The following is a 57,671-nucleotide window of genomic DNA, read 5'->3' as shown; positions in this document are numbered from 1 at the left end:
GGGTACCGAGCGAGAAGCCGAGACCGGGCACCACCGGGGAGCTCTTGAGCCAGCCGCCACTGGGGACCGCGACCACCATGTTGCCGAAGCGGTCGGCCACGGCGATGGTGCAGGTGTCGTTACGGGCGGCGGTGGCCTTGACCACGGTGGGCAGGCCGTTCTTGATCTGGTCGCGCCAGTCGCCTCCGGGCAGCAGGGTCTCCATGGCCTGCTCAGGGACGACGGGCGTGCGTCCGTCCGGGGAGCCGGGCCGCAGCACTCCGGCTGCCTTGGCCTCCACCATTGCCCGGCGCTCCGCCGTGTACGCGGCGCTCAGCAGGGTGTCGAGCGGGACGTCGCTGTGATCGGGATCGCCGTACCACGCCTCACGGTCCGCGAAGGCGAGCTTGGAGCACTCGATCACGGTGTGGATGTACTCCGCGCTGTCCAGCCCCATGGCGCCGAGGTCGAAGCCGTCGAGCAGTGCCAGTTGCTGAAGGAAGACCGGGCTCTGGGACCAGGGGCCGGGCTTGTGCACCGTGTAGGGGCCGTACGGAAGGCTCAGCGACGGCTCGACCGTGGCGCGCCAGTCGGCCAGGTCCTGCCCGGTGAGCAGGCCGCGGTGGCGGCGCCCGGTGGAGTCGAGGACCTCGGTGCTGGTGACGAACGCGTCGATGGCCTCGGCGACGAAGCCCTGGTAGAAGGCGCGTTCGGCGGCTTCGATCTGGGCCTCACGCCCGCCGCCGACGGCGGCCGCCTCCTTCAGCAGACGCTTGTAGGTGTCCGCGAGCGCCTGGTTGCGGAACAGCGCACCGGCCTTCGGCGGGCGTCCGCCGGGCAGGTAGACCCGTCCCGACTCGGTCCACTCCTCGGCGAAGAGCGGGGCGAGCACATCGATGGCGTCCGCCGCGCCGGGCAGCAGGGGAACGCCGTTCTCGGCGTATCCGATGGCGTGTTCCAGGATGTCGTCGAGCGGCAGCGTGCCGTGCTCGGCCAGCGTGCGCATCCAGGCGCCGAAGGCTCCGGGCACCACGGCGGGCAGCAGTCCGGAGCCGGGTATGTGGCTCAGCCCCAGGGACCGGAAGTGTTCGACCGTGGCTGTGGCGGGCATCGGGCCCTGGCCACAGACGACCTGGACGGAGTCGGTGGCCGCCGCGTACGACAGCACCGGTACGTCACCGCCGAGTCCGTTGAAGTGCGGCTCCACGACCTGGAGGACGAAACCCGCCGCGGCCGCGGCGTCGAAGGCGTTGCCGCCGCGCTCCAGAATCGACATGGCGGCCGCGGTCGGCAGCCAGTGCGTGGAGGAGACGGCACCGAAGGTGCCGCTGAGTTCCGGGCGTCCTGCGTTCACCGCGACACACCGCCCTGGGCTTCCATCTGGTCGATCAGGCTCTTGGGACGCATATCCGTCCAGTTCTCCTCTATGTACGCGAGGCAGTTCTGCCGACTGTCCTCCGGGAAAGCGATACGCCAGCCCTGTGGAACGTCGGCGAACGAAGGCCAGAGGGAGTACTGCATCTCATCGTTGATGAGAACGAGAAAGGTTCCGTTCTCGTCGTCAAAAGGGTTTCCCATGGCTGCCGCCCACCATCCTTCTCATCGTCTCGCCAGCGGGACACGACGATATCGTGTGGCCATCCAATTCTTGCCGATCCGCAGAGGTGCAACTCATGGAAAGCGCAGAGGAATTCGTCTTCGCACGGCACCTGACGAAGCAGCCGCTGGCACCGGAGGAACGACGGGCGCGACTACAGAACCCGACATTCGGGACGGTCTTCACCGAGCACATGGCAACCGTCCGTTATACCGAGGGAGAGGGCTGGTACGACGCCCGGATCGAGCCCTTCGGCCCGCTCCCTCTGTCGCCGGCGACCGCCGCTCTCCACTACGGCCAGGAGGTTTTCGAGGGGCTCAAGGCATATCGCAGGCCGGACGGCCGTGCCCAGCTCTTCCGCCCCGCGGACAACGCACGGCGGCTGCGGCAGTCGGCGCACCGGCTGGCCATGCCGGCCGTTCCCGAGAGCGCGTTTCTGGGCGCTGTGCGGGAGCTGGTCACGACGGATCTGGACTGGCTGCCGGATGGGCCCGGGACCAGCCTGTATCTGCGCCCCTTCCAGATAGCGACCGAGGAGTACCTCGGGATGCGCCCGGCCCGGGAGTATCTCTTCGGCGTGATCGCCTGCCCGGTGGCCGGGGGACTCACGGGGACGGCCGCGGCAATGACCGTCTGGATCTCCGACGACCACACCCGGGCGGCACCGGGCGGCACCGGCGCGGCCAAGTGCGGCGGAAACTACGCCGCTTCGATGCTGCCGCAGGCGCGAGCGCTGGAGGCCGGCTGCGACCAGGTCGTCTACCTCGATGCCGCGCAACGGCGGTACGTGGAGGAACTGGGCGGGATGAACGTCTTCTTCGTGTTTGACGACGGTTCCCTGCTCACACCGCCCCTCAGTGACTCGATCCTGCCCGGTGTCACGCGTGATTCGGTCATCACACTGGCGCGGGCCGAGGGCCTGACGGTGGAGCAGCGCCCCTATGGCGTCGACGAATGGCGGACCGACATCGCCTCGGGTCGGCTGCGGGAGGTGTTCTCCTGCGGCACCGCAGCCGTGGTCGCCCCGATCGGCGCCGTACGCGGGGCCATCGGTGACCTGTGCATAGGCGACGGCGGACCGGGCCCGGTGACGGAGCGCCTGCGCACCGCGCTCACGGCCATCCAGTACGGCCGTAGCAGCGACCCGTACGGATGGACGACCCGGATCGCCTGACCGGTTCGGTCCCGGAGAGGTCGTCCGGCCGCTCCGGGAGGACGAAGAGGCCCTCGGCGCCGAGGGCCTCTTCGTCCTGAGCGAGATCAGCCGGCGGCGACGGACTTGTCGCCGGTGAGCAGCACTCCCAGGCAGTAACTGCCCGGCTGGGCCTTCTTGGTGACGAAATGATGCACCGTTCCCGCGGGGATCAGCATGACGGCCGGCGAGACGAGTTCGTGGGTCTCGCCGTCGGCCACTACCTCGATGACCGCGCCGCCGGGCTCCGGCGACATCAGGACGTAGATCTCCGGGACCTCGTGCGTGTGCGGGGCCGCGACGGGCTTGCCGACCTTGTCGCTGATCTCACCGCCCGCGATCTCGATGGGCTGCCCGCCGAGCATCTCCTTGGTGAGGAAGAAGGGGGTCTGGTCGTAGTGACCGGGAATCGTCTGGAAGACAGGCAGGTCCTGCTCGACGAGCGGCCGCTGCCGACCGGTCTGCGAAACGGCTTCGGTGGTCATGGTGTCTCCTGGTGGTCACGCCGGCGTGAGGCGGTAGATGAAGCTGAAGGCGGGGAGGTCGATCATGCGGCGGTCGGCGATGCGCCAGCCGCCCTCTTCGATGGTCGAGGCCCACTCGTCCAGGCTCGGCAGGTACTGGCCCATCACCGCGTGCACCGTTTCGAAGCCGAGCGTGAACATGGGGTGTTCGGGTCCGTGCACGTCGGTGGACCGGCAGGTGTCGCCCAGGACGAGGTTCTTGATGTTGGGGAAGGTCTCACGCAGGGCGCGCAGGGTCTGCACGGCGTTCTCACGGGGCCAGAAGTCGTGCCCCATCAGGAAGCAGGTGACCAGGTCCACGTCCTGGTACTCGGGTCGCGGGGTCAGGTCCAGCACGTCGTCCTGCACCAGGGTGATGCGGTCCGCGAGTCCGGCCTCGGCGACCGCGTCCGTGGAGACGGCTATGGCCCCCTCTGCCACGTCGATGCCGATCGCGCTGATCTCCGGCCGCATGTCGGCCAGCATGACGATCCGGTCGCCGCTGCCGCAGCCGAGGTCGGCGACCGTGTCGATGTCGAGGTCACGGATCAGATCCCGGAACGGCGGGTCGAAGAAGCTCCGGGCGATGTTGCGGCAGGCGACGCTGATGGCGCGGGCGTCCCGGCGTACGTGGTCACCCTTTCTGTCCTCGTTCACGACCTTGGTGGGGAGGGTCGTCAGCAGCTCACCGCAGCCCCGCGTGAGCCAGTAGAAGAAGCCCTTGGTGCTGAAAGCCGGCTCGAAGCCCATGTCGGTGAACGCCGTCGTACGGAGCGGGTCGAGCGACACGATGCGCCGGGCGGAGAGGGCCACGAGCAGAGCGCGGACGCTCTCGGGGTGGGCGTTCCGGTCCCGGGCGAATTCCGCTATGTCGATCTGGCGCTTCACGGCCAGCTCGTCCAGCAGGCCGATCTCCCACGCCGCGCTGAGCGCGGCCGAGGCGATGGCCCCGTTGAACGTGTCGGCGCAGTACTGGGCCTCGGCTGCCGACTGCTCTGCTTCTGGGGCTGTAGTCATGCGAACACCTGTTTCTTCGAGTGTCGGTTCAGGAGGCGGAGACGGGCTGGCCGATCTCGGCCGCCGGCACGCACGCGAGATCGACGAGTTCGAGCAGTGCTCCGGCGAAAGAGTCCTTCAGCGCCAGGACGCCGTCGGTCATGAGCTCGGGGGGCTCGGGTGCGGCGTCCGGATCGCGGAGCGGGTAGAGCCCGTTGGCACGGATGTCGAGAAGGATCGCGTGGACCCGCCGGATGAACTGGCGTACCACCGTGTCGCGTGGCACAGGCGCCCTGCTGGTCAGGAAGATGCCGTCGTAGAACCACAGCAGCGTCTCCCGCTTGAGCTGGCGCGTCTGCTGGCGGGCTTTCGGCGAGAGCAGCAGAGACACCCCGGAAGGCACGACCCGCGCCGCTATGCCTTCGTGGATCTGCTCGTTCAGCTGGCACTCCAGGGAGAGCTCGGCCGCTTCCAGCTGGCTGCCCAGGCTGGTCTTGCCCCGGATGAGCGGCCGGACGTCCGCGTAGTCGCGAGCCCAGGCGCCGCTGAGGTTGGGATGGAGGCGTGCCATGGGGTCCCTGATGACCCGTTCGTACACATCCTGCGGTGGGGAGCTCGCATACAGCAGCATCAGGGAGTACGCACGGACCAGGTGGCGTGCCCTGCGGGCGAGTTCGTCGGCGGCGGTGCCGTTGTCCGCGAACCGGGCCTGGTGCAGGGTCTCGGCCAGGAGCTGCCACACGACGAACGTCGTCTGATGACCGGTGATCCACCGGAACCAGAACAGCCGCTCCATCTCCGAGTCGTCGGCCGGCCGCAACGCGGCCGCGCTCTCGGCGTCGTACTCCCACACGGCGGAACCCCCCAACGGGATCTCCGCGGCGTTGTTCCGGGAGGAGCTCTCAGCGGTGGTCCACTGCGACCACTTCGCGGGGAGAGCGAGCGGCTCCAGGCCATAGAGATGGCCACCATATTCCCAATTACCCGACCTCGGTGACGCGGTCGAGAGATCTCTTGCATCAGAGAAATTCATGAGTGCTTTCTGGGTGGTAGAAGAACTCCGACATTTTGGGGGACATAAGGCTTGGCGCGGGATCGCGACTCAACCTACCGGCCGGAAGTTCCCCTGTGCGTTGTCGGCCGACCTGTCTCGCCGGCGGGACAGCACCCGGATCCGGCGCCCGCGGTCGGCTAGCCTTTCCCTGCTTTCCCAGAAGAGGAGGAATACCTTGTCGCAGCGCACCCTCATTGCCGCGGGAACCCATTTCGAGAAAATATTCGGATATTCTCGCGCCGTCCGGACAGGCCCCTGGGTGACCGTCGCGGGCTGTACCGCCGCCGCACCCGGCGGACCGGTGGGCGGGTCGGACATCGTCGCGCAGTCGGCCGAGTGCCTGCGCCGGATCCAGGGTGCGCTCGAGGACGCCGGCGCCGGTCTGAACGACGTGGTGCGCACCCGCTTCTACGTCACGGACATCAGCGCCCTGGAGGCCATCGGGGCCGTCCACCTCGAGTACTTCGGGGACATCCGGCCGGCCAGCACCATCGTGGAGGTGTCGGCCCTCGCCCACCCCTCGCTGCTGGTGGAGATCGAGGCCGACGCCGTCGTCACCGACGCTGTCGGCTGAGGGCGGGGCCGGCCATGCGCACGGGAGTGATGATCCTTCCGGAGAAGCGCTGGGCCCAGTCCGCGCGACTGTGGCAGAGCGTCGACGAGCTGGGCTACGACTCCGCCTGGACGTACGACCATCTGTCCTGGCGCAGCCTGCAGGACGGGGCCTGGTTCTCCACCTTTCCGGTGCTCGCCGCCGCTGCGGTCGTCACCCACCGGGTGACTCTGGGCACCATGGTGACCTCCCCCAATTTCCGGCACCCGGTGACGGCGGCCAAGGATGCCGTCGCCCTGGACGACATCTCCGGCGGGCGGTTCGTCCTGGGTGTCGGGGCGGGTTCGGTCGGGGCGGGCGACTCGCACGTGCTCACCCGCGAGGACCTGACACCGGGTGAGCGTGCCGCTCGGTTCGCGGAGTTCGTGGAGCTGACGGACCGGTTGCTCCGCGCCGACGTGACGACCTTCACGGGCGAGCACTTCTCCGCGTACGAGGCCAGGATGATCCCCGGCTGCATCCAGCGACCCCGGCTGCCGCTGGCCATCGCCGCCGGCGGACCGCGCGGGCTCGACCTCGCCGCCCGGCACGGCCAGGCGTGGGTGACGACCGGCCCCAGGAACTGGGCGAAGGGCTTCACACCGGAGGAGTGTCTCGACGCGGTCACCACCCAGGTCACCGCGCTGCGTGAGGCGTGCTCCCGGCACGGCCGGGAGTTCGCGGAAATGGACCGCATCTTCGTGGTCACGCCGCCCGCGGGGGACTTCCTGTCCTCCCCCGACGCCTTCCGGGCGCAGGCGGAGCGGTACGCGAAGGCGGGGATCACCCACCTGGTACTGCACGCCCCGCGGGAGCAGGGCATCTACGCGGCCGACCCCGACATCCTGCACCGCATCGCGGACGAGGCCCTGGCGGACGTCCGCGGCCTGTGAGGGGCAGCCGCACCACACGCCGAGGGCTCCGGGACTCCCTGGGGCCCTCGGCGTCCGGTGCGCTCCGGGAGCGCCCCGGGGCGCTCGTGCCGCGGGTCAGTCAGGTCGGCCGGAGGCGGGCGGGGCCGGCAGGTCGCGAAGGCGGCGCAGCGGAGTCACGAGCAGGAATCCACCCGCGGCCACCAGCGAGGCGGTCACTATGAACATGGTCCACCGGGGGCCGAGGAGCGAGGCGAGTGCGCCCCCCAGCAGAGCGCCGAGCGGGATGGTGCTGTAGTTCAGGAACAGGGTGGTCGCGGTGACGCGTCCGAGCAGGTCGGGCGGACAGTACGCCTGCCTGAAACTGACGATGATGACGTTGCAGGCCACGACGCCGGCGAGCATCACGATCGACCCGAGCACGAAGAACGCCAACCTCGGCCCGGTATCGGCGAGCGCGGCGAGCAGGCCGAACGGCGAGGCTGCGAGCTGGATGGTGCGCAGCGCGCGTGCCGTGCCCAGACGCCGGGTGAGCCGGCCGGCCAGCAAGCCACCGAGCACACCGCCCAGGCCGCCACAGGACATGAGCCAGCCGAGCGTGCCGGAGCCGACTCCGACGGTCCGTACGAGGAAGACGACCTGGACGGCCTGAAGGCCGGCCAGCGCGAGGTTGACCGCCGCGCCGAACACGGTGATCGCCCGGACGCATGGATCACCGAAGACGAAGCGCAGGCCGTCGGAGATCTCGCGGCTCAACCGCCGCCGGGGTCCTTTGACGGGACGCGCTCCGCCGGGGCGGATGGCCGTCAGACAGAGCGACGACACCACGAAGGACGCCGCGTCGAGCAACAGGCCCGGGACGCTGCCCAGGATCTGGGCGGTCAACCCGCCGAGACCGGGACCGGCGACCCTGGCGGCCTGCTCGCCGGCCTGCAGTCTCGCGTTGCGGTCCATCAGGTCCGCCGTGGCGACCAGCGAGGGCAGGTACGCCGAGTAGGCGGTGGAGAAGAAGACGGAGGCGGCACCGGACAGCAGGGCCACCCCGAGGACCTGCCAGATGGTCAGGGCCTCCAGCCACCAGGCGGCCGGCACGGTGGCGAAAACCACTGCGGACACCGTGTTGCACACGAGCATCACCCGGCGCGGCGCAAGACGGTCGACCCATGCGCCGGCGGGCAGTCCGATGATCAGCCACGGCAGCCAGGGCGCGGCGGTGAGCAGACCCATCACGAACGGCGAGGCATGGAGCGTGGTGACGGCGATGAGCGGCAGCAGGACGGACGTCACGCTGGTGCCCAGCTTGCTGGTTGTCTCCCCGATCAGCAGCAGCCGGAAGTTCCAGTGCGGAGAAAGCCCCTGGGGTTTCGCGGACTGTGCGACAGTGGGCGTGGCGGATTCCAGCGCTGCCTCCGGGACTCTATAGCGCGGTTGTTTTCTGAATGCGCCTCAGAATAAGTGTGACTGCGCCGATTTCACGCGAGCCGGTGCGAAATCGCGGCCAGAGCATCCCGGGTGTCCATTTTCCGCCGGTGCCGATCGGACTCTTCCGGCGCTCATCGCCCATGCACCACGGCCACGGGAAGGTCAACTTTCGGATGGTCCATCCATTCGAGGACGAATCCGGCCAAATGGAATTCGGCACCCCATTCGGTCGTCAGCGCCGGAGCACCGACACATCCCCCGCCCCCTGGAAGGAGTTCTCCGTGGTCACCAGAGCGCTCGACCTCCTCACGCGCTTCGTGCGCGGAGCCGCCCGGCACCCCGAGCGGGCCGCCGTCGTCACGCCGTCGGAGTCGGTGACGTACGGCGAACTGCGCACCCGGGTGGAGCGGACGGCCCGGGCGCTGAGTGCCGCAGGGGCACAGCCCGGTTCGGCCGTCGCACTGTGCCTCCCCCGCGGAGCCGACCTCGTAGTGGCCATGCTCGCGGCGTGGCGAGCCGGCACGGCATACGTGCCGCTCGACCCGGCCCATCCGGCGCACCGACTGCGGCTGCTGGCCGAGGAGTCCGGGGCGTGCATGGTGCTCACCGCGGGCCAGGCCGGCATCGACTGGCCGGAGGGCATGCGCCACCTCGACCTCGCCCACGTCCTCGACCGGTACGCCGGGAACAACGCGCCCGGCCCGCAGCCCGAGGTGCCGGACGGGGCGCCTGCGTACATCGTCCACACCTCGGGCAGCACCGGCCGTCCCAAGGGAGTGACAGTCACCCGACGCAACGCCGCCCACCTCGTCCACGCGCTGGAGCGCAGCGGCGTCTATCCCCCGGCGCCCGCTCGCGTGGTGTGGAACGCGGGCCTCGGATTCGACGCGTCTGTCCAGCAGTGGGCCCGCGTCTGCCGCGGCGACACCCTGCTCCTGCCCACCGACCAACTGCGCGCGGATCCGCGGCTGCTCGCCGGTTTCCTCAGGGAGCAGCACGCCACCGATCTCGACGCCACCCCGTCCCACTGGGAGGTTCTGCGCCCGTACGTCGTCCAGGAGGGCCAGGACGCCGCTCCACTACGGCTCTTCCTCGGCGGGGAGAGCGTGTCCCCGGCCATGTGGGCGGACCTGGCAAAGCTCGCCGAGAGGGGCCGGGTCAGCGCGGTCAATCTGTACGGGCCGACGGAGTGCACGGTCGACTCCACCACCGCACCCGTCATCGGCCCCGTGTCCCACATCGGCTCACCCCTGCCCGGCGTGCGCGCACACGTCCTCGACAACGCGCTGCAGCCGGTGACCGACGGCGAGCCCGGTGAGCTGTACCTCGCGGGCGACGGCGTCGCCCTCGGGTACGCGGGCCGCCCCGGCCGGACCGCCGAGCGGTTCGTCGCCGCCCCCTGGGGCCCGGCGGGGACCCGGATGTACCGCACCGGTGACCGGGTCCGCCGACTTCCCGACGGGCACCTGGCCTACCTGGGCCGGGTGGACGACCAGATCAAACTGCGCGGCCACCGGATCGAGCCGGGGGAGGTCGAGCAGGTCCTGGCCCAGCATCCGGCCGTCCGCCGGGCCGTGGTCACCGCCCGCGAGGACGGGACCGGGGAGCGGCGTCTCGTCGCCCATGTCACGACCGTCGCTCCCGCACCGCAGGCTCCGGAGCTGCTGCGGCACTGCGCCGGCCGGCTGCCCGCCGCGCTGGTCCCCTCGGCGGTCGTGCTGCTCGACGCCTTTCCCGTCACCGCCGGCGGAAAGATCGACCGGACCGCCCTTCCGGCCCCCGACCACGGCCCCGGCGCTCCGGATGAGCCCGCGCCGACGGGACCGCGGCCGGCGGCCGAGCGACTGCTGTGCGGGCTGTTCGCCGAGCTGTTCGGCCGCGACCACGTCGAGGCCGACGAGAACTTCTTCGATGCCGGCGGGCACTCGCTGCTCGCGATGCGTCTGGTCGGCCGGGTCCGGGCCGCGACGGGCGAGGAGCTGGCGGTCCGTGACGTTTTCGAGGCACCGACTCCCGCGCTGCTGGCCTGCCGCCTCCGCCCGGACGCCCACTCCCGTGCGGAACGGCCCGCTGTGCGGCGGCTGCCGCGGCCGGAGCGACTGCCGCTGTCCTGGGCACAGCGCCGGCTGTGGTTCCTCGACCGGTTGGAGGGCCCCAGCCCGACCTACAACGAGCCGGTCGCGTTCCGGCTCACCGGCCCCGTGGACAGCACGGCGCTGCAGGCCGCGCTGCGGGACGTCGTCACCCGCCACGAGCCCCTGCGCACGCTCTTCCCCGACCACGGCGGCGAGCCGTACCAGAACGTCCTCGCCCCCGACGCGGTCCGCCTCGAACTGCCCGTGCACCGGACGACGGAGGCGCAGCTGCCCGGGGCCCTGCGCGCCGCCGTCGCCGCACCGTTCGATCTCGCCGCCGAACCGCCTTTCCGGGCCTCGCTGTTCGTGCTCGCTCCCCACACCCACGTCCTGCTCCTTGTCATGCACCACATCGCCACCGACGGCTGGTCCCTGCGTCCGCTCGCGGCCGACCTGGCGACGGCCTACCGCGCACGTCTCGCGGGTGCCGGTCCCGACTGGCCGCCGCTGACCGTGCAGTACGCGGATCACGCCCTGTGGCAGCGCGGGCTGCTCGGCCGACCCGACGACCCGGACAGTCTCGGCACACGGCAGCTGGCGTACTGGACGCACACCCTCAAGGGGATCCCAGAAGCCCTGCCGTTGCCCACCGACCGGCCCCGCCCCGCCAAGGCGACCCACCGCGGCGGGTCCGTACCCCTCGACTGCGAGGCGGAGCTGCACCGCGCGCTCGTGACCCTGGCGCGGGAACACGACTGCACGCTCTTCATGGTCGTCCAGGCCGGACTCGCGGCCGTGCTGACCCGGTTGGGCGCCGGGGCGGACGTGCCCATCGGCACGGTGGTCGCCGGCCGGGAGGACCCGGCGCTGGACGATCTCGTCGGCTACTTCGTCAACACCCTCGTGCTGCGGACCGACACGTCGGGCGACCCGTCCTTCCGCGACCTGCTGCGCCGGGTGCACGCCACGGACCTGGCCGCCCTGGACCACCGAGACCTTCCGTTCGACCACGTCGTGGAGGCACTCAACCCGGTGCGGGTGACCGGCCGTCAACCCCTCTTCCAGGTGCTGCTGGCGTTCCAGAACAATGCCGGCGCCCACTGGGAGTTCGGAGACACCGTCATGCGCGCCGAGGACATCGCACCGGCCGCTGCCAAGTTCGATCTCGCCCTGTCGGTCGGCGAGCGGCACGACGACGACGGTGCTCCCGCGGGCCTGCACGGCAGACTGGAGTACTCCGCCGACCTCTTCCACGCCCGTACGGCCGAAACCCTCCTGGCACGGCTGCTCCGTGTGCTGCGGAGCGCGGTCGCCGACCCGGACCTGCCCATCGGACGGTACGACCTGGCCGTCGGCGAGGAGCGGGACCGCATGCTCGTCGCGGTGGACGCCTCGGGCGCCCCGGCGCGGCCGCTGCTGGAACTCTTCGAGGAGCGTGCCGAGACCGCTCCCGATGCCACGGCCGTGGTGTTCGGTGCGGAGCGGGTCTCGTACGCGGAGCTCGACACCCGTGCGAACCGGCTGGCCCATGTGCTGGCCACCCGGGGTGCCGGGCCGGAAACAGTGGTCGCCTCCGCGCTGGACAGATCGGTGGACCTGGTCGTCGCGGTCCTGGCGGTGATGAAGACCGGAGCCGCCCACCTGCCGGTGGATCCGGGCTACCCGGCACAGCGCATCACCCACATCCTGGGCGACGCGGCCCCGGCACTGCTGCTCGCGGAGTGCGGCACGGTCCTTCCGGCAGGGACCGCCGTGCCCCGGATGAACCTGGACGAACCGGAAACCCTCGCTGCGTTGCGGCGCGCCCCGTCGGCGAGCCCGACAGCCGGTGCGTGGCGGACGCACGGAGCCCTCCCGGCATACGTGATCTACACCTCCGGATCCACCGGCCTGCCCAAGGGAGTCGTCGTCACCGGCTCCGGTCTCGCCAACCTCACCGCCCATCAGCGCGGCACCCTCGCGGTGGACGCCGACAGCAGGGTCCTGCAGTTCGCCTCTCCCAGCTTCGACGCGTTCTTCTGGGAACTGGCCATGGCACTGTCCGCGGGGGCCGCGCTCGTCCTGGCGCCCGCCCGCACCCTGCTGCCCGGCCCGGACCTGCAGCGCCTCGTCGGCGAGCAGCACGTCACCCATCTCACCCTGCCCCCGTCGGTGCTGCGCGCCCTGCCGCCCGACGCTCTCCCGGGCGTCCGCGTCCTGGTCGCCGCGGGTGAGGCCCTCGACGCTGAGCAACGACGGCGCTGGTCTCCCGGCCGGACCCTGATCAACGCGTACGGGCCGACGGAGACCACGGTCTGCGCCACCATGAGCCGGCCCCTGACCCAGGGCACCGGTACACCGCCGATCGGTGGACCGATCCGGGGGACAGGGCTGTACGTCCTCGACGCCGGCCTGCGGCCGGTCCCGGCCGGCGTGGTGGGCGAGCTGTACATCGCCGGGGCGGGGCTGGCCCGCGGCTACCTCGCCCGGCCCGGCTTGACGGCTCAGCGCTTCGTCGCGGACCCGTACGGCCCGGCCGGGACGCGCATGTACCGCACCGGTGACCTGGCCCGCTGGAACACCTCCGGGCAACTCGAGTTCGCCGGACGCGCGGACCACCAGGTCAAGGTGCGCGGTCACCGGATCGAACCGGGCGAGATCGAGGAGCTGCTCGCCGGCCACCCCGAGGTCTCCGGTGCCGCGGTGACCGTGCACGAGGACCAGGACGGTGACCGGAGGCTCGTCGCCTACGTCCGCCGGGAGCCGCCCGCCCCGTCCGGGGGCGGCCGCGCAGGCGACGGGGACCGTGTGGCCGCCTGGCGGCGCGTCCATGACGCGGTGCCCACCGACCGTACGTCGGCCGCCTTCGGCGAGGACTTCACCGGCTGGCACAGCGGATACGACGGCGGTCCGCTGCCGCTCGAGCAGCTGCGGGAGTGGCGTGACGAGACCGTGCGCGGCATCCGCGCCCTGCGGCCCCGGCGCGTGCTCGAACTGGGCGTGGGCAGTGGTCTGCTGCTCGCCCGGCTGGCGCCCGAGGCCGACGCCTACTGGGCGCTCGACCTCTCCCCCCGGGTGATCGAGCGGCTGCGGCGGCAGGTGGACGTGCGGCCGGAACTCGCCGGCCGGGTCGTCCTGCGCAGTCAGCCGGCCGACGACGACGAGGGCGTTCCGCAGGGGTACTTCGACCTGGTCGTCATCAACTCCGTCGCCCAGTACTTTCCCAGCGGACGTCATCTCGCGCGCGTGCTGAGGCAGGCGGCGGCAGCTCTGGCACCCGGTGGCTCGGTGTTCGTGGGCGACGTACGGCATCTGGGGCTGATGGAGCGCTTCCACTCGGCGGTCGCGGCCCGAGAGGCCGGAGTCGTGCCGGGTGGCGCGGAGCACCGCCGGGCCACGGCGCGCAGCATGTCCATGGAGCCGGAGCTGCTGGTGGACCCGGAGTTCTTCCGGTCGTTGACGGTTGCGGACGACGGCTCTCCGCCGCTCTTCGCGACCTGCGACGTGCGGGTGAAGCGGGGAACCCACCACAACGAACTGACCCGCTACCGCTACGACGTCGTCCTGCGGACCGGCCAGGGACGGCCCTTCACCGGTGCGGTGGTGGAACTGGCGTGGGGAGCGGACGTCCACACGCTCGGTGACATCGCTGACGGCGTACGAAACCGCGCGCGCGATGACGTACTGCTCCGGGTCACCGGCGTGCCCAATGCCCGGCTGGCCGCGGATCTGCGAGCGTCGGGCAGGTCACCGGACGCCGGTCCGGACCCGGAGGACTTGGCGCGGCTCGGCGAGCAGCTGGGGTGCCGGGTGGTCCTGCGCTGGTCCGCGAAGGCCGGGCCGGAACACGTCGACGCCGAGTTCTTCCCCGGGGATCAGGACGGCCCGCCGGAGGTGGGGACCGAACCGCTGTCGGATCCCGAGGCTCATGTCAACGTCCCCTTCGCGGCCTCCGGCGACGCGGATCTCGTCGCGTCGGTCGCCCGGCTGGCGGCCGCGTACCTCCCCGCGTACATGGTGCCGTCGGCGATCGTCGTCCTCGACGAGTTCCCGCTGACTGCCCACGGCAAGCTCGACCGCGCCGCACTGCCCGCCCCGAGAGGCGGCGCCCGGACCGGTGCCGGCCGTCGGCCGCGCACCCCGCGGGAGACGGCGCTGTGCCTGATGTACACGGACGTTCTCGGGCTCGGCCCCGCGGGACCGGCCCACGCCGTGGGCATCGACGACAGCTTCTTCGAACTCGGTGGCCATTCGCTGCTCGTGACCCGGCTGGTGAGCCGCATCCGTGCCGAACTGGGGGTCGAGATCCAGGTCGGCACGGTGTTCGACGCGCCCACGGTGGCCGAGCTCGCGCCCAGGCTCGCGGAGGCCGGCAAGGCGAGAGCGCCCCTGCGCCGGATGCGCCCCCGCGGCTGACGGCACCGGCCCACCGTACTGACAGACCACCACCGACAAGGGTTCCCGATGGACTTCAGCCTCTTCTACTTCGCGGACGACAGCGCACAGGACCGGGACGCCGGACGGTACGAGTTGCTGCTCGAAGGCGCCCGCTTCGCGGACCGGCACGGCTTCCGCGCGGTGTGGACACCCGAACGCCACTTCCACTCCTTCGGCGGGCTCTACCCGAACCCGGCGGTGCTGGGAGCGGCACTGGCCATGGTCACGAGCACCATCGCCATCCGGGCCGGGAGCGTCGTCTCCCCCCTGCACCATCCGGCGCGGATCGCCGAGGAATGGTCGGTCGTGGACAACCTCTCGGGCGGCCGGGCCGGGGTGTCCCTCGCCTCCGGCTGGCATGCGGTGGACTTCGCGCTGAGCCGGGTGCCGTACGACGACCGCAAGCGCGCGATGCTCGACAGCATCGAGCAGGTCCGCAGCCTGTGGCGGGGAGACGCCCACGAGGTGGTGGACGGCAACGGCGCCCCGGCCACCGTGCGGATCTTCCCGCCGCCGGTGCAGCGGGAGCTGCCGCTGTGGGTGACCAGCGCCGGCGACGTGGACACGTTCCGTACGGCGGCTGCCGCGCGGGCCGGAGTTCTGACGCATCTGCTGCACCAGGACGTCGGCGAACTCGCTGCCAAGATCGGCGAGTACCGGCGGACGGCACGCGAGACCCACGACGGCTGGGAGGGGAATGTCGTGCTGATGCTGCACACCTTCCTCGGGCCGGGGCGGGACGAGGTGCGCAGCATCGTCGAAGGACCGCTGCGCGACTACCTCAGAAGCTCGGTCGGTCTCATCACCCGGTCGTTCGGCGCCCTGGACCCGGAGTTCGACATCGACATGCTGGACGACGAGGACATCGACTTCCTCGTCTCCCAGTCCTTCGACACCTACTTCGACGAGCGCGGGCTGTTCGGGACGGTGGAGGAGGCGGCGGGCACGGTCGAGCGGTTGCGCGGCATCGGCGTGGACGAGATCGCCTGCCTGATCGATTTCGGCATCGACACCAACACCGTTCTGAGCGGGTTGCGGTATCTGAACGCGCTCCGTGAAACATCCGAAGAGAACTGAGAGGCGGAGAGCACCGTGATTCCTCTGTCGTTTTCGCAGCTGCGGTTCTGGTTCCAGGGAGAAATGGACCGCGGAGGTGAATCACCCAACACGTCGATGGCACTTCGGCTGACGGGCCCGCTGGACGTGGTGGCACTGCGGGAGGCGCTGCTGGACGTGGTCATGCGGCACGAGAGCCTGCGCACCGTGTTCCCGGTCACCGACGGGGTGCCTCGGCAAAAGATCCTGGACACGGTGACGGTCGAGCTGCCTGTGCGGCCGGTCGTGGAGGAGGACGTCGAGGCAGCGGTGGTCGCCGCGTCCGAGCCCGCCTTCGACCTGGAGCGCCAGATACCCCTGCGGGCCGTGCTGCTCGCCGTCGGGCCCCGCGACCACGTGCTGGCGGTCACCGTGCACCACATCGCCTTCGACGGCTGGTCCGCCGCCCCCTTCCTCCGTGACCTCTCCGACGCCTATACCGCGCGACTCGACGGAAAGCCCCCGGCATGGGACGAACTACCGGTCCAGTACGCCGACTTCACGCTCTGGCAGCGCGAGGAACTCGGCGCACCGGACGATTCCGGCAGCCTCTTCGCCCGCCAGCTGGCCCACTGGACCCGCGCCCTGGCCGATGCCCCGCTCGAACTCCCCCTGCCCGCGGACCGCCCGCGCCCCACCACCGCCACCCACCGGGCCGGCACCGTCCCCTTCCGCCTGCCGGCCGAGGACCACCAGGCACTCGTACGACTGGCCCGCCGACACAGCGCCAGCACCTTCATGGTCCTGCACGCCGCACTCGCGGGGCTCCTCCAGCGCCTCGGCGCCGGCACCGACATCGTCGTCGGCAGCCCCGTCGCCGGCCGCACCGACAGCGGCCTCGAAGACCTCATCGGCTGCTTCGTCAACACCGTCGTCATTCGCACCGACACCTCCGGTGACCCCGACTTCCACGAGTTGCTCAGGCGCGTCCGCGCCGGCGTACTGACCACACTCGACAACCAGGAGGTCCCCTTCGAACAGGTGGTGGAAGCCGTCAACCCGGTCCGCTCGGCGGCCCGGCATCCCCTCTTCCAGGTCATGCTCAGCCTGCAGAACAACACGGCCGCCGCCGCGCACCTCCCCCACCTCGAAACCCACCTGCCGGGCTACGACACACACCGCACCATCGACTTCGACCTCCTCCTCGACGTCACCGAAACCGACGGAGTGCTCGAAGGCACCCTCGTCTACGCCCACGACCTCTTCGACCACAGCACCGCCGAGCGCCTGGTCGGCTGCTTCACCGCCTTCCTGACGGAGGCGGTCGGCGCGCCCGCGCGGCGCATCAGCCGGCTGGACCTGCTCGCCCCCGCCGAAAGACACACGACGCTGACGACGTGGAACGGCCGGGACGCGGCGCTTCCCGCGGAGTCCGTACCGGAGCTCTTCCGGCGGCGCGTGGCCGCCGCGCCCGGCGACACCGCAGTGGTCTGCGGGGAGTCCCGGCTCACCTACGGGGAGCTGGCGTCACGGGCCGAGCGTCTGGCCCGCCACCTGCACAAGCACGGTGCGGATCCGGAACGGCTCATCGCCGTGGCCATGGACCGCTCCGCCGACCTCGTCGTCGCCCTGCTGGCCGTGGTGCTGACCGGCGCCGCCTACCTCCCTCTGGACCCGCGGAGTCCGGACGGGCGTCTGCGCACGATCCTGGAGGAGGCGCGCCCCTGCCTCGTCCTGGCGGACGGTTCCACGAGGGAGCGGGCCACGGCGCTCGCGGCCGCGCCGCTCGACCTGCCCGTGGTCCTGGTCGAGGACGCCGACCCACTCGCCTCGGATGCGGACGGGTGGCCGGACCTCACGGGTGACCGGGCCGCGTACGCGATGTACACGTCCGGTTCCACGGGGCGCCCGAAGGGTGTGGTGGTGACCCACCGCAACATCGTCGGGCTCGCCGCCGACCCCTGCTGGGCGGCGGACGGCGGCCACGCGCGGGTGCTGGCCCACTCGCCGCACTCTTTCGACGCCTCGACGTACGAGCTGTGGGTGCCGCTGCTCAACGGCGGCACGGTCGTGATGGTGCCGTCCGGAGACTCCTTGGCACAGGCACTGGACCGGACCGTGACGGAGGGCGGAACGACGAGCGCGTTCCTCACCGCCTCGCTCCTCAACCTGCTGGTCGCGGAGCGCAGTCCCGCGCTCGCTCGGCTTGGGCACGTCTGGACGGGCGGCGAGCAGCCGTCGGCCAAGGCCGTGCGGCAGATGCTGACGGGCTTCCCGGACACCGCGCTGACCCACGTCTACGGCCCGACCGAGAACACCACGTTCACCGTCTACAAGCGTCTGGACCCGGCCCGGGACGCCGACGGCAGGCCGCCGATCGGCCGGCCCATGGCCAATACGCGGGTGTACGTGCTGGACGAACGGCTCCAGCCGGTACCCGTGGGCGTGGCCGGAGAACTGCACATCGCGGGCACCGGACTGGCCCGCGGCTACCTCAGCCGGCCAGGACTCACAGGTGAGCGCTTCGTCGCCGACCCCTACGGCCCGCCCGGCACCCGTATGTACCGCACCGGCGACCTCGTCCGATGGAATGCCGACGGTGAACTCGACTTCCTCACCCGCACCGACGACCAGGTCAAGATCCGCGGATTCCGCATCGAACCCCGCGAGATCGAGGCCGCCCTGGAACGCCACCACGGCGTGAGCCGCGCCGCCGTCGTGGTACGCGAGGACCAGCCCGGTGAACGCACCCTCATCGCCTATGTCGTACCCACCGGCACCGCGACCGGAGATCCCACGCCGGATCTCACCGAGCACGCCGGGCGGACGTTGCCCGACTACATGATCCCCACCATCGTGGTGCTCCCCGACGGGTTCCCCCTCACCCCCAACGGCAAGCTCGACCGAGCCGCTCTGCCCACACCCGGGAACGGCACCGCCTCGCGCCCGCCGAGCACCCCCACCGAACGGCTCCTGTGCGAACTGTTCGCCGAAGTCCTCGCACTGCCCACCGTAGGCGCCGACGACGACTTCTTCGGCCTCGGCGGACACTCACTGCTGGCCATCCGGCTGGTGAACCGGCTGCGCTCGGTGCTGGACACGGAGATCGGGATGCGCACGCTCTTCGAGACGCCGACGCCCGCCGGGCTCGCCGAGAGGTTCGGCACAGCGGGTACCGGCCGCAGCCCGCTGCGGCCCCGGCCGCGCGGGAAGGTACTACCCCCGTCCTTCTCCCAGCTGCGGTTCTGGTTGCAGGGCGAGCTGACGGAAGACGCCGAGTCGCACACGATCACGACCGCCCTGCGCCTGTCGGGGTCCCTGGACGTCACGGCCTTGTCGGCGGCGCTGCGGGACGTGGTGCTGCGGCACGAGAGCCTGCGCACGGTGTTCCCCGTGACGGACGGGACGCCACAGCAGCGCGTGCTGGACGCGGTGACGGTCGACCTTCCGGTGCGGGAGGTGCCGCGGAAGGACGTCGAGGCGGCAGTGGCCGCGGCATCGGAGCACGTCTTCGACCTGGCACACGAGATACCGGTGCGGACCGAGCTGTTCGCCAGTGCTCCCGGCGAGCACGTGCTCGCCGTGACGGTCCACCACATCGCCTTCGACGGCTGGTCCGCCGCTCCCTTCCTGCGCGACCTGTCCCACGCCTATGCCGCCCGACTGCGGGGACGGGCCCCCGACTGGCCCGAACTACCGGTTCAGTACGCGGACTTCACACTGTGGCAGCGCGAGGAACTGGGTGCGCCCGACGATCCCGACAGCGTCTTCGGCCGGCAACTGGCCCACTGGAGCGGTACGCTCGCCGGTGCTCCCGCCGAAGTCCCCCTGCCCGTTGACCGGCCACGCCCGGCCACCGCCACCCATCGGGCCGGCACGGTGCCCTTCCGGCTCGCCCCGGAGGACCACGAGCGACTGACCACACTGGCCCGCAGGCACGGCGCGAGTGTGTTCATGGTGCTGCACGCCGCGTTGGCCGGCCTGCTGCGGCGGCTCGGTGCGGGTACGGACATCCTGGTCGGAAGCCCGGTCGCCGGACGCACCGACAGCGCTCTCGACCACCTGGTCGGGTGTTTCGTGAACACCGTGGTCGTGCGGACCGACGCCTCCGGTGATCCGGACTTCGGTGCGCTGCTCGACCGTGTCCGCACCGGAGTGCTCGCCGCGCTGGACAACCAGGACGTGCCCTTCGAGCAGGTCGTGGAAGCCGTCAACCCGGTTCGCTCGGCGGCGCGGCATCCCCTCTTCCAGGTCATGCTGAGCCTGCAGAACAACGCGACGGGCTCCGCGGAGCTGCCCGGCCTCCACATCGACGTGCCGGACTACGGCAGGCACCGGACGGTCGCCTTCGACCTGCTCTTCGACGTCACCGAGAGCGGCGGGGGACTGGACGGCACGCTTGTCTACGCCCGCGACCTCTTCGACGAGGCCACCGCGGAGCGGCTCGCCGGGTGTTTCACCCGCCTGCTGGCCGACGCGGTGGCTCATCCCACCCGGCCGGTGCGGTGTCTGGACATCCTGTCCCCCGCCGAGCGCCATGCCGTCCTCACGGGCGGGAGCGAACGGGCCGACACGGCTGCACCGAAGGGTTCGGTGTCCCAGTGGTTCCGGGAGCAGGCCGCCAGGACGCCCGACGCGGCGGCGGTGCTGCACGACGGCCACCGGCTCACGTACGGGGAGCTGAACGCACGGGTGGACCGGTTGGCCCGCCACCTGCGCGGACTCGGCGCGGGGCCGGAACAGCTGATCGCCGTGGCCATGAACCGCTCTCCCGATCTGCTGGTCGCCCTCCTGGCCGTGCACCGGACCGGAGCCGCATACCTCCCGGTCGATCCGCACCACCCCCGGGAGCGGGTGGCCATGGTGCTGTCCGAGGCGGCAACGCTCCTGGTGCTGTCCGACCGTGCCACCCGCGAGGTGCTCGGCACCGACGACTGGCTCACCCTGGACGACCCCAGGCTCCTCGCCGACGGCACCGCCGCCGAGGACCTCGGCGGGGACGAGCCGGCACTGCCCGACAGCACGGCCTACGTCCTGTACACCTCGGGTTCGACGGGCAGACCGAAGGGGGTCACGGTCACCCACCGCAATCTCGCCCATCTGCTGGCCGCCATGCGCGGCCGACTGCCGCTGGGCCCCGCGGACCGGCTGCTCGCCGTGACGACCGTCGGCTTCGACATCGCCCACCTCGAACTCCTCCTGCCGCTGCTCGACGGCGCCGCGGTCGTCCTCGCCTCCCCCGACGAGGTGCGCGATCCGCACGCACTCGGCCGGCTGATCGAGCAGCAGGCGGTCACCGCGCTGCAGGCGACACCATCGCTGTGGTCCGGCCTGGTGGACGAGGTCCCCGACGCGGTCCGGGGGCTGCGGGTGCTCGTGGGCGGCGAGGCGCTGCCTCCCGCCCTCGCCGGCAGGCTGACCGCCCTGGCCAAGAACGTCACCAACATGTACGGACCCACCGAGACGACCATCTGGTCACTGGCGGCCTCCATCGGCCCGCACAACCAGCGGCGTCCGCCCATCGGCTCCCCCCTGGGCGGCACCCGGGTGTGCGCGCTGGACGCGGGACTCCAGCCGGTACCCGTGGGAGTGCCGGGTGAGCTGTACATCGGAGGAACGGGAGTGGCGCGGGGTTATCTGTGCCGGCCGGGGCTGACCGCCGAACGGTTCGTCGCCGACCCCTACGGTCCGCCCGGCAGCCGCCTCTACCGCACCGGCGACCTGGTCCGGTGGACCGCCGAAGGAGAACTCGACTTCCTCGGGCGTAGCGACGACCAGGTGAAAGTACGCGGCTTCCGGATCGAGCCCCGGGAGATCGAAGCGGTCCTGGAACGCCACCACCGTGTCACTCGCACCGCGGTCGTCGTGCGCGAGGACCAGCCAGGCGAACGCCGTCTCATCGCCTACGTCGCTGCCGACCATGCGGCCGGCACCGGCAGCGAGGAACTCGTTTCCGAGCTCACCCACTGGGCGCGGCGGACGCTGCCCCCGTACATGGTCCCCACCATCGTCACGCTTCCCGACGGACTGCCGCTCACGCCCAACGGAAAGCTCGACCGGTCCGCCCTGCCCTCACCGCACCGTTCGCCCACCGCCTCCCGCGAACCGGGCACCCCCGCCGAGAAGCTGCTGTGCGACCTGTTCGCCGACATCCTCGGACGCGCCGACGTCGGCGTCGACGACAACTTCTTCGACCTCGGCGGCGACAGCATCGTGTCGATCCGGCTGGTGTCCAGGGCCCGCTCGCGGGGCCTGGTGATCTCGACGCGGGACGTCTTCCGGTACCGGACCGTCGCCGAACTCGCCAAGCACGCGCGAGTACGGACGGCGAAGGCACCCGTGGGGCCGGCCTCGGCGCCGGGCGGCGAGGTCCCACTGACCCCGATCATCCACTGGCAGCGCGAACGGGGCGGCCCCGTCGACGGCTTCCACCAGTCCGTGCTGGTACGGACCCCGGCGGACCTGACCCTGCCACGGTTGCGGACGCTGCTCCAGTCGGTGCTCGACCGGCACGACGCGCTGCGGATGCGGTTGACCCGCACCCCCGCCTGGCGGCTGGAGGTGCTGCCGCGCGGTTCGGTCGACGCGACTGGGCGCATCGTGCGGATCGATGTGGCCGGCCGGGGCCACGCGGAGCTGGCCACCCTGGTCCGAGACGAGACGGACGCGGCTCGACGGCGGCTGGCTCCTGGCGACGGGAACATGCTCCAGGCGGTGTGGTTCGACGCGGGTCCCGGCCGGCCCGGCCGGCTGCTGCTGATGATCAACCATCTTGCCGTGGACGGCGTCTCGTGGCGCATCCTGCTGGAGGACCTGAGCACCGGTGCCGCCGACCGGGCGCCGGAGCCGGATTTCGCACCCGTGTCCTTCGCCGAGTGGGGACGGCGGCTGCAGCACGCGGCGCGCCGGCGGGCGTCCGAACTCCCCTTCTGGACCGGCCTCGTCGAGGGAGTGGACGACCTCGTCGCAGGCGCGGTTCTCGTTCCCACCCGTGATGTCGAGGGCACGAAGCAATCCGTCACGCGCGTGCTTCCCCCCGACCGGACGATGCCGCTCCTCACGCGCGTGCCCGCCCGGCTCGGCGTCGGAGTGAACGCGGTGCTGCTCGGCGCGCTGAGCCTGGCCGCGGGCCACTGCCGTACGACGCTCGGCCCCGGCTCGGCCACCGACGCGCCGTTCCTGGTGGACGTGGAGGGACACGGCCGGGAGGAGATCGCCGACGGCATCGACCTGTCCGCGACCGTGGGCTGGTTCACCAGCATGTTCCCGGTCCGCCTCGCGGGACGGACGGGCAATCCCGACGACGTCGTACGGGCCGTGGACCGTCAGCTCGGCAGCATGCCGGACAAGGGGCTCGGCTTCGGTCTGCTCCGTCACCTGCATCCGGAGACCGCGCCCGCACTCCGCGCGAGGCCCCCGGCGCAGATTCTTTTCAACTACCTCGGCCGGTTCGGCCGACCGGACGAGTCCGACTGGGGCCTGGCGCCGGAGGCGGGTGCGATCACCAGCGGCGGCGACCCCGGCATGCCCCTGACGCATCTGCTGGAGGTCTCCGCGATCGCCCTCGACAACGGGGACGAGCCGGAACTGCGTGTCACGTGGGCCTATCCGACCGCTCTTCTGAAGCGGCGACAGGTCGAGGCCCTGGCCGACGCCTGGTTCGAGGTCCTGGACACCCTCATCGCACGCACCCGCGACCTGGGAGAGACGCCGTGACCGCACCACACCGAGAGTACGAGCGGATGTCCAGGCCGGCGCCGCTCCAGCAAGGGCTCTTCTACCACACGGCGTTCGACACGGACGGCCAGGACGTCTACACCACCCAGCTGGCCCTGGAGTTCGAGGGGCCCGTGGACCCCGTGTCCCTGCGGGAGACCTGTCAGCTGCTGCTCGACCGGCACGACAGCCTGCGCGCCGGGTTCCGTACCGACGCGTCGGGTGCTCCCGTCCGGTTCGTGGTGCCCAGCGCACCGCTGGACTGGCGGGCAGCGGACCTCACCGCAACGACCGCCGAGGACCGGGAGGACGAAGCCGCGCGGCTGGTGGAAGAGGAGCGGCGGCGGCGCTTCGACACCGCCCGGCCCCCGCTGATCCGCTTTCTGCTGATCCGTACGACCGACGAGCGGTGGCGCCTGGTCCTGACGAACCACCACATCATCCTGGACGGCTGGTCCACCTCTGTCCTCCTGGACGAGCTGTTCCAGCTGTACGGTGCCGGGGCTGAGAAGGCGCACCGGCTGCCCGCCGCACCCTCGTACACCTCCTACCTGGACTGGCTCGCCGACTGCGACGCCTACGCGTCCCTGGCTGTCTGGGCCGAGGCGCTGTCCGGGATCGACGGGCCCACTCTGGTGGCACCGCAGGCGCCGGGTGCGAGCACGGTGGTGCCGCAACGGGTGGTGCGGAAGCTGTCCGCACCGCGCACCGCCGCGCTGGTGGGCCGGGCGCGGGAGGCGGGCGTCACCCTCGGCACGGTGGTGCAGGTGGCCTGGGGACTGCTGCTGCGGCAGCTGACCGGGCAGAGCGACGTGCTGTTCGGAATGACGGTGTCGGGGCGGACCGCCGAAGTCGAGGGCATAGAGAGCATGGTCGGGCTGCTCATCAACACACTTCCGGCACGTGTGCGGGTCGATCCCCGGGACACGCTGCTGGATCTCCTGGAGCGGGTCCAGGACGAGCAGCTCGATCTGTTCGAGCACCACCACGTCGGGCTGACGGAGATCCAGCAGCAGGCCGGGTTCGGGGCCCTGTTCGACACCACGACCGTCTTCGACAACTATCCGATGAGCACGGGCGAGCGCCGGCTCGGCGAGGCACGTCTGGCCGGCGTCACGGGGTTCGACGCCACCCACTACCCGCTCTCCCTCATCTGCACGCCGGGTGAGGAGTTGGGGATCCGGTTGGACTTCCGGCCCGATCTGTTCGAGCGCGAGACGGTGGAGCGGATCGGTGAACGGCTCGTACGGATCCTGGCGATGATCACCGACGACCCGCACCGCACGGTCGGCACCCTGTCCGTGCTGTCGGCCGACGAGCGCCGGCAGGTGATGGAGGAGTGGAACGCCACCGCTCGCGCGGTGGCCCCCGCCACGCTGCCCATGCTGATCGAGGCACAGGCCGCGCGGACCCCGCGGGCCCCCGCCCTCTCCCACCAGGGGCAGTCCTTCACCTACGACGAGCTCAACCGCCGGGCCAACCGCCTGGCGCGCGTGCTGCTGGCCGCGGGAGCGGGGCCGGAGACCCGGGTGGCGCTGGCGCTGCCCAGGACCGCGGACATGGTCGTCGCCCTCCTCGCCACCCTCAAGGCGGGAGCCGCCTATGTGCCCGTAGACGTGCGCTATCCGGCCGACCGGATCGCGCAGATGATCAATCACGCACGGCCACTGCTCTCAGTCGTCACCGGGGCGACCAGGGGCGTACTGCCCGAGGGAACGACCGCGCTCGTCCTGGACGACGCCCTCGTGGCGCGGCACATCGCGGCGCAGGAGGACGGAGACATCGTGGACGCGGAGCGGCCCGGACCGCTCCTTCCCCGGCATCCCGCCTATCTGATCTACACGTCGGGCACCACCGGCACCCCCAAGGGCGTGGTCGTCGAGCACGCGAACGCCGTCAACTTCGTGGCGACCGTCGAAGACCATTTCGGCCCCGACGGCATGGCTCGGGTCCTGGCGTCCACCTCGCTCAGCTTCGACGTCTCGGTCTTCGAGATCCTCACCACCCTGGCGCTCGGCGGACGGCTGGAACTGGTCGACGACCTGTTCACACTGCTGGAGCGGAAGGGCTGGTCGGGCAGCCTGGTCAGTGGCGTGCCGTCGGCGATGGCGAGCATGCTGGCGGACGGCACGTTCGAGGTGTCGGCACGGCACGTGGTGCTCGGTGGGGAGGCGGTGACGGGGGCCCTGCTGCGCGACCTGTGGCAGCGCGTGCCCGCATGCGCCGTCACCAACATCTACGGCCCCACCGAGGCGACCACTTACTCGACCTGGTGGCGCAGCGGCCACGGGCCGGCCGACGGAGATCCGCCGATCGGACGGCCGGTGCTCAACGCTCAGGTCTTCGTGCTCGATCCATGGCTCCAGCCGGTCCCGGTGGGGCAGCCGGGCGAGCTGTACATCGCGGGCGCGGGCGTCACCCGCGGCTACCTGGACCGGCCGGCGCTGACCTCGGAGCGGTTCGTGGCATGCCCGTTCGGTGCGCCCGGCGGCCGTATGTACCGCACGGGCGACCAGGTACGGCGGGCGGCAGACGGGCAGCTGGAGTATCTGGGCCGGCTCGACGGCCAGGTGAAGGTCCGTGGCTTCCGGATCGAACTCGGCGACGTGCAGGCCGCCCTGTTGCGGCACGACAGCGTGGCACAGGCTGTCGCGGTCGTGCGGGAGGACCGGGCGGGCGACCGCAGGCTGGTCGCCTACGCCGTGGCGGCCGAGCCCGGGGCGGAGCTCGACGGGTCGGAGCTGCGGCGCTTCGTCCGTGGTGTCCTGCCGGACCACATGGTGCCCTCCGCGGTGGTGCAGTTGGAGCGGTTCCCGCTCATGCCCAACGGCAAGCTGGACCGGTCGGCGCTTCCGGCTCCCGCGTACGGCGGCGCCGTCGGCCGGGCAGTGGCTCATGCCCACGAAGAGCCGCTGTGTGCGCTGTTCGCCGAGGTGCTGGGGGTGGACCGGGTCGGCCCCGACGACGGGTTCTTCGATCTGGGCGGGCACTCGCTGCTGGCCACCCGGCTGGTGAGCCGGGTGCGTACGGTGCTGGGCGCCGAGCTGTCCGTCCGTGCCCTGTTCGAGGCGCCGACGCCGGCGGCGCTGGCGCGCCGGATCGACGGTGAGGGCGCGAGTTCCGGGCTGGACGTGGTGCTGCCGCTCCGGCCGAGCGGGCGCCGGCGACCGCTGTTCTGTGTGCACGCGGCGAGCGGGCTGGCCTGGCCGTACGCCCGGCTGCTGCCCTACCTGGATCCGGACGTCCCGCTGTACGGGCTGCAGACGCGCAGCCTCGTCGATCCCGACGCAGGGCCACGCAAACCGGATGAGCTGGTGCGGGACTACGCCCGGCAGATCCGGGAGGTGCAGCCGGAAGGACCGTATCGGCTGCTCGGCTGGTCGGTCGGCGGCAGCATCGCCTTCGGGGTGGCCGCAGAGCTGGCCGAGACGGGTCACGCCGTGGAGTTCGTGGCCCTGCTGGACTCGTACCCGCCACCTGAGGAGGCCCTGTTGCCCGAGCGGGAGGAGATGCACCGGCATGTGTCCGCTTCGGCCGGGTTCGCCGCGGAGGGCACGCCACCGGAGCAGATCGCGCTGCTCGGGGAGCAGGCGGTGGAGGGCGCCCGGCTGGCGGTGCAGTCGGCGGTGGACGTACTGCGGACCACGCCCGCACGCACGCATGGTGTGGACATCCTCCACTTCCGGGCCGCGGCGGACGACTCGGGCAGCGACCCGGGCGCGTGGCAGGCGTTCGGCGGCGGGCGGCTCTCCTCCTTCGACATCGCGTGCGGCCACTACGAGATGCTGGATCCCACCGCGCTCACCGTGATCGGCAAGGTCCTGTCGGACCGGGCCGGGGGACACCGTACGGCTGAAGAGACGACAGGGCGATGAAAAACGTGACGGAGTTCGACCTCCAGGAGCTGGACCTCAGCGATCCCGTGCTGCACGCGGAGAACGACCTGTCCGAGGTGTGGCGCCGGCTGCGGACGCAGGAGCCCGTCCACTGGCAGCCGGAGCGCGGATCCCGGCCCGGGTTCTGGGTCCTGACCCGGCACGCGGACGTCGCGGCCGCGTACCGGGACACGGAGCGATTCCACTCGGACGGAGGCAATGTCCTCGACACGCTGCTGAACGGCGGCGATCCGGCGGCCGGGCGGATGCTGCCGGTGATGGACGGGCCCCGGCACGCGGAGCTGCGCCGAGCGTTGATGAGGGCGTTCTCGCCGCGGGCTCTGGCGTCGGTGGTCGACAGCATCGCGCACGCCTCTCGGGAACTGGTCAGGGAAGCCGTGGAACAGGGCCGGTGCGACTTCGCCCGGGATGTATCCGGACAGCTCCCGCTCCGGGCGATCTGCGACCTGCTGGAGGTGCCGCCCGGAGACCGGCAGCAGCTGCTGGCCATGACCTCGTCGGCGCTCGGGGCGGAGAGCGCGGAACATCTGGCGGCGGACTCATGGGTGTCCCGGAATGAGATCCTCTTCTACTTCACCGAGCTGGCAGCGCGGCGACGGCGCGAGCCGGGGGACGACGTCGTCAGTCTCCTCACCCAGTGCCGGCCCGGCGGCAGGCAGCTCACCGACGAGGAGGTGGTCCTCAACTGCTACAGCCTGATGCTGGGCGGTGACGAGACCACGCGGATGGCGCTGGTCGGGGCGGTGGCGGCGCTGCTGGAGAACCCGGATCAGTGGCGGGCCTACCGGGCGGGCGACGTCGCGACGGAGACGGCCGTCGACGAGGTCCTGCGCTGGACGACGCCGACGCTGCACGCGGGACGGACGGCCGCCGTCGACATCGTCCTCCACGGCCGTACCATCCGGGCCGGTGACGTCGTCACGCTCTGGAACGCAGCCGCCAACCGGGACGAGTCGGCTTTCGACGAACCGGATCACTTCCTCCTGTCCCGGAGCCCGAACCCGCATCTGACGTTCGCCTTCGGCCCGCACTTCTGCCTGGGAGCGTTCCTTACGCGGGCGGAGATCGGTGCGGTCCTGCGTGACCTGCGGGACCTGGTGGTCGAGATGCGGCCCACGGCCCCGCCGCGGCGCGTCTACTCCAACTTCCTGTCCGGGATCGACTCCCTCGCGATCGCTCTCACACCGGCCCGCCGACGGCAGGACCCCTGAAGCGGCGGGAGGGGCACAGCTCGGCCTCCTTGTGGGTGCCCTCCACCTGCGCCGGATCACTCGTGCTGAATCCACACGGCCTGACCGCCTCTCCGCTCAGCTCCCCGACACCAGCGCCCGCCCGAGCCCTGATCCGGTACCCTTTGGATCGGGCGCCCTGGCGGGTGCTGTGGCGTACGTCGTGGGCTCAGCCCGCCTCCTCGCCGCAGTCGCCTTCCCCAGGCCGCTCAGGGCTTGATCAAGGGACCCGGCCACGACTCGTCCACCGAGTTCCGGCAGGGTTTCGCACAAGCCCCGCCTTCGTAGCTCAGGGGATAGAGCACCGCTCTCCTAAAGCGGGTGTCGCAGGTTCGAATCCTGCCGGGGGCACAGACAGAAGGGCCAGTTCGGGAGAGGTTTCCTCCCGGGCTGGCCCTTCGGCGTTTCAGGGGTCGTGCCACACGCGTGCCACTACGTCGGCCTCCCCGCCACAGGCGGCCCACCCGCGCATGGGCGGGTGGGCACGCAACAGGTCGCCCTCCGCGACCTCACGCCGAATGACGGATGGTCTGCAAGGTCCCGCCGGACCCATCATCAAGCAGCCAGAACGACCAGCCATTGCGGTTCGGGTTCACGTCCGGCTTGTAGTGCGCCACCACCGCCCGAGCCGCCCCGGTCGGGGTCTTGAAGCTTTGCCCGGCAAGCGGCCCCGAAGTGATGTCGATCCGCTTCGTGTCCTGGTCATAGCTTCCGCGAGTCCGATGACCTTCGTAGTCGACGTACACGTCGACCGTGCGCTCCTTCTCCGCGCCCGCCTTGCTCGCGGCGGCCGGGGCAGACGCCGGCACGCTTGCGGTTCTCACGAGCCGAGCCACAACCTCACCAGCAGTGGTACCGCCTATGCGCGCCGCGAACTCGATGGAGCGGTAGGTCTGTTCATCAACCTCAATAGTTGGGCTCATGCCCTCCCCCTTGCTAGTCGGTGTCGACCGCTCAAGACTAACGTAACTGAAGGACGCAGAGCAAGCAGAGAACGTATTCGACGAATTATGCGAAGCGAGCGAAAGGCCGGGCACAGGCGGAAGAGCCAGCTCACGAGGGGTTTCCTCCGAGGTTGGCCCTTCACGGTTCAGGCGTTTCGGATACAACTACCGCTGTTCAGACCAAAAAGGGGGCGGGCGCCACGTGACGCCCGCCGAGCCCGGTCGTGCGGGTCAGGCGTCATCGCGGTGTCGCAATGACGCCAGAGGTGGTGAGGCCTCGGTGCCCTCGGCGGATCAGATGGCCGCCGGGCCCTTCTTGTACCAGTCCGTGATCACCTTGGTCAGGTGCACGACGTTCTGCTGACGCATGATCGGGGCGGAGGCGTTCGGTTCGAAGTCCTCGTTCGCCGGCGTGGTGCGCCAGATGCTGTCCTCGCTGACCGGGGCGGTCATGTGCCGGTCGAGCCGCTTGAAGAACTCCTGGATGTCGCCGTCCTCGGCCCCGTCCTCCCGGAGGTTGCGGTAGACGCCGCCCAGGACGCGGAGCATGCCCACCGAGCCCAGGAGCGAGGACTCGCGCAGCCTCATGGCCTTGGTGGGAGGCGCCGGCGGCTCGTTCTTCTTTCTCTCGGAGAGCGAGGAGTCGTAGTTGTCCACGTCCTCCTCGGTGATCTCCGCGAGCGCGGTGAAGGCGATGGAGATGACGTCGAGGAAGCCGCGGACGCTCTCGATGACCTCGTTGTCGGTCAGCGACTCGACCTTCTTGCTGACGCGGCCGCCGGGGCCGGCGATGACGGCCCGCGTGATGTCGGCAACGTGCTTGGCGCCCATCAGGTTGCGGTTGGTCAGGGTCATCCGGTCCCGCTCGATGTCGATCTTGCCCAGGAAGAGGGGGTGGGTGACGATGTCGCTGAGCGTGCGGTTGGCGATGCGCGAGGTGTCGAAGCGGGCCCGGACGGCACCGGAGATGCCCTTGGCGTTGTCCGCGACGTCGACGAACATCTGCTGGCCCTTGACGCCGTCGGGCTCCACGTAGATGTCGATGCCGACGAACTCGTCCTTGAGCCGCCCCATCCGAGCGATCAGAGCCTCACGGTCCTGCTGCAGCTTCGCCTTCTTGGCCTCGTTGGCGCGGAGGATCTCCCGGTCGATGCGGGAGACCTCGTCCGTGATGCGCTTCTTCTCCAAGTGGACGCCGAGGATGCGGTGCTGGCCGTCGATCGTGATCAGGCGTCCGATACCGCCGATGGACCACGGGACGGTGAGGTAGCCGACCGAGCCGTCTTCGCTGATCGGCTCGAAGCGGCAGCTGCCGGTGTCGCGGATGAGGAGGGCCGGAGCCACCCAGCCGGGATTGTCGGCGAGGTACTGGCCGAAGCCCTTGGCGTGGGCGATGTCCACCTTGCGGTTGTCCGGGTCCGGCTTGGCGGGGTCCGGGATGGTCAGGATGACCGAGAGATCGGCGAGCGGGATGCGCGTCGTGTAGACGGTCCGGCCGCCCTGGCTGGTGCGGATCGCCAGGTAAGTGGACTCCTCACGCACCAGGGAGAGGCGCGAGGAGTCGACGGTGATGGTCATGGATGACGTCCTTTCCGAGCGGGTGGTCCTCGGGGGCAACGGAAGAGAGGGGGAGAGACGCAAGCGGGCGGGCAGCGCGTGACGCCCATCGGGTGGGGCGTGCGGCTCGGGCGGCGGCGTCTGGCGGGCGGCCCTGGCCGTGGAGCGTGAGGAACGGCTCCGGTCGGCGGGTTCGCCGGGTGCGGTGTGACCGGAGGCGAGGCGGGGGTGGGCATCGCGGCGGGCGCAGCTCGGGGGCCGCCGCGCTCCGGGTGGTGCCGCTGGAGGCGCAATGCCCGCGGCAGGCGTAGAAGGGGAGGGGGTGGAGGGGGCCTCGCAGGACGTACCGGTGTCCGTCTCAGGCCGTGCCCGGTGCGCCCTCCTGCGTGCTCTCGTGGGTGTTGCGACCGGTGATGGTGGGCTCTGGGTGCCGGCGGTCCTGAGAGCTCGCGGCGCGCAGGTTCAGGACAGCGCGGGCCCCGGCTACGAGATCAGTAGTTGCCGTTGCTCAGGATGTCGCCGTCGGCGTTGTAGACGGTGACAAGGCCGTTCTTGCTGGCCTTCCCCCGGCTGGACTGGAAGTCCGCGAAGGCCGAGGCGAGCAGCTTGGCGTTGCCGGCGTCCGCGCTGACCAGGTCCCCGGTGTAGTCCGTGTAGATGTCGGCAGTGTCCAGGATGTCGTTGTTCTTGTCGGCACCCTGGACCTTGGTGACGTGCGCCGCGGCCTCCCGCGTCTTCGCGGACTCGTGCTTCTTCACATACGCCTTGAAGGCGTCGACGGTGGACTGCTGGGGCGCGGCGGCCTTGGAGGAGCCGGTGCCCTTGGAGGAGCCGGTAGACGCGGCGGAGGGCGCGGCGCCGGCCGAGGAGTCGTCCGAGCCGGACCCGACGGCGGACGCGATACCGCCGATCACGATCACGGCCAGGACGCCGAGGCAGCCCAGCTTGGCCTTGGACCGCTTCTTCGGCGGCACGGGAGGCTGCGGGAATCCCGGCTGGTGCGGGAGTCCGGGCTGGTGCCCGTATCCAGGCTGCTGCGGGGGCTGGGTGGTCATCTGGGCTCCTCCTGTTGCGATGCGCGATGGGCAATGGCCGGGAGTGGAGAGATCCGATGCGCGGCGCGGACTCAACAGAGCACCCCCGCCGCCGCTTCCACTCGGAAGCAGGACTAGATAAGCACAACACTGAAAACACCGTCAATCACCTTCGCAGACTTGACGGCCGTTGTAGTGTGTTAACCGTTCCCTGTCCGACTGGCCCGAGAGGTGCGGAACCCCACGCCATGCCCCAGCAGCCACCAGCCCAACTGGCGCCCTCGGCGCACGTGACAGCCGCCGAGATCTCCCGCATCGCAGGGGTCACGCGCGCCACCGTCAGCAACTGGCGCCGCCGTCACGACGACTTCCCGGCCCCCAGCGCAGGCACGGAAACCAGCCCGCTCTACGACCTGCCGGCCGTCCAGGCATGGCTGCGGGGACGCGGGCACACCTCCACCGCCTCCCCGACCGAGGAACTGCGCACGGCGCTACGGCTACTGGGACCCGGCTCGGGTGTGGCCGCACGACTGTTCCCGCTGGTGGCCGCCGCGTCCCGCCGCACACCGGAGGAACTGGCCGAACTCGCCGCCCTGCACGACGACCAGCTGATCGCCCGAGCGGAGAAGACCGCGGGCGAGCTCACGGTGGCCGTGCCCGAGGCCGAGCCGTTCCGCTACGGCCCGGACGACGCGGGCGTGCTCCGCGCGCTGCTGGGTTGCGTCCGTGAGGCGGGGGCACAGGCCGCCGTCGACGTCCTCGCCGAACGCGAACTGGACGAGAGCGCCGCCAGCGGTGTCTACCAGACCCCGGAGGGCCTGGCCCTGCTCATGGCACGGCTCCTGCCCGCGGGCACGTCCCGCGTCCTCGACCCCGCCTGCGGCAGCGGCACGCTCCTCGCCGCCGCCGCCCGGCAGGGCGCTCGGGAGCTGTTCGGGCAGGACTCGCTCCCCGTCCAGGGTCAGCGCACCGCGGTCCGGCTGCTGCTCGCCGCGCCCGAGGCCGAGACGGCGATCCGCGTCGGCGACAGCCTGCGCGCCGATGCCTTCCCCGACGCCACCGTGGACGCCGTCCTGTGCAACCCGCCGTTCGCCGACCGCGACTGGGGCCACGACGAGCTGGCCTACGACCCGAGGTGGGCGTACGGACTCCCACCGCGCTTCGAATCCGAACTGGCCTGGGTGCAGCACGCCCTCGCGCACCTGGAGCCCGGCGGCCACGCGGTCATGCTGCTGCCGCCCGCGCTCGCCTTCCGCTCCTCCGGCCGCCGCATCCGCGCGGAACTCATCCGCAGCGGAGCCCTGCGCGCCGTCGTCTCGCTCCCGGCACGTGCCGCGTATCCACTCCACATCGGCCTGCAGATCTGGGTGTTCCAACGCCCCGAGCCGGGCGGCACGGACCGTACGACGGTGCTGTTCGTCGACGGGGAGGGCGAGCAGCGGGACGGCGCCGCGGGCACACCGTCCGCCACCGACACGGCCGCGGGTGCCGTCGCCGGCACCCGCGGCGGCTCACGCCCCCGCCGATCCGCCTCCTCCTCTTCCGCCGCCTCCTCAGCTCCCGCCTCTTCCGCCTCCGCCGGCTCCTTCGACTGGGCGGGGCTGACCGACCGGGTCCTCGACCAGTGGGCCGCCTTCACCACCGCCCCCGACACCTACGCCGACGAGCCCGGCGTCGCCCGCGCGGTGCCGCTCGTCGACCTCCTCGACGACGTCGTCGACGTCACCCCGGCCCGCCATGTGCGGGCGACCGCGGCCGACATCGACCCGGCCGCCCTGGTCCGCCGCGTCCACGACCTGCACGAGCAACTGGCCGAGCAGGTCGCTGCCTTGGCGGCCGCCTCCGCGTCCGGCGGGTGGCAACCGTCCGGGGCCTCAGCCCGCGAGTGGCGTACGGCGACCGTCTCCGACCTGGCGCGCGGCGGCGCCCTGACCGTGCAGCGGGCGGCGCCGTCCGGCACCCGAGGCTCCAAGGGCTCCGCCGCCCCCACCGTGGACCGGCCGGTCCTCACCGCCTCGGACATCTCCGCCGGAAACCCCCCGTCCACCAGGGCCGTCGACCTCCACGCGGACGCCGCGCAACCCGTCGCCGCCGGTGACGTCCTCGTACGCGCCCTCGGGGGCGGCGGCGACGCGGCCGCGATGACCCGGGTCGCGGACGACCGGGACGCCGGAGCCCTGCTCGGTCCGCACATCCACCTCCTGCGCCCCGACCCGGCCCGCCTCGACCCGTGGTTCCTGGCCGGATTCCTCGGCGCCGAGGACAACATCGCCTCCGCGTCCACCGGCAGCACCCTCGTGCACGTCACACCGGGCCGCCTGCGCGTACCGCTGCTGCCGCTGGAGGAACAGCGGCGCTACGGAGAGGCCTTCCGCCGCGTGTACGAGCTGCGCGCGGCCCTTCGCCGGACCGCCGACCTCGCCGCCGACACCGCGGCCACCCTCACCACCGGCCTCACCGCCGGCGTACTCCTGCCACCGGACGCCCCGGACACTCCAGACCGCGATTCCGCCTGAAACGCCCCACGCGTCCCACCGCACACGACCACACTGGATCCCTGCCGTCCCACGCCCGGACGGCGCTCTTCGGAAGGAAGCCGGGACCTCTTGAACAGCAGCAAGCACACGGAGTTGGCGAACCACGCCTGGTCCGTCGCCGATCTCCTGCGCGGTGACTACAAGCAGTCCGACTACGGCAAGGTCATCCTGCCGTTCACCGTGCTGCGCCGCCTGGAGTGCGTCCTGGAGCCGACGCGCGAGAAGGTCGTCGAGACCGTCGCCAAGTTCGCGGGCCAGGAGATCGACACCGACCACTTCCTGCGCAAGGCCTCGGGCCACTCCTTCTACAACAAGAGCGACCTCACGCTGCGGAAGATCGCGGCCGACCCGCAGAACGCGGCGAAGAACCTGCAGATCTACGTCGGCGCCTTCTCCGACAACGCCCGCGAGGTCCTCGACAAGTACGAGTTCAACCAGCAGGTCAGGAAGCTCGACAGCGCGAACCTGCTCTACCAGGTCATCGGCAGGTTCACCGACCTCGACCTGCACCCCGATGTCGTACCCAACCACAACATGGGCTACATCTTCGAGGAGTTGATCCGCCGTTTCGCCGAGCAGTCGAACGAGACCGCGGGTGAGCACTTCACCCCGCGCGAGGTCATCAAGCTGATGGTCAACCTGCTGGTGGCGCCCGACGCGGACGCCCTCAGCCTGCCGGGTGTCGTCCGCACGGTCATGGACCCGGCCTGCGGCACGGGCGGCATGCTCAGCGCCGCCGACGACCGCATCAAGGCCCTCAACCCGGACGCGACGGTCGAGGTGTACGGGCAGGAACTCAACCCCGAGTCCTGGGCGATCTGCCGCTCCGACCTCATGATCAAGGGCCAGGACCCGGAGAACATCCGCTTCGGCAACTCCTTCTCCGACGACGGCCACGCCCGCCGCAAGTTCGACTACATCCTCGCCAACCCGCCGTTCGGCGTGGAGTGGAAGAAGGTCAAGGAGGAGGTCGAGTACGAGCACAAGTCCCTCGGCGACGCCGGCCGCTTCGGCGCGGGCCTGCCGCGCATCAACGACGGCTCGCTGCTCTTCCTCCAGCACATGATCTCGAAGATGAAGCCGGTGGACGTGAACGGCGGGGGCGGCTCCCGCATCGCCATCGTCTTCAACGGCTCCCCGCTCTTCACGGGCGCGGCCGAGTCCGGCGAGTCCAACATCCGCCGCTGGATCCTGGAGAACGACTGGCTGGAGGCGATCGTCGCCCTCCCGGACCAGCTCTTCTACAACACCGGCATCTCCACGTACTTCTGGATCCTCACCAACCGCAAGGACGCCGACCACAAGGGCAAGGTCGTCCTGCTCGACGCGCGCGACCAGTGGCAGAAGATGCGCAAGTCGCTCGGCGACAAGCGCAAGGAGCTGGGCGACGGGACGAACGGCCGCCCCGACCACATCGGCGACATCACCCGGCTGTACGCGGAGGCGCTGCAGGTCGCGGGCGACCCGGAGCACGCTCTGCACGGCAAGGTCAAGGTCTTCTGGAACGAGGACTTCGGCTACCAGCGCATCACCGTCGAACGCCCGCTGAAGCTGCGCTTCGAGGTCACGGAGGAGACGTTGGCGGCGCTGGCGGAGGCCAAGCCGGTGGCGAAGCTGGAGCGGAGCGAGGAGTTCGTCGCGGCGGTGCGTACGTTGCTCGGCTCGTCCTGGACGACGAAGTCCGAGGCGTTCATCGCGCTCAAGGACGCGGTGGTCGCGGCCGGCCTGAAGTGGCCCTCGGGAGCGCCGTTCGCCAAGGCGGTACGGGAGACGATCGGCGTCCGGGACCCCGAGGGCGAGGTCCAGAAGGTCAAGGGCGCGCCGGAGCCGGACGCGGACCTGCGGGACTACGAGAACGTTCCGCTCGGCGAGGACGTCGAGGAGTACCTCAAGCGTGAGGTACTGCCGCACGTCCCGGACGCGTGGATCGACCACACAAAGACGAAGATCGGCTACGAGATCCCGTTCACGCGGCACTTCTACGTGTACAAGCCGCCGAGGCCGCTGGCGGAGATCGACGCGGAGCTGAAGTCGCTGGAGGCGGAGATCCAGGCGCTGTTGGGTGAGGTGACGGAATGACCATCACCGCAGACAGTTGGATCCACGGCGCACCTGTTCAATGGACGCGGGGGCGCATCAAGAACCTCATCGCCTCGGCCACCAACGGAACTTGGGGTGGCGAACCTGCCGAAGACGGCAGCGATGTCCGATGTATCCGCGCTGCGGACTTCGACCGTGTCGGGCGTCGGGCGAAGGTCGAAGGGGCTCCGTTGCGAACCATCGACGCATCATCGCTACGGCAGCATCTCCTGCGTCCCGGCGACCTCATCCTCGAGAAGTCAGGGGGAGGAGAAAAGCAGCCCGTCGGCATGGCTGTTCTCTACGAGGGTGCGGGGAAGGCAGTGTGCTCCAATTTCTGCGCTCGGATCTCCCCAGCAATTCATGCTGATTCTCGCTTCCTGACGTACGTCTTCGCCGCCGCGTACGGGCAGGGGCTGACGCAGAGTGCGATCAAGCAGACCACGGGTATCCAGAACTTGGATGCTGGGACCTTTTTCTCTTCGGCGTGGGCATACCCAGAGCTGGAGGAACAGCGCCGCATCGCCGACTTCCTCGACGCCGAGACCGCACGCATCGACCGACTCACTTCCATGCGAGACCGGCAGTCAAAATTGTTGGACGACCGTCGGCGGAGTCAACTCTCCGAGCTTGTTGCAAGCTTTACACAACGATTCGGCTGTATTCGCCTACGGCACGTGTCGATGAGGATTGAGCAGGGTTGGTCTCCCCAATGTGAGGATCGTCTCGCAGAACACGGCGAGTGGGGCGTCGTGAAGGCTGGTTGCGTCAACTCAGGACGGTTCGATCCGATCCAGCACAAGGCACTTCCTGCTGATGTGGAACCACGCCGAGAGTATGTACTCAAAAAAGGCGATTTGCTCATGTCGCGCGCGAGCGGCTCCATCGACCTCATTGGAAGTGTCGGCGTCGTTGGAGAAATCAGCGACAACCTGCTGCTCTGCGACAAGGTGTATCGGATCGGACTGGACTGGACGAGGGCGCAAGCTGATTTCGTGGCTCACGTACTCCGCGGCCACCAGGCCCGGGAGCACATCAAGAACGGAATTTCCGGAGCCGAAGGGATGGCCAACAACCTCCCAACCAGCGTTGTCAAAGACTTGCTCCTGCCAAACGTGCCCGTGAGTAAACAGGCATCCATCTCGGCCACCCTTCATCTGAGCGCCGAGTCAGTTGCACGCGCTCGAGAGTCACTGCATCGCTCTATCAAGACCCTCACCGAACGTCGCCAAGCCCTCATCACTGCCGCCGTAACCGGCCAGTTCGACGTCTCCACCGCCAGCGGGCGCAACGTAACGGACGGAGTGAGCGCGTAGCCATGAGCCCCATCCACACGGAGTCCGCTTTCGGTGATGCCATCGTCGCCGCGATGGTCGAGCGCGGCTGGCGCGAGGCGCGTCCGCAGGACTACCGGGCCGATCTCGGCCTGAACACCAACGAGTTGTTCGCCTTCATCGAGGCGACCCAGCCCGACGAGTGGAGTGAGCTGCTCACCGTCTACGGCAGCGACCTGAACGAGGCGGAGAACGGGTTCGCCGGCCGCCTCGACCAGGCCATCGCCACCAACGGCCTCCTCGACGTCCTCCGCAACGGCGTCAAGGACCGGGGCGTCCTCCTCCGCGTCGCCTACTTCAAGCCGAACCTCGTCGCTCACGACTCCGTACTCGACGGCTACCGGGCCAACCGCCTCACCGTCGTCCGGGAACTCGAGTACGCGACGAAGCAGGCGGACTGGGGCAACCGGCTCGACCTCACTCTCTTCCTCAACGGAATCCCCGTCGCCACGGCCGAGTTGAAGAACCCGCTGACCAAGCAAGGGGTGGAGCAGGCCAAGGAGCAGTACCGCTCCGACCGGGACCCCACCGAGCTGATCTTCACGCGCCGGGTCGTCGCGAACTTCGCCGTCGACCCGGACCTGGTCTTCGTCGCCACCCAGCTCAAGGGCAAGAACACCCGCTTCCTCCCGTTCAACACCGGCTCCAACGGCCCCGGTCAGCCGGGCGGCGCAGGCAACCCGGCCCCGACCGCCTACGGCACGTACGCGACCTCGTACCTCTGGGAGCAGGTCTGGCAGCCGGACAACTGGCTGGACCTGCTGCAGCGGTTCGTGCACCTGCACAAGAGCAAGATGCCCGGCGGCGGCACGACGAAGACGATGGTCTTCCCCCGGTTCCAGCAGTGGGACGCGGTCAAGAAGCTCACCGCGCACGCCGCAACGCACGGCGCCGGCCACGATTACCTGGTCATGGCCTCGGCCGGCTCGGGCAAGTCGAACACCATCGGCTGGCTCGCGCACCGCCTCAGCGACCTGCACACCCCAACCGACCCCCGCGAACTCGACCCCGAGGCCATCGCCAAGGGCCTCAAGCCCGGCGTGCCGGTCTTCGACAAGGTCATCGTCATCACCGACCGCCGCAACCTGGACGCACAGCTCCGGGAAACGATCGGCAATTTCGAGCAGACCGCGGGGCTCGTCGTAAAGATCGACGAGAAGCACGGGGCGAAGGGCGAGCAGCTCGCGAAGGCTCTCTCGCGTGACACCGGGAAAATCGTCACCGTCACACTGCACTCGTTCCCGGCGCTGCTCGACTACCTCCAGCGCAACCCCACCGAGATCCAGGGCAGCCGCTTCGCGATCATCGTGGACGAGGCGCACTCCTCGCAGTCCGGCGACGCCGCCACCGCCGTACGGTCCGCCCTGCGCGACCTCGGCCTGGACTCCGACTCGGACGACGCGGGCGCGACCACGGTCAAGGCCGAGGCCGCCAGCCTGGACGAGCAGCTCAAGAAGAGGGCCGAGCAGCGTTCCCGCGCCGCGAACCTCTCCTACTTCGCGTTCACGGCCACGCCGAAGGCCAAGACCCTCGAACTCTTCGGCACGCTGCAGGACATCGACGGCAAGGCGGCCTACCGGCCCTTCCACACGTACTCCATGCGGCAGGCGATCGAGGAGGGCTTCATCCTCGACCCGCTGCGCAACTACGTCACGTACAACACGTACTGGAAGCTGGTGAACCAGAACCCCGACGAGCGGGAGGTCGACCCGTCGAAGGCGAACTCCCTGCTCGCCCGGTACGCACTCACCCATGACTCGACGGTCGCTCAGCACGCCCAGGTGATCGTGGAGCACTTCGTGGCGCACAGCCGGGGCCGTCTCGGCGGGCGGGCCAAGTCGATGGTGGTGACCGCGTCCCGGCAGTCCGCCGTGCAGATGGCGCGCGCGATCAAGAGCTACATCAAGGACCGGGACTACGACACCAAGTACCCCGACCTGGGCGTCCTCGTCGCCTTCTCCGGCTCGCTCACCGTCGACGGCGAGGAGACCACCGAGCCGAAGGAGAACGGCGGACTGTCGGAGAGCGCGCTGCCGAAGGCGTTCGCGTACACGCGCGCCGACGACAAGGCCGCCCGAGCCGGCGGTGCGGGCCAGCGCGAGTACCGGATCCTGGTCGTGGCGGAGAAGTACCAGACCGGGTTCGATCAGCCGTTGCTGACGACGATGTACGTCAACAAGTCGCTGACCGGCATCTCCGCCGTCCAGACCCTGTCCCGGTTGAACCGGACCGCCGAGCGCAAGACCCAGGCGGACCTGGCGGTGCTGGACTTCGTCAACGACGCCAACGACATACAGGAGTCCTTCCGCCCGTACTTCGAGGAGGCGAACACCCTCCCCTCCGACCCCAACCTGCTCTACACCGCGCAGAGCCGGGTCATGCAGGCGGCGATCCTGTCCGGGCAGGAGATGGACGAGTTCGCCGCCGCGTACTTCGCCGCCAAGGAGAAGGCCGCGGGCTCACAGTCCAAGTGGGAAAAGCTGCACGCCGAGCTGTACCGGCTGCTCTCCCCCGCCGTCGCCCGCTTCACCGCTCTGCTCGAAAGCGACGACGAGGACGACCAGGAGACGGCGGAGGGCTTCCGCGCTGACCTCAACGACTACGTCAGGAAGTACGGCTTCCTCGCGCAGATCGTCCCCTACCGGGACGCCGAGCTGGAGCGGCTGCACCTCTACGGCCGCTACCTCCTCAACCGGCTGCCGCGCCGCGCGGACGGCGGCGTGGACATAGGCGAGATCGACCTCAGCCACATGCGGGTGGAGAAGACCGGCGAGTACGACGTCTCCCTCACCTCCGAGGGGCCGACGACGATGAAGGGCTTCGGCGACGGCTCGGGTGGTGCGAAGGAAGCGGAGAAGTCGCTGCTGTCGCAGCTGATCGAGAAGTTCAACGAACGTTTCGGCACCGATTTCACCGAGCAGGACTTCATCCGCCCGTTCGAGGAGGCCACGGCCGACCCGAAGGTGCAGGCGGCGGCCGTCGTCAACGACGAGGAGAACTTCGGCCTCGTCTTCGACAATGTCTTCGCGGACAAGATGGCCGACCACATCGACACCATCGCGGGACTGGGCCGCCAGTACTTCGGCCCCGACAAGGGCTTCAAGTCCAGCCTGGACCGCAGCGCCCGCAAGGCCGCCTGGCGAATGATCCGCCGCGAGGCGGGCCTGGACGACTGACGGACGGCGGCCCGCGAACCCGAGGGACCTGCCGCTGGTGATGCGCGGCAGGTCCATCGGGTTCGCGCACGTACGGATCAGGCCGACCGGTCGGCGGCCAGCCGGACGAGCCTGGCCCACGCGTCGGGGGCGACCGTCAGAACCGGTCCGGATCGGACCTTCGAGTCCCGGATGTGTACGGCCCCGGGAGCTTCGGCGACCTCGACGCATTCGCCGCCGTTGCCCGTGCTGTAACTGCTCTTGAACCAAGCGGCTTCCGGCACAGCCGCTCTGCTGCGCTGCACGTTCATGCCTCTCCCATCAGTTGCTCGATGAACGCCGACGACTCGCTCGGGGTCAGCGCCTGTGATCGGAGGATGCCATAGCGGGCTTCGAGCGTACGGACGTACGAGGTATCGGTGTAGAGACGACTGTCGTCTTGGACCTCCGCGTACGCGATGCGGTGCCCCTTGTCGGTGTCGATCAATGTGAAGGGGCCGCCGAGCGCGGCGTGGTCCTCGCGTCCGATCGGCATGACCTGTACTTCTACATTCCTCGATTGCCCAGTGAGCAGGATCTGTTCCAGGGTCTCGCGCATAGTTTTCGGGCCGCCGAGCTGCCTGCGCAGCACTGCTTCCTCGATGACGAAACTCATCAGAGGGGCCGGGCGACGGGTGAAGATGCTCTGCCGCACCATACGAGCTTCCAAGCGCTGCTCGATTACGTCGTCCTCCAGCAGCGGGCGCTGCATCTGGAAGACGGCCCGTGCGTAGTCCTCCGTCTGCAATAGCCCGGGCACGGCGTACACGGCATACACATTCAGCGCCGTCGCCCGCGCCTCCAACCGCGCCGCGTCCCGGAAGAACGCCGGATACTGTGCCCGCCCCACCTCCTCCTTCAGCGCCTTGAGGACGCCCCCGGCGTCCAGCACCTCGTCCGCGCGGTCGATGAACCTCGGCGGGGGAATCCGTCGCCCCTGCTCGAAGGAGGCGATCGACTGCCCCGCGTATCCCACCAGCTTCCCGAACTCCGGCCGTTCCAGGCCCGCCCGTACCCGCAGTAGCTTCAACTGCCGCCCGAACGCCGTCACCACGCCCGATCCCGGCTCGTCCTCCGGCCTCGGCCCGGCGTCTTCCCGCACACCCTCGGCCTCGCCCTGCTCCACCGACTCCATCGATCCAACGCCTCCCCGGCCCAGTTCCCCGGCCCAACGCGCCCGCCCCGAGCCGGTCACGAGGCGCGCCTCGTACACCTCCCGCCCCGTCGCGTACAACCAGAACGCGACGGCGCGTCACCACTGGTCACGCTACGCCACTGCCGGAAGCGTTGAGGGCATGACCAATGAGATCGCTGCTCCTTCCCGTAACGGTCAACCCATCGGCCCCACAGGGCACTTCGCGATGCGGTTCAGCTCCACCCCGCGTGGCGCGCGGCTCGCCCGGCGTCTTGCCGGGCAGCGGCTCGACGCGTGGGGCATCCCCTACGACTGCGACGCGCACCACGCGCTGACGCTGATCGTCGGCGAGCTCGCCGCCAACGCCGTCCGGCACGGCCGGGTCCCCGGCCGCGACTTCCACCTCTCGTTGGCCCGCGACGCCACGACCGTACGGATCGAGGTCACCGACACCCGCACCGAAGGCGTACCGGTCGTGGCGACGCCCACGGCCCTCCGCGACACCGGCCACGGCCTGCTCCTGGTGGGGCACCTGGCCGACCGCTGGGACTGGCACCCACGCCGGGAGGGCCCAGGCAAGACGGTCTGGGCGGAGTACGTCCTGTCGGCGGCAGGCCGACCGGCCGCCGCGCCCTCCTGCCCGTCGTCCACCGCCGCGACCGTGCCCATGTAGCACCGCGAGCCCTGGACGGCGGATCGACGCAGCGGTCACACTTGACGCCTGACCGTGACTGTTCATCACGCACACCGGGGGCAAGGTGCCGCAGGAGGCGATCTCCGACCGTTACGAACTCCTGGAGGAGCTCAGCCACGGCGGCATGGGGGACGTGTGGCGTGGCTACGACAGCGTGCTCGACCGGCCCGTCGCCGTGAAGCTCATCCGGCAGGCGTCGGTCACCTCCCCGCAGCTGGCCGAGGAGTTCGCCAAGCGCTTCCGCCGCGAGGCCCGCATCACCGCGCGCATCCAGCACCCCGGCGTTCCGCAGGTGTACGACGCGGTGCTCGACGCGTCGTACGAGCGGCTGTTCCTGGTGATGGAGCTCGTCGACGGCGTACCGCTGTCCGCCTACCTCGACCCCGGCCGGCCGCTGCCGGTCAGCTGGGCGGCCGCCGTCGCCGCGCAGGTCGCGACCGTGCTGTCGTACGCGCACGACGTGCCGGTGATCCACCGGGACCTCAAGCCGGGCAACATCCTCGTCGCCCGCGACGGCACGGTGAAGGTCCTCGACTTCGGCATCGCGGCGATTCTGCGCACCGACGTCACCAAGCTGACCGCGACCGGCAGCCCCATCGGCACCCACCAGTACATGTCGCCCGAGCAGGTCCGCGGCGGACGCATCACCCCGCAGACCGATCTGTACGCGCTGGGCTGTGTGCTGCACGAACTCCTCAGCGGGCGCGTCGTGTTCGAGGCGGAGAGCGAGTACCTGCTGATGTACCAGCACGCGAACGCCGCCCCCACCCCGCTGCGACGGCTGCGGCCCGACGTCCCCGAGGCGCTGGAGGAGCTGGTCCTGAACCTGCTGCGCAAGGCGCCCGAGGCGCGGCCCGCCGACACGCAGGAGGTGTACGCGCGGCTGCTGCCGTTCCTCCCGCCGCCGGGCCAGGAACCCGGCGCGGCCGAGGCCGGCCCGGCCGGAGCGCCCGATCCGACGGCCGTGTTCCGCCGCCCGTACGCGCCCCGCTCCCGCGCCCAGGCCCCGGCGGCCGGTGGCCGGACGCCGACAGTCGTCGCCCCGGGCGTGCAGCCGGTGCCCGTCCCCGCCCAGCTGCGCGAGGACATCAAGGAGGCGTACGCGCACTCCGACGCCCTGCTGGAGGAGGAGCGGTTCGCGCAGGCCGTCGAGGTGCTCGGCGAGGTCATCGAACCCGCGGCCCTCGCCCTCGGCTCCGAGAGCAAGCAGGTCCTGGCGCTGCGCCGTCAGCGAGCGGCAATCCGCCTCCTCGGCGGCGACTACCGGGCCGCCCTGCCCGAGTTCGACGCCCTCGCCGACGCGTACGCCCGCATCGCCGGGCCCACCGGCGAGCAGGCCCGCGCCTGCCGCGCCCAGGCCGCCCGGTGCCGCGCCGAACTCGGCCAGGTCACCGACGCGCTCGCCGCGCTCCAGGGCGTGCTGAACGTCGTGCGGGCCGTCGACAGCGACGTGAGCGAGGAAGCCGTGGAACTACGGCACAACATCGGGATGCTGCTGCTCGCCCAGGGCCGGGCCCTCGAAGCCCGGCAGGTCCTCGAACCGCTCCACCAGGACATGTGCATGGTGTTCGGCCCCGACGACGAGATGACCGCCGAGATCGCCGACGCACTCGCCGTGATCCGCCTGGGCCTCGACGCGCCGCCTTCCTGACCCGCCCTTCAGAAGTGCATTGTGCTCCGCCGGCATCAGGGGCCCGCGAGGACATCAGGCAGGCAGCCGCACACCGATCACTTCGAAGTGCTGGCCGATTTGGTGGCCGGTATTGCGAGACCATCCAGTCGACCCGTCGGCTGCATTACTTCCGTCGCGCCACTCGTCCTCGTAGAACAACAGACGCCCGTCCTGGTGCACCATTACAAGGTCCGTCGCCACTGCCGGTGAGCAGCCTGGCGCCTTCGAAAAGCACCTGGATTCCCAGGCTACTCGCTGGTGGACCAATCAGCACATCAGCGAGTATTGATGGAATCAGCACTGATTTACCAGCAGCAGTGTTGCCTTTTCATTCAACGATGAGGACTGTCGTGGGCTGAGGCTCAGACACCCAAACCTGAAGTAGCGGAGCGGCACGTTCGGCAGCTTCCCGCCGGTCAGGCGGCGCCACGATGACGTCGGCGGCCTGCCACGCGGTGGGCCGGAAAACCCGAGCTTCCCAAGCTGAGGGCCTCGATGTGCGCCCGCGTGCACCTGACAGATCCAGCGTGCGCCTTCCCCGCCGGCGGAAGCCGAGCCACGGTGCCCAGAGGCCGTAAGGAAGGCGTGATCCAGTACGTCACCGCCGACGACCGCGCCGTCGCGGCGGTCCTGACGGGACTGCTCGCCGCCGTCTACAAGGAGCTGGTCTGCAAGGCGCCGCCCGGGGCGTCGCCAACCCGACGCTCGTGCCGACCCGGCGCCGCCGCGTGGTGCGCGAGCCGGCCCTGGCGGGATCGGCGGTCAAGGCGCCGGTCCGACCCCCACGGCGGAACGGACGCCCTCGATGCGAGGGCGCCTCGGGTCGGCGCGGCTCCGACCGCATCAGTCGATCCCGCGCACTATGTGTGCGTCCTCGGGATCCTCTTCGTATCCGGCCAGCCGGACGGGAGCACGACGGGACCACGTCTCGAGGCTGCTCGGCTGCTCGGCCCTGGCGGGCCGACTCCGGGGTCCGTCTCCGGGCTCTTCAGTGAATGGCCGTTTCGGCGCCATACGGTCTCTCCTCACTCGCCATGACGTGGCGCACGTCCACGAACGTCTCTCGCCGATGCCGAGGGTTCGGCGAGAGAACCGTGTCCGCACGTCGTGCTCGACCGGCTACAGGTCGTCGCGGCGGACCTGGCGCCGGACCACCTGCCAGCCGCCGTTCACCCGGGCGAGGATGTCCTCGCACAGAGTGCTGCAGTAGATGGTGGGCTTCTCGCCGCGCCGCGTCTCCAGCACCATGACGTACGAGCGGGTGTGGACCCGTGCGCCGTCCGGGCCCGTTGCGTGTTGGGCCGCCAGCATCGTCATGACATGACGGCGGACGATCCCGGCCTCGGCCTGCGCGGCGAAGGCCCGGTCGCAGTGCTCGGCGATCGCGGCCCGGCCCCTGATGGGATCGGGGAACGCGTTGGTGGCGAAGACGCCGTCCTCCGTGAAGCTGCCCGCCCAGGCCGGCACGTCGAGGTCGTCCGAGGACTGCATCTGGCGGGCGTAGAAGTGCTGGAGGTCCTGATAGACCTCCGCGCTGACCGGTACTGGGGCCACTGCCGCCGCCTGGACCATAACGGAGCCTCCTTGAGGCTTGATCGGGAACTGGTGCATGTCACCGGCAGGTTGGGCATCCTGGCTCAAGGGCTGCTGTAGGTCCGGTCAAAGCAGGCGACGCGCTGTTCCCGTCCTGACCCTTGACCCGGTCTACAGCAGCCCTTGAGCCCGTCTCACCAAGGTCGGCGGTCGTGCGGCACCGCCTGCGCGGGCTGCCGGGTAAACGACTGCCGGAGACGAGGACGAGATGACCCGAACCGAGACGGCGCCCCTGACCGCCGAGACATCGCCGGAGGCCCCCGCCCTCCCGCTGCGTTGGGCGGAAGGCCCAGTCGACGCGCTGCTCGCGGACGCGGCACGTGCCCACCCGGCGAGGGTGGCGATCCGTGGTGGTGATGTGGAGATCTCCTACGCCGAGCTGGACGCGGCCGCGACGGACTGGGCCCGGACGCTGCACCGGGTGTTCGACGAGCCGCCGGGGACGGTGGCGGTCGCCCAGGCTCTCGATCCGGGGTTCCCCGCCGTGTACTACGGGATCCTGCGGGCGGGCGGTACGGCTGCCGTGGTCAATCCGTGGCTTCCGGCGCCTGTCCTGGCGCACGTACTGAGGCTGTCGAAGGCCCGTCTGGCGATCGTTCCGCGCGAGGTGCGGGAGCGGCTGCTGCCGCTGCTGGACACCCTTCCGGACCTGCGGCGGGTGCTGGTCCTCGGCGAGGACCTGGCGGACGCCGACGGTGGCGGCGACTGGCGTCCGACAGCCCCGGCCGAGGAGGACCGGGCCGTGATCCTGTTCACCAGTGGCTCCACGGGTGTCCCCAAGGCCGTTCAACTGAGCCATCGCAACATCAAGGTGAACACGGCACAGATGGCGGCGGCGCACCGCGTCAGCTCCTCCTCGACGCTCCTGCTCCATCTGCCGATCTACCACCCGATGCACATGAACACCGCTGTCTCCAAGGCGGCGACGCAGGTCCTGTGCACGAGTTCGCGCCCGGCCGAGGCGATCGAGCTGGCCAACCGCACCGCCGCGACGCACTACTACACTTTCCCCGTGCGCCTGTTGGAGCTCGCGGCCGATCCCGGTCTGCCGAACCTGCGCCTGGACACCGTCACGCTGATGGCATCCGGCGGCACCGCCGTTCCTCCGCGCGTGGTGCGCACCCTGGCGGACACCTTCGGTCTCCCGCTGCTCCAGGGATACGGCATGTGCGAGACCTCGTCGCTGGCGTCCTCGGACGATCCGGACTCACCCCGGGCGGGTTCCGTGGGGCTGCCTCTGGACGGCAGCCGGATACGGATCGTCGACCCCGAGTCGGGGAAGGTCCTGCCGGCGTACGACATCGGGGAGATCCAGATCCACGGCCCGCACGTGATGCAGGGGTATCTGGGACACTCCGGCGCCTCTCCGGTGGACGAGGACGGCTGGCTCGCCACAGGGGACATGGGGCATCTGGACGAGGACGGCTACCTCTTCATGTTCGACCGGGTCAAGGATGCCTTCCGGTGCGGTGGCGAGCTGGTGTCGCCGACCGCGGTGGAGCGCAGGCTGGACGCCCACCCGGCGGTCCGGGACTGCGCGGTCGTCGGGGGGCCCGATCCCATGCTCGGTACGTCCGCGGTGGCCTTCGTGGTGTTCGAGGACGGTGCCGACGCGGACATCGACACGGTCCTGGCCGCGGTCAACCCGGACCTGACCGATGGGCAGCGTATTCGCCGGGTCGAGGTCGTACCGGACATTCCGCGGCTCGCCACCGGCAAGGTGGCCCGCGACGAACTCAGGGGACGTCTTGTCGGTGACTGAGCCGCAGGAGCAGGCGGGGCACGCCTGGGAGATCGACGAGAGCTGCATCAACTGCGACGTGGCCCGCCAGCTGGCGCCGGAAACGGTGGTCGAGGTCGACGCCCGTTCCGTACTGGCCCGCCAGCCGGCCGGCGCAGCAGAAGAGCTGGCCCTGGCGAGAGCGGCGGTCGCCTGCCCGGTGCGGGCGATCCGGCGCGGCCCAGGGCAGGTCCCGACAGCTCCCTTCCCGATGCGCCTCGACGGCGAGGTCTATCTCTGCGGGCACAACTCAGCCCGGACTTTCGGGGCCAACGCCTACCTGGTGCGCCGCCCGGAGGGCAATCTGCTGGTGGACACGCCGCGCTGGACGTCGGCGGTCGCTGCCTCGTACGAGAGGCTGGGCGGCATCGCACACATCCTGCTGACACACCGCGACCACACCGCCCATGCACAGCGGTTCGCGAAGCACTTCGGTGCCCGGGTGTGGATCCACGAGGGTGACAAGGACGCCGCGCCGTACGCCGACATGGTGCTGCGGGGCAGGGAGCCGGTCGAAGTGCTTCCGGGTGTGACCGCGCGACCCGTGCCCGGTCACACCCGGGGGAGCGTGGTGTACGTGGTGGACGAGCGGTACTGCTTCACCGGTGACACCCTCTACTGGTCGCGGACCGCGCAGAACCTCGAGGTGTTCGAGACGGTGGTCTGGTACTCGCGTCCGGAGCTGGTCGGCTCGCTGCTGCGCCTGGCCGAGGAGGCACGCTTCAGCTGGGTGCTGCCCGGCCATGGCGACCGGTGCCACCGCCCGGCCGGCGAACTGCACGAACGGCTGTTGGGTCTGGTCGCGCGCATGCAGGGGAGGCCGCCACAGCCACTCGACATCGGTGCGGTCGAGTGGTGAGCGGCCCCGCGCCCTCCACGCCCTCAGCCCGGTTCAGCCCTTGCTGCGCCATTGGGCGTCGAACCCGCGAATGACGTGGTCGAGCATCCCCTGCAGGCTCTCCAGCTCGTCCCGGCTCAGGCCGGAGAGGGCCTGTCGGATGTTGTGGATCTGCAGCGGCAGCGCCTTGGCCAGAGTGGCGCTGCCGTGCTGCGTGAGTACCGCATAGACGGCTCGCTTGTCCTCCATGGGTGTCTCCCGGCTGACGAGCCCGGCGAGCACCATGCGGTCGACGAGCTTGGTCACGCTCGCCTTGGAGACGACCAGGTCGCGGCTGAGCTGAAGCAGTCGCATCCGTGTGCCCTCGGCGTTGCTGAGCCGGGCCAGGACCTCGAACCAGGCGAGGGAGATGCCGTGTTCCTGGGTCAGTGAGCGGTCCAGGGCCTTGGAGACATGGCCGTAGGTGTGCGCCAGGGAGATCCAGGCCCGGAACTCCGCCCCGTTGGTCCCGCTCGCGGCGGGGGCCTCATCGGGCATGACACCCGCATCAGTTGACATGCTAACTCTCTCCTGCCTACCCTGAAGGTGTCGCGGTTTCCAGGTTAACTGTTCCACGTCCTACCGCATTTGTCACGCCCCGGTGCGGCACCTCTTTCGAGAGTGCGCAAGGCCGCGAGAACGCCTCTTCCAGACACCTCACACCAATCCGCAGTCCATTCGAAATCCAAAGGAGTCGGAGATGGACAGCACCACCTCTCCGGATGCGTCCGAGGCCACCACGGGCCATTTCGGCCGCACCATGACCGTGACCGCCATCGCCACATTCATGGTGTCCCTCGACCAACTGGTCGTCACCACCGCGTTGACGAAGATCCGAGAGCACCTGCACACCGGTCTCGAAGGGCTGGAGTGGACGGTCAACGCCTACACCCTCACCTTCGCCGTCTTCCTGCTCACGGCCTCCGCCCTGGCTGAGCGCTTCGGACGACGCCGGCTCTTCATCGCGGGCCTCACCCTGTTCACCGGGGCATCGGCGATGGCCGCACTCGCACCGGGGATCGGCGTACTCATCGCGGCCCGCGCGATCCAGGGCCTCGGCTCGGCCATCGTGCTCCCGCTCACCCTGACCCTGCTCTCCGCCGCGGTCCCGCCGAGCAAGCGAGGAGCCGCCCTCGGCGTGTGGGGCGGAGTGGGCGGACTGGGTGTCGCCCTGGGCCCGGTGATCGGTGGCTTCATCACCGAAAGCGCCTCCTGGCAGTGGATCTTCTGGCTGAACGTGCCGATCGGCGTGGTGCTTCTCGCCCTTTCCTCGGCCTGGCTGACGGAGAGCTTCGGCCCGGCGGCCAAGCTCGACCTGGTGGGTACCGTGCTGGCCTGCCTCGGTCTGCTCGGTGTCGTGGTGTCGATCATCCGGGGCGACGCGGAGGGCTGGACCAGCGCGCAGACCCTGGGCGAGGGGATCGGCGGCCTCGTGGTGCTGGCGGCGTTCGTCGCCTGGGAACTGCGGACGCCGCACCCGATGCTGCCGATGCGGCTCTTCGCCGGGCGTGCCTTCACCACGGTGAACCTGCTGTCCCTGTTCATGTTCTTCGGGATGTTCGGCTCGATCTTCCTGATCACCCAGTACCTGCAGACCGCGCTCGGTTACTCGCCGTTCGGCGCGGGACTGCGCTTCCTGGCGTGGACCGGCGTGGTGCTCATCGCGGCACCGCTGGGCGGCGGCCTGTCCGACAAGATCGGTGGCAAGCCGATCATCGTGGCCGGTCTGGCCCTGCAGAGCGTGGGGCTGCTCTGGCTGGCTCTGTCCATCACGACCGGGAGCTCGTTCCTGTCCCTGGTGCCCGCCTTCCTCTGCAACGGCTTCGGTATGGGCCTGTACTTCGGGCCGGCGGGCAATGTCGTCATGGGCTCGGTGCGCCGTGAGGAGGAGGGGATCGCCTCCGGTGCCAACAACGCGATCCGTGAACTCGGCGGCGTGTTCGGGGTGGCCGTGCTCGCGGCGGTGTTCGCCGGCCACGGCGGCTACGACAGCCGGGAGCACTACGTGCACGGCATGCATGTGGCCTTGTGGGTCGGCTTCGCGTTCGTCGCCCTCGGGGCCGTCACCGCGCTGCTGATGCCCCGTCAGGGCCGGGTGACCGTACCGGAGGCCGAGCCGGTCACCGCCCCCCACGAGGCGCGGTCCGCGGTCGCCGTCGGCGAGTAGCGCACCCGCCCGCTGTGCCGGCCCGGGTCCGACGCCTCCCCCGTCGTCGGGCCCGGGCCCTTCTGTGGCAACACGGCCTTCGTCACGGCCCGGACCGGGCCGGATGAATCAGGTAAAGCCTGCGCACAGCGCATCCCGAGCCCAAGGAAAGGGGTATTCACGTGATAGTCCTCGTGAATGTCTTCCAAGTCCACGGATCCGCCGCCGAGTTCGAGCGTGAATTCGCGAACGTCTCCGAATGCATGCGGGCGCAGCCCGGATTTCTGCATCACAGGCTGCTCTGCTCCGAGGGCGCCGACTCGACTTATGTGAACGTCGCGGAGTGGGAGGACGAGCAGTCGCTGCGCGACGCGCTGGGCCGCCGCGAGGTCATAGAACGCCTGCGCCCCCTTGCGGCGTTCGCGACGGGCAGGCCGACGGTCTGCCGCCCGGTACTCGACCGTTCGTCCCTGGGGGTATGAGATGTCAGTCGTCCACACCGCACCGACAGCCCCGGTGCATGAGGTCAAAGAGATCGAGGAGGGCGTCTACGCCTACCTCCAGCCGGACGGTGGCTGGTGCCTGAACAACGCCGGCATCGTGCTGGCCGGCACAGGACCTGTACTCGTGGACACCGCGGCAACGGAGGCGCGGGCCCGTCAGCTGCGGCATGTGGTCGACGATCTCAGCCGGACCCCCGTGGACATCCTCGTGAACACCCACAGTCACGGCGACCACACCTTCGGCAACCACCTCTTCGAGCAGGCCACGGTGGTCGCGCACCGGAAAGCCGCTGCCGAGATGGCCGAGCACGGACTGGCTCTCACGACCCTGTGGCCCGACGTGCGGTGGGGGCATGTGGAGGCAGGCGCTCCCGAGGTCGTGTTCGACGACCGTATAACCCTGCCGACGGCCGGATTCCGGATCGAGCTGATCCACTTCGGTCCGGGACACACGGTGGGCGACGCGGTCGTCTGGCTTCCCGACCAGCGTGTGCTGTTCACCGGCGACCTGGTCTTCTCGGGCGTCACGCCGTTCACGCTCATGGGGTCCGTGGCGGGATCCCTGCGGGTGCTCGACCGGTTGCGGGCGCTGGAGCCGCGGGTGGTGGTGCCGGGGCACGGACCGGTCGGCGGCCCGGAACTGCTGGACGCGGACGCCGACTACCTGCGGTGGGTGCGCGGCCTGGCGCGCCAGGGCATCGCAGAGGGGCTGGCGCCCTTGGCGCTCGCACGGGCGACGGTCCTGGGACCGTATGCCCGTCTGGCCGACAGTGAACGCCTGGTGGGCAACCTGTACCGGGCGTACGCGGAGGAGCACGGTGCCGAGTCGGCCGAACCGCTGGACGTCCCGGCCGTGTTCGGGGAAATGGTCGACTTCTGCGGGGCCCATCCGCACTGTGCCGCGTGACTGCTTCCCGCCGCACCGCATAACCGCCCCCGGCACCCGCCGATGAAGCCCAAGGAGCCGCCTTGTGCCCGTAAGCCCCGCACCCGCCCCAGCACCGCGTGGCCGCCGCCGGGAAGCCGAGCGCAACGACGAACGTCTGCTGGTCGCCGCGCACGAGGCGCTTTCGGAGGTCGGCTGGAACGTGTCCGTGGCCGAGATCGCCAGACGGGCCGGAATCGGGATGGGCAGCGTCTACCGCCGGTACCGGGGGAAGATACCGCTGGCCCAGCATGTCCGGGTCGTCAGCATGGAGCGGCTCACCGAGGCCGCCCGCCTGGCCGCCGAAGAGCAGGACGGCTGGGAGGCGCTGGTCCGTTTCATGCGTGATGCCGTCCGCACTCCGACCAGCAGCCTGCTGCCGCTGATCGGCGGCATCCTGCCCGGAACACCGGCGGTCGACGAGGCGTCGGCCCGGCTGCACACCGCCATCGATGCGCTCCTGGAACGCCCCCGGTCCGAAGGAGTGCTGCGGCAGGACGTCGGCGCGGCCGATCTCGTACTGCTTCTGGTGCACCTCAGGACGCGGATCCCCGGCCAGCCCGAGCGGATCCGCCAACTGCGGCTGCGCTACCTCCACATGGCCCTGGAGGGCATGCGCTGCGCATCCTCCTCGGAGCGCCCGGCGCTGCCCCCGCCATGCCCGGACTGGCAGGAGTTGCATCTGCTGTGGGACAAGCCGCCGGATCCGCGGGTGGGCCCGGCCGCGACGCTGGACGAGGAGAACGACGAGGGATGACCTGTCTCACTGCCTCGCGGCGTGCCACCGCCGCCCTGGTGCTGGCCCAGACGCTGGCCGTGCTCTACACGACCGGCTTCGTCTGGACGCTGCAGCTGATGGACTACCCCATGGTGGGCAGACTCCGGGAAGGCGCATCGGAGTCGTACATGGCCGCGCACAACCAGATGTTCTGGCGGGTCCTCGCGCCCGGCCTGCTGGTGGCCGGCGTGACATCGGTGCTGCTCGTGGTGGCCAGGGGCCCGGCGGTCCCGCTCTGGGCGGCGCTGGTGTCCGTGGTGCTGCTGATCCTGATCATGACGCTCTCCGGCGCCGTGGCCACGCCCGATCGGGTCGCACTCGCCCAGCATTTCTCGGCGTCCGTCCACACCCATCTGCTCCGCGTGAGCTGGGTCCGTACGGCGGCCTTCAGCGCTTGGAGCGGCCTGGACGCCTGGCTGGTCTGGCGACTCATGCGCTGACCGAAACCGAACCACCCAGACCCCTGTGGCCTGCGACGCGGATCATTCCGTCGCAGGCCACAGGCTTGTGTCGCCGATTCCCGTGAACGTTGCCCAGAAGTTTCGCAAGGCTCCTTGGCCAGACCTTGAGCGGACCTTGAGGCCGCGCCGAGAGCGTGGGCTCAGCCGGTGCGGCCCTCCCGCCGACGGCAGCTCCAAGATCTGTGTCCCTGTGCGCTCCGGCAGCCGACATTCCGGCCGTGATGCGAGGGGACGGACCTTTTACGGAAAGGCAGCCGATATGTCAGCGACGGACCCTGCCGCGGACTCCCACCGCGCAGTGGAGCCGGGGCCCGAGCCCACAGCCCCTCGCCGGGTGGTCATCACCGGCATCGGCGTGGTGGCACCCGGCGGCACGGGCACCAAGGCGTTCTGGGACCTCATCACGTCGGGGCGCACCGCGACCGGACGCATCTCCTTCTTCGATCCCTCACCGTACCGCTCGCAGATCGCGGCCGAGTGCGACTTCGACCCGGCGCTCCACGGGCTGACGCCGCGTGAGATCCGCCGCATGGACCGGGCGACCCAGTTCGCGGTCGTCGGCGCCGGCGAGGCGGTGCGCGACAGCGGCCTCGACTTCCAGGGCCCCGATCCGGCCCGGATCGGTGTCACCATCGGCAGCGCGGTCGGCGCGACCATGGGGCTGGAGGAGGAGTACGTCGTCCTCAGCGACAGCGGGCGCAAGTGGCTCGTCGACGCCGAGTACGGGGTGCCGCACCTGTACGGGCACTTCGTGCCCAGCAGCATCGCCTCCGAGGTCGCCTGGTCCGTGGGCGCCGAGGGTCCCGCGGCCGTCGTCTCGGCCGGTTGCACGTCCGGTCTCGACTCGGTCGGCTATGCCCGCGAGCTGATCGCCGAGGGCAGTGCGGACATCATGGTCGCCGGTGCCACCGACGCCCCGATCTCGCCGATCGCGGTCGCCTGCTTCGACGCCATCAAGGCGACCTCGCCGCGCAACGACGACGCGGAACACGCCTCCCGGCCGTTCGACAAGAGCCGCAACGGCTTTGTGCTGGGCGAGGGGGCGGCGGTCTTCGTCCTGGAGGAGTACGAGCACGCCCGGCGGCGCGGCGCGCACATCTACGCCGAGATCGCGGGCTTCGCGTCCCGCTGCAACGCCTTCCACATGACCGGACTGCGGCCGGACGGGCGGGAGATGGCGGTGGCCATCGAGACCGCACTGGCCGAGGCCCGGATGAACGCGGAGGACGTGAAGTACATCAATGCGCACGGCTCCGGTACCAAGCAGAACGACCGCCACGAGACGGCCGCGTTCAAGCACAGCCTCGGCCGGCACGCGTACGACGTGCCGGTCAGCTCCATCAAGTCGATGATCGGCCACTCCCTCGGGGCGATCGGCTCCATCGAGATCGCCGCCTGCGCGCTGGCGATCGAGCACGGAGTCGTGCCGCCCACCGCGAACCTGCACACTCCCGACCCGGAGTGCGACCTCGACTACGTACCCCACACCGCCCGCGAACAGCGGGTGGACACGGCGCTCACCGTCGGGAGCGGATTCGGCGGATTCCAGAGCGCCATGGTGCTGACCCGGCCCTCGGAGAGGAAGACGGCATGACCGAGTCCGTAGCGGTGACAGGCATCGGCGTGGTCGCGCCGAACGGTCTGGGCACCGAGCAGTTCTGGTCCGCGACGCAGAAGGGGATCAGCGGCATCGACCGGATCAGCCGCTACGACCCCAGTTCCTATCCGACCCAACTCGCCGGTGAGGTCACGGACTTCGAGGCCCGGGAGCATCTGGCGAGCCGACTGCTGCCGCAGACCGACCGGATGACGCAGATGGCCCTCGTGGCCTCGGACTGGGCGCTGGCCGACGCGGACCTGGACCCCGCAGCGGTGCCCGAGTTCGACATGGGCGTGGTGACGGCCAGTGCCTCCGGCGGCTTCGAGTTCGCCCAGAACGAGCTGCAGAAGCTGTGGAGCAAGGGACCCGAGTACGTCAGCGCGTACCAGTCCTTCGCCTGGTTCTACGCCGTCAACACCGGCCAGATCTCCATTCGTCACGGCATGCGCGGTCCCAGCGGCGTGCTGGTCACCGACCAGGCCGGTGGCCTGGACGCGCTCGGCCACGCACGGCGGCACATACGCAAGGGGACCGGCGTGGTGATATCCGGTGGCGTGGACGCCTCCCTGTCGCCGTGGGGCCTGGTCTCCCAGCTGAGCACCGGACGTCTGAGCACCACCGTCGACCCCGAGCGTGCCTATGCGCCGTTCGACGCCTCCGCGGACGGTTATCTGCCCGGCGAGGGCGGCGCGATCCTCGTCCTCGAGCGTGAGGGCGGGGCGCGGGAGCGCGGCGCGCGGGTCTACGGCACCATCGCCGGCTACGGCGCGACGTTCGACCCCAAGCCCGGCTCCGGCCGTGAACCAGGGCTCCGCCGTGCCATCGAAGCGGCGCTGGCCGACGCGCAGGTGACCCCTGCGGCCATCGACGTCGTCTTCGCGGACGCTGCCGGAGTAATCGATCTGGACCGGGCGGAGGCGGCGGCGCTGAGCGCGGTCTTCGGCCCGAACGCGGTGCCGGTCACCGCCCCGAAGACGATGACCGGCCGCCTCTACTCGGGCGCGGCGTCGCTGGACGCGGCGACGGCCCTGCTCGCCATGCGGGACGGCGTGGTCCCGCCCACCCTGCGCGTCACCGACCAGGCCGCGGACTGTGCGATCGACCTGGTCCGGGACACCGCGCGCGAGATGACGGTGAACCACGCGCTGGTGGTCGCCCGCGGGCACGGCGGATTCAACGCGGCCATGGTGCTGCGCGCCCCTGATGCCAACTGACCTGTTCTTTTCCCGACCTGACGTATCGAGTCACCGAAACGAGGACACCACCCATGAGCGCACGTGAACTGACCATCGACGACCTGACCCGCATCCTGCGCGAGAGCGCCGGTGAGGACGAGGGCGTCGATCTCGACGGGGACATTCTGGACACCCTGTTCGCCGACCTCGGATACGACTCCCTGGCCCTGCTGGAGGCCTCCAGCCGGATCGAGCGCGAGTTCGGCGTCAAGCTCTCCGACGACGCGGTGAGCGAGGCAGAGACCCCGCGCCTGCTGCTGGCGGCCGCCAACGGGGCGGTCCCGACCACCGCTCAGGCCGCATGAGCCGGGGGCCTGCCGCCGCCCCGCGGCAGGCCCCCGTACTCCGTCCCCCCGCCTCGCCGGCAACGAACCTCATCGACGCGAGAAGAGAGAGCACAGCATGGCCAACGAAACACCCACCACGGTCATCGTCACCGGTGGCACCAGCGGAATCGGACTCGCGGTCACGGAGAGCCTGGCCGCCGCCGGAGCCAGGGTCTTCATCTGCGCCCGCAACGCGGAGGATCTGGACGTCACCATAAAGGGCCTGCGCGAGCGGGACCTCGAGGTGGACGGCACGACCTGTGACGTCCGCTCGCGGGACGAGGTGCGTAGCTTCGTCGAGGCGGCGGTGGAGCGCTACGGCACCATCGACACCCTCGTCAACAACGCGGGGCGCAGCGGCGGTGGCGTCACCGCCGACCTCGACGACGACACCTGGTACGACGTCATGGACACCAACCTCAACAGCGTCTTCCTCATGACGCGCGAGGTGCTCACCACGGGCGGCATGCGCGACAAGGAGCGTGGCCGCATCGTCAACATCGCCTCCACCGGCGGCAAGCAGGGTGTCGTCCTCGGGGCGCCCTACTCGGCGTCCAAGCACGGCGTCATCGGGTTCACCAAGGCGCTGGGCCTCGAACTCGCGAAGTCCGGGATCACGGTGAACGCGGTCTGCCCCGGCTATGTCGAGACACCCATGGCACAACAGGTGCGTGCCAACTACGCGCGTATCTG

General features: G+C 70.3%; 38 protein-coding genes, 1 tRNA gene and 1 pseudogene (2 of these 40 cut by a window edge). 27 read left to right on the top strand and 13 right to left on the bottom strand.

Annotated elements, in window-relative coordinates; all coding sequences use genetic code 11:
- Positions 1-1,333, bottom strand: partial view of a gamma-glutamyltransferase family protein gene (locus AC07C1_RS16185; RefSeq protein ID WP_478939410.1) — the 5' portion only. 464 nt of this gene lie to the left of the window's left edge; 1,333 of the gene's 1,797 nt are visible here — the first part of the coding sequence; its start codon is at positions 1,331-1,333; the stop codon falls past the left edge of the window.
- On the bottom strand, positions 1,330-1,557 hold the full coding sequence (locus AC07C1_RS16180) for an MbtH family protein (protein WP_478939409.1): 228 nt from the start codon (positions 1,555-1,557) through the stop codon (positions 1,330-1,332). Before AC07C1_RS16180 ends, AC07C1_RS16185 begins: the two co-directional genes overlap by 4 nt.
- Positions 1,558-1,652: 95 nt before the next feature.
- Between AC07C1_RS16180 and AC07C1_RS16175 the strand changes: the two genes are divergently transcribed.
- A complete protein-coding gene (locus tag AC07C1_RS16175) occupies positions 1,653-2,750 on the top strand; it encodes a branched-chain amino acid aminotransferase (RefSeq protein ID WP_478939407.1) in 1,098 nt (365 codons plus the stop codon).
- Positions 2,751-2,836: 86 nt separating this feature from the next.
- Here AC07C1_RS16175 and AC07C1_RS16170 read toward each other — a convergent pair whose 3' ends face one another.
- Genes AC07C1_RS16170 through AC07C1_RS16160 form a run of 3 tightly spaced genes read right to left on the bottom strand, consistent with a single transcriptional unit; the run spans position 2,837 to position 5,135 of the window.
- A complete protein-coding gene (locus tag AC07C1_RS16170) occupies positions 2,837-3,253 on the bottom strand; it encodes a cupin domain-containing protein (RefSeq protein ID WP_478939405.1) in 417 nt (138 codons plus the stop codon).
- Positions 3,254-3,268: 15 nt separating this feature from the next.
- Positions 3,269-4,288 carry a class I SAM-dependent methyltransferase gene (locus AC07C1_RS16165; protein WP_478939403.1) on the bottom strand — a complete coding sequence of 340 codons (1,020 nt, stop codon included), beginning with the start codon at positions 4,286-4,288 and terminating at the stop codon, positions 3,269-3,271.
- Positions 4,289-4,316: 28 nt separating this feature from the next.
- On the bottom strand, positions 4,317-5,135 hold the full coding sequence (locus tag AC07C1_RS16160) for an L-tyrosine 3-hydroxylase (protein ID WP_478939401.1): 819 nt from the start codon (positions 5,133-5,135) through the stop codon (positions 4,317-4,319).
- A gap of 445 nt (positions 5,136-5,580) precedes the next feature.
- Here AC07C1_RS16160 and AC07C1_RS16155 point away from each other — a divergent pair, with 445 nt between their 5' ends.
- Positions 5,581-5,895: a Rid family hydrolase gene (locus AC07C1_RS16155; protein ID WP_478939400.1), complete on the top strand. Its 315-nt coding sequence runs from the start codon at positions 5,581-5,583 to the stop codon at positions 5,893-5,895.
- Between the two features lie 14 nt (positions 5,896-5,909).
- A complete protein-coding gene (locus AC07C1_RS16150) occupies positions 5,910-6,806 on the top strand; it encodes an LLM class flavin-dependent oxidoreductase (protein ID WP_478939398.1) in 897 nt (298 codons plus the stop codon).
- Positions 6,807-6,902: 96 nt separating this feature from the next.
- On the opposite strand, the gene AC07C1_RS16145 is transcribed toward AC07C1_RS16150, so the two are convergent.
- A complete protein-coding gene (locus tag AC07C1_RS16145) occupies positions 6,903-8,111 on the bottom strand; it encodes an MFS transporter (RefSeq protein WP_478939460.1) in 1,209 nt (402 codons plus the stop codon).
- Between the two features lie 377 nt (positions 8,112-8,488).
- On the opposite strand from AC07C1_RS16145, the gene AC07C1_RS16140 reads away from it, so the two are divergent.
- The 6 genes from AC07C1_RS16140 (at position 8,489) to AC07C1_RS16115 (ending at position 28,925) form a co-directional block, all read left to right on the top strand.
- On the top strand, positions 8,489-14,677 hold the full coding sequence (locus tag AC07C1_RS16140; RefSeq protein ID WP_478939396.1) for an amino acid adenylation domain-containing protein: 6,189 nt from the start codon (positions 8,489-8,491) through the stop codon (positions 14,675-14,677).
- Between the two features lie 48 nt (positions 14,678-14,725).
- On the top strand, positions 14,726-15,775 hold the full coding sequence (locus AC07C1_RS16135) for a MupA/Atu3671 family FMN-dependent luciferase-like monooxygenase (RefSeq protein WP_478939394.1): 1,050 nt from the start codon (positions 14,726-14,728) through the stop codon (positions 15,773-15,775).
- 15 nt (positions 15,776-15,790) lie between these two features.
- The gene (locus AC07C1_RS16130; protein ID WP_478939392.1) at positions 15,791-23,449 is read left to right on the top strand and encodes an amino acid adenylation domain-containing protein; all 7,659 of its coding nucleotides are present in this window, start codon (positions 15,791-15,793) and stop codon (positions 23,447-23,449) included.
- On the top strand, positions 23,446-27,324 hold the full coding sequence (locus AC07C1_RS16125) for an amino acid adenylation domain-containing protein (protein ID WP_478939390.1): 3,879 nt from the start codon (positions 23,446-23,448) through the stop codon (positions 27,322-27,324). Before AC07C1_RS16130 ends, AC07C1_RS16125 begins: the two co-directional genes overlap by 4 nt.
- The gene (locus tag AC07C1_RS16120; RefSeq protein ID WP_478939388.1) at positions 27,321-28,556 is read left to right on the top strand and encodes a cytochrome P450; all 1,236 of its coding nucleotides are present in this window, start codon (positions 27,321-27,323) and stop codon (positions 28,554-28,556) included. Before AC07C1_RS16125 ends, AC07C1_RS16120 begins: the two co-directional genes overlap by 4 nt.
- A 296-nt stretch (positions 28,557-28,852) precedes the next feature.
- Positions 28,853-28,925: transfer RNA gene (locus AC07C1_RS16115), tRNA-Arg, on the top strand.
- A gap of 158 nt (positions 28,926-29,083) precedes the next feature.
- On the opposite strand, the gene AC07C1_RS16110 is transcribed toward AC07C1_RS16115, so the two are convergent.
- The 3 genes from AC07C1_RS16110 to AC07C1_RS16100 all read right to left on the bottom strand — a co-directional run bounded on the left by AC07C1_RS16110 (position 29,084) and on the right by AC07C1_RS16100 (position 32,130).
- Positions 29,084-29,497, bottom strand: coding sequence for a hypothetical protein (locus AC07C1_RS16110; protein ID WP_478939387.1), 414 nt, complete (start codon positions 29,495-29,497; stop codon positions 29,084-29,086).
- 315 nt (positions 29,498-29,812) lie between these two features.
- Positions 29,813-31,096 carry a DNA sulfur modification protein DndB gene (locus AC07C1_RS16105; RefSeq protein ID WP_478939386.1) on the bottom strand — a complete coding sequence of 428 codons (1,284 nt, stop codon included), beginning with the start codon at positions 31,094-31,096 and terminating at the stop codon, positions 29,813-29,815.
- 470 nt (positions 31,097-31,566) lie between these two features.
- Positions 31,567-32,130, bottom strand: coding sequence for a hypothetical protein (locus AC07C1_RS16100; protein WP_478939384.1), 564 nt, complete (start codon positions 32,128-32,130; stop codon positions 31,567-31,569).
- Positions 32,131-32,399: 269 nt separating this feature from the next.
- Here AC07C1_RS16100 and AC07C1_RS16095 point away from each other — a divergent pair, with 269 nt between their 5' ends.
- From AC07C1_RS16095 to AC07C1_RS16080, 4 genes are all read left to right on the top strand, one after another.
- Positions 32,400-34,625, top strand: coding sequence for an N-6 DNA methylase (locus tag AC07C1_RS16095; RefSeq protein WP_478939459.1), 2,226 nt, complete (start codon positions 32,400-32,402; stop codon positions 34,623-34,625).
- Positions 34,626-34,715: 90 nt separating this feature from the next.
- Positions 34,716-36,725: a type I restriction-modification system subunit M gene (locus AC07C1_RS16090; RefSeq protein WP_478939382.1), complete on the top strand. Its 2,010-nt coding sequence runs from the start codon at positions 34,716-34,718 to the stop codon at positions 36,723-36,725.
- A complete protein-coding gene (locus AC07C1_RS16085) occupies positions 36,722-38,041 on the top strand; it encodes a restriction endonuclease subunit S (protein WP_478939380.1) in 1,320 nt (439 codons plus the stop codon). The genes AC07C1_RS16090 and AC07C1_RS16085 overlap by 4 nt, the downstream gene beginning before the upstream one ends.
- A 2-nt stretch (positions 38,042-38,043) precedes the next feature.
- A complete protein-coding gene (locus AC07C1_RS16080) occupies positions 38,044-41,235 on the top strand; it encodes a type I restriction endonuclease subunit R (protein ID WP_478939378.1) in 3,192 nt (1,063 codons plus the stop codon).
- Positions 41,236-41,312: 77 nt separating this feature from the next.
- Here the strand turns inward: AC07C1_RS16080 and AC07C1_RS16075 are convergent, their stop codons facing one another.
- Positions 41,313-41,525 (bottom strand): DUF397 domain-containing protein, encoded by a 213-nt coding sequence (locus AC07C1_RS16075; protein ID WP_478939376.1) that lies wholly within the window; start codon positions 41,523-41,525, stop codon positions 41,313-41,315.
- Positions 41,522-42,388 carry a helix-turn-helix domain-containing protein gene (locus AC07C1_RS16070; RefSeq protein WP_478939375.1) on the bottom strand — a complete coding sequence of 289 codons (867 nt, stop codon included), beginning with the start codon at positions 42,386-42,388 and terminating at the stop codon, positions 41,522-41,524. Before AC07C1_RS16070 ends, AC07C1_RS16075 begins: the two co-directional genes overlap by 4 nt.
- Before the next feature lie 160 nt (positions 42,389-42,548).
- Here AC07C1_RS16070 and AC07C1_RS16065 point away from each other — a divergent pair, with 160 nt between their 5' ends.
- From AC07C1_RS16065 to AC07C1_RS16055, 3 genes and pseudogenes are all read left to right on the top strand, one after another.
- A complete protein-coding gene (locus AC07C1_RS16065; RefSeq protein WP_478939373.1) occupies positions 42,549-43,061 on the top strand; it encodes an ATP-binding protein in 513 nt (170 codons plus the stop codon).
- 85 nt (positions 43,062-43,146) lie between these two features.
- Positions 43,147-44,733 (top strand): serine/threonine-protein kinase, encoded by a 1,587-nt coding sequence (locus AC07C1_RS16060; RefSeq protein ID WP_478939371.1) that lies wholly within the window; start codon positions 43,147-43,149, stop codon positions 44,731-44,733.
- 591 nt (positions 44,734-45,324) lie between these two features.
- A pseudogene (locus tag AC07C1_RS16055) lies at positions 45,325-45,524 on the top strand (oxidoreductase); the annotation flags it as partial.
- 349 nt (positions 45,525-45,873) lie between these two features.
- Here the strand turns inward: AC07C1_RS16055 and AC07C1_RS16050 are convergent.
- Positions 45,874-46,326, bottom strand: coding sequence for a nuclear transport factor 2 family protein (locus tag AC07C1_RS16050; RefSeq protein ID WP_478939370.1), 453 nt, complete (start codon positions 46,324-46,326; stop codon positions 45,874-45,876).
- 229 nt (positions 46,327-46,555) lie between these two features.
- Here AC07C1_RS16050 and AC07C1_RS16045 point away from each other — a divergent pair, with 229 nt between their 5' ends.
- Together AC07C1_RS16045 and AC07C1_RS16040 are read left to right on the top strand one after the other, a co-directional pair.
- Complete coding sequence (locus tag AC07C1_RS16045) at positions 46,556-48,109, top strand: class I adenylate-forming enzyme family protein (protein ID WP_478939368.1); 1,554 nt, start codon at positions 46,556-46,558, stop codon at positions 48,107-48,109.
- Complete coding sequence (locus tag AC07C1_RS16040) at positions 48,102-48,986, top strand: MBL fold metallo-hydrolase (protein WP_478939366.1); 885 nt, start codon at positions 48,102-48,104, stop codon at positions 48,984-48,986. The genes AC07C1_RS16045 and AC07C1_RS16040 overlap by 8 nt, the downstream gene beginning before the upstream one ends.
- A 33-nt stretch (positions 48,987-49,019) precedes the next feature.
- Here the strand turns inward: AC07C1_RS16040 and AC07C1_RS16035 are convergent, their stop codons facing one another.
- Entirely contained in the window at positions 49,020-49,523 is a 504-nt protein-coding gene (locus tag AC07C1_RS16035; RefSeq protein ID WP_478939364.1) for a MarR family winged helix-turn-helix transcriptional regulator, read from the bottom strand.
- Positions 49,524-49,704: 181 nt separating this feature from the next.
- Here AC07C1_RS16035 and AC07C1_RS16030 point away from each other — a divergent pair, with 181 nt between their 5' ends.
- The 9 genes from AC07C1_RS16030 to fabG form a co-directional block, all read left to right on the top strand.
- The gene (locus AC07C1_RS16030; RefSeq protein WP_478939362.1) at positions 49,705-51,171 is read left to right on the top strand and encodes an MFS transporter; all 1,467 of its coding nucleotides are present in this window, start codon (positions 49,705-49,707) and stop codon (positions 51,169-51,171) included.
- A 161-nt stretch (positions 51,172-51,332) separates the two neighbouring features.
- A complete protein-coding gene (locus AC07C1_RS16025; RefSeq protein ID WP_478939361.1) occupies positions 51,333-51,632 on the top strand; it encodes an antibiotic biosynthesis monooxygenase family protein in 300 nt (99 codons plus the stop codon).
- A 34-nt stretch (positions 51,633-51,666) separates the two neighbouring features.
- A complete protein-coding gene (locus AC07C1_RS16020) occupies positions 51,667-52,560 on the top strand; it encodes an MBL fold metallo-hydrolase (protein WP_478939359.1) in 894 nt (297 codons plus the stop codon).
- Positions 52,561-52,624: 64 nt separating this feature from the next.
- Positions 52,625-53,335, top strand: a complete 711-nt coding sequence (locus AC07C1_RS16015; RefSeq protein WP_478939357.1) for a TetR/AcrR family transcriptional regulator — start codon at positions 52,625-52,627, stop codon at positions 53,333-53,335.
- A complete protein-coding gene (locus AC07C1_RS16010) occupies positions 53,332-53,796 on the top strand; it encodes a hypothetical protein (protein ID WP_478939355.1) in 465 nt (154 codons plus the stop codon). Before AC07C1_RS16015 ends, AC07C1_RS16010 begins: the two co-directional genes overlap by 4 nt.
- 280 nt (positions 53,797-54,076) lie before the next feature.
- On the top strand, positions 54,077-55,411 hold the full coding sequence (locus AC07C1_RS16005; protein ID WP_478939353.1) for a beta-ketoacyl-[acyl-carrier-protein] synthase family protein: 1,335 nt from the start codon (positions 54,077-54,079) through the stop codon (positions 55,409-55,411).
- On the top strand, positions 55,408-56,631 hold the full coding sequence (locus AC07C1_RS16000) for a ketosynthase chain-length factor (RefSeq protein ID WP_478939351.1): 1,224 nt from the start codon (positions 55,408-55,410) through the stop codon (positions 56,629-56,631). Before AC07C1_RS16005 ends, AC07C1_RS16000 begins: the two co-directional genes overlap by 4 nt.
- Before the next feature lie 53 nt (positions 56,632-56,684).
- Positions 56,685-56,957 (top strand): acyl carrier protein, encoded by a 273-nt coding sequence (locus AC07C1_RS15995; protein ID WP_478939349.1) that lies wholly within the window; start codon positions 56,685-56,687, stop codon positions 56,955-56,957.
- Positions 56,958-57,054: 97 nt separating this feature from the next.
- A protein-coding gene (gene fabG / locus AC07C1_RS15990; protein WP_478939347.1) for a 3-oxoacyl-ACP reductase FabG crosses the window boundary here: on the top strand, positions 57,055-57,671 show its 5' portion. The gene runs 169 nt beyond the window's last position; 617 of the gene's 786 nt are visible here — the first part of the coding sequence; its start codon is at positions 57,055-57,057; the stop codon falls past the right edge of the window.

Source organism: Streptomyces sp. NPDC045022, from assembly GCF_056432605.1.
Note: the sequence above shows the minus strand (reverse complement) of the source record. Positions and strands in the feature narration are given on the sequence as shown.

Coding starts and splice junctions, on each gene's coding strand:
- AC07C1_RS16180 (WP_478939409.1), bottom strand. CDS start 1,557: ATGGGAAACCCTTTTGACGACGAGAACGGAACCTTTCTCGTTCTCATC.
- AC07C1_RS16175 (WP_478939407.1), top strand. CDS start 1,653: ATGGAAAGCGCAGAGGAATTCGTCTTCGCACGGCACCTGACGAAGCAG.
- AC07C1_RS16170 (WP_478939405.1), bottom strand. CDS start 3,253: ATGACCACCGAAGCCGTTTCGCAGACCGGTCGGCAGCGGCCGCTCGTC.
- AC07C1_RS16165 (WP_478939403.1), bottom strand. CDS start 4,288: ATGACTACAGCCCCAGAAGCAGAGCAGTCGGCAGCCGAGGCCCAGTAC.
- AC07C1_RS16150 (WP_478939398.1), top strand. CDS start 5,910: ATGCGCACGGGAGTGATGATCCTTCCGGAGAAGCGCTGGGCCCAGTCC.
- AC07C1_RS16135 (WP_478939394.1), top strand. CDS start 14,726: ATGGACTTCAGCCTCTTCTACTTCGCGGACGACAGCGCACAGGACCGG.
- AC07C1_RS16120 (WP_478939388.1), top strand. CDS start 27,321: ATGAAAAACGTGACGGAGTTCGACCTCCAGGAGCTGGACCTCAGCGAT.
- AC07C1_RS16110 (WP_478939387.1), bottom strand. CDS start 29,497: ATGAGCCCAACTATTGAGGTTGATGAACAGACCTACCGCTCCATCGAG.
- AC07C1_RS16105 (WP_478939386.1), bottom strand. CDS start 31,096: ATGACCATCACCGTCGACTCCTCGCGCCTCTCCCTGGTGCGTGAGGAG.
- AC07C1_RS16100 (WP_478939384.1), bottom strand. CDS start 32,130: ATGACCACCCAGCCCCCGCAGCAGCCTGGATACGGGCACCAGCCCGGA.
- AC07C1_RS16085 (WP_478939380.1), top strand. CDS start 36,722: ATGACCATCACCGCAGACAGTTGGATCCACGGCGCACCTGTTCAATGG.
- AC07C1_RS16080 (WP_478939378.1), top strand. CDS start 38,044: ATGAGCCCCATCCACACGGAGTCCGCTTTCGGTGATGCCATCGTCGCC.
- AC07C1_RS16075 (WP_478939376.1), bottom strand. CDS start 41,525: ATGAACGTGCAGCGCAGCAGAGCGGCTGTGCCGGAAGCCGCTTGGTTC.
- AC07C1_RS16070 (WP_478939375.1), bottom strand. CDS start 42,388: ATGGAGTCGGTGGAGCAGGGCGAGGCCGAGGGTGTGCGGGAAGACGCC.
- AC07C1_RS16065 (WP_478939373.1), top strand. CDS start 42,549: ATGACCAATGAGATCGCTGCTCCTTCCCGTAACGGTCAACCCATCGGC.
- AC07C1_RS16050 (WP_478939370.1), bottom strand. CDS start 46,326: ATGGTCCAGGCGGCGGCAGTGGCCCCAGTACCGGTCAGCGCGGAGGTC.
- AC07C1_RS16045 (WP_478939368.1), top strand. CDS start 46,556: ATGACCCGAACCGAGACGGCGCCCCTGACCGCCGAGACATCGCCGGAG.
- AC07C1_RS16035 (WP_478939364.1), bottom strand. CDS start 49,523: ATGTCAACTGATGCGGGTGTCATGCCCGATGAGGCCCCCGCCGCGAGC.
- AC07C1_RS16030 (WP_478939362.1), top strand. CDS start 49,705: ATGGACAGCACCACCTCTCCGGATGCGTCCGAGGCCACCACGGGCCAT.
- AC07C1_RS16010 (WP_478939355.1), top strand. CDS start 53,332: ATGACCTGTCTCACTGCCTCGCGGCGTGCCACCGCCGCCCTGGTGCTG.
- AC07C1_RS16005 (WP_478939353.1), top strand. CDS start 54,077: ATGTCAGCGACGGACCCTGCCGCGGACTCCCACCGCGCAGTGGAGCCG.
- AC07C1_RS16000 (WP_478939351.1), top strand. CDS start 55,408: ATGACCGAGTCCGTAGCGGTGACAGGCATCGGCGTGGTCGCGCCGAAC.
- AC07C1_RS15995 (WP_478939349.1), top strand. CDS start 56,685: ATGAGCGCACGTGAACTGACCATCGACGACCTGACCCGCATCCTGCGC.